This window comes from Klebsiella sp. 10982 (assembly GCF_048589245.1).
GTDB lineage: Bacteria > Pseudomonadota > Gammaproteobacteria > Enterobacterales > Enterobacteriaceae > Klebsiella > Klebsiella quasivariicola.
In genome coordinates, this window is record NZ_JBMAXV010000041.1 from 1 (window position 1) to 43,237 (window position 43,237).

The 43,237-nt window shown below is 56.1% G+C and carries 42 protein-coding genes, 1 tRNA gene and 1 other RNA gene; 16 read left to right on the plus strand and 28 right to left on the minus strand.

From position 1 onward, the window contains the following. Window positions 1-392: 392 nt before the first annotated feature. The 8 genes from ACKLKD_RS22735 to ACKLKD_RS22770 form a co-directional block, all read right to left on the minus strand. Complete coding sequence (locus ACKLKD_RS22735) at window positions 393-962, minus strand: recombinase family protein (RefSeq protein ID WP_226632252.1); 570 nt, start codon at window positions 960-962, stop codon at window positions 393-395. Between the two features lie 435 nt (window positions 963-1,397). Beyond that, the gene (locus ACKLKD_RS22740; protein WP_087805889.1) at window positions 1,398-1,877 is read right to left on the minus strand and encodes a hypothetical protein; all 480 of its coding nucleotides are present in this window, start codon (window positions 1,875-1,877) and stop codon (window positions 1,398-1,400) included. 307 nt (window positions 1,878-2,184) lie between these two features. Further along, on the minus strand, window positions 2,185-2,937 hold the full coding sequence (locus tag ACKLKD_RS22745; RefSeq protein WP_087805891.1) for a Rha family transcriptional regulator: 753 nt from the start codon (window positions 2,935-2,937) through the stop codon (window positions 2,185-2,187). 1,168 nt (window positions 2,938-4,105) lie between these two features. Then, window positions 4,106-4,747 carry a DUF4145 domain-containing protein gene (locus ACKLKD_RS22750; RefSeq protein ID WP_087805893.1) on the minus strand — a complete coding sequence of 214 codons (642 nt, stop codon included), beginning with the start codon at window positions 4,745-4,747 and terminating at the stop codon, window positions 4,106-4,108. Then, window positions 4,740-6,182 (minus strand): site-specific integrase, encoded by a 1,443-nt coding sequence (locus tag ACKLKD_RS22755; RefSeq protein ID WP_420061988.1) that lies wholly within the window; start codon window positions 6,180-6,182, stop codon window positions 4,740-4,742. The genes ACKLKD_RS22750 and ACKLKD_RS22755 overlap by 8 nt, the downstream gene beginning before the upstream one ends. A 323-nt stretch (window positions 6,183-6,505) precedes the next feature. Beyond that, window positions 6,506-6,579, minus strand: a tRNA-Gly gene (locus ACKLKD_RS22760). An 80-nt stretch (window positions 6,580-6,659) separates the two neighbouring features. Continuing rightward, window positions 6,660-7,373 (minus strand): amidase activator ActS, encoded by a 714-nt coding sequence (actS, locus tag ACKLKD_RS22765; RefSeq protein WP_025712480.1) that lies wholly within the window; start codon window positions 7,371-7,373, stop codon window positions 6,660-6,662. A 102-nt stretch (window positions 7,374-7,475) separates the two neighbouring features. Further along, window positions 7,476-8,375 carry a LysR family transcriptional regulator gene (locus ACKLKD_RS22770; RefSeq protein WP_087805897.1) on the minus strand — a complete coding sequence of 300 codons (900 nt, stop codon included), beginning with the start codon at window positions 8,373-8,375 and terminating at the stop codon, window positions 7,476-7,478. Between the two features lie 211 nt (window positions 8,376-8,586). Between ACKLKD_RS22770 and ACKLKD_RS22775 the strand changes: the two genes are divergently transcribed. Genes ACKLKD_RS22775 through idi form a run of 4 tightly spaced genes read left to right on the plus strand, consistent with a single transcriptional unit; the run spans window position 8,587 to window position 12,007 of the window. Beyond that, a complete protein-coding gene (locus tag ACKLKD_RS22775; protein ID WP_025712482.1) occupies window positions 8,587-10,080 on the plus strand; it encodes a UbiD family decarboxylase in 1,494 nt (497 codons plus the stop codon). Between the two features lie 11 nt (window positions 10,081-10,091). Continuing rightward, window positions 10,092-10,670, plus strand: coding sequence for a UbiX family flavin prenyltransferase (locus tag ACKLKD_RS22780; protein ID WP_025712483.1), 579 nt, complete (start codon window positions 10,092-10,094; stop codon window positions 10,668-10,670). Between the two features lie 12 nt (window positions 10,671-10,682). After that, window positions 10,683-11,399 (plus strand): DUF554 domain-containing protein, encoded by a 717-nt coding sequence (locus ACKLKD_RS22785; RefSeq protein WP_025712484.1) that lies wholly within the window; start codon window positions 10,683-10,685, stop codon window positions 11,397-11,399. Between the two features lie 53 nt (window positions 11,400-11,452). Continuing rightward, window positions 11,453-12,007, plus strand: a complete 555-nt coding sequence (gene idi / locus ACKLKD_RS22790) for an isopentenyl-diphosphate Delta-isomerase (protein WP_025712485.1) — start codon at window positions 11,453-11,455, stop codon at window positions 12,005-12,007. Between the two features lie 209 nt (window positions 12,008-12,216). On the opposite strand, the gene lysS is transcribed toward idi, so the two are convergent. From lysS to xerD, 5 genes are all read right to left on the minus strand, one after another. Further along, on the minus strand, window positions 12,217-13,734 hold the full coding sequence (gene lysS, locus ACKLKD_RS22795) for a lysine--tRNA ligase (RefSeq protein WP_002916299.1): 1,518 nt from the start codon (window positions 13,732-13,734) through the stop codon (window positions 12,217-12,219). Window positions 13,735-13,743: 9 nt separating this feature from the next. After that, window positions 13,744-14,842 (minus strand): peptide chain release factor 2 gene (gene prfB, locus ACKLKD_RS22800; RefSeq protein ID WP_095858446.1). Its coding sequence is split into 2 segments (ribosomal slippage): window positions 13,744-14,766 and window positions 14,768-14,842, totalling 1,098 coding nucleotides; the frame shifts between segments, so codons are not numbered across the junction. A gap of 85 nt (window positions 14,843-14,927) precedes the next feature. Next, on the minus strand, window positions 14,928-16,661 hold the full coding sequence (recJ, locus tag ACKLKD_RS22805) for a single-stranded-DNA-specific exonuclease RecJ (RefSeq protein WP_087805899.1): 1,734 nt from the start codon (window positions 16,659-16,661) through the stop codon (window positions 14,928-14,930). Window positions 16,662-16,666: 5 nt separating this feature from the next. Further along, complete coding sequence (gene dsbC / locus ACKLKD_RS22810) at window positions 16,667-17,380, minus strand: bifunctional protein-disulfide isomerase/oxidoreductase DsbC (protein ID WP_080897037.1); 714 nt, start codon at window positions 17,378-17,380, stop codon at window positions 16,667-16,669. A gap of 22 nt (window positions 17,381-17,402) precedes the next feature. Beyond that, complete coding sequence (gene xerD / locus ACKLKD_RS22815) at window positions 17,403-18,299, minus strand: site-specific tyrosine recombinase XerD (protein ID WP_025712488.1); 897 nt, start codon at window positions 18,297-18,299, stop codon at window positions 17,403-17,405. 100 nt (window positions 18,300-18,399) lie between these two features. Here xerD and fldB point away from each other — a divergent pair, with 100 nt between their 5' ends. After that, complete coding sequence (gene fldB / locus ACKLKD_RS22820) at window positions 18,400-18,921, plus strand: flavodoxin FldB (RefSeq protein WP_025712489.1); 522 nt, start codon at window positions 18,400-18,402, stop codon at window positions 18,919-18,921. A gap of 6 nt (window positions 18,922-18,927) precedes the next feature. Here the strand turns inward: fldB and ACKLKD_RS22825 are convergent, their stop codons facing one another. Together ACKLKD_RS22825 and sdhE are read right to left on the minus strand one after the other, a co-directional pair. Further along, on the minus strand, window positions 18,928-19,338 hold the full coding sequence (locus ACKLKD_RS22825) for a protein YgfX (RefSeq protein WP_025712490.1): 411 nt from the start codon (window positions 19,336-19,338) through the stop codon (window positions 18,928-18,930). Then, window positions 19,319-19,585, minus strand: a complete 267-nt coding sequence (sdhE, locus tag ACKLKD_RS22830; RefSeq protein WP_002916312.1) for an FAD assembly factor SdhE — start codon at window positions 19,583-19,585, stop codon at window positions 19,319-19,321. Before sdhE ends, ACKLKD_RS22825 begins: the two co-directional genes overlap by 20 nt. Before the next feature lie 245 nt (window positions 19,586-19,830). Here sdhE and ygfZ point away from each other — a divergent pair, with 245 nt between their 5' ends. Further along, entirely contained in the window at window positions 19,831-20,814 is a 984-nt protein-coding gene (gene ygfZ / locus ACKLKD_RS22835) for a tRNA-modifying protein YgfZ (RefSeq protein WP_025712491.1), read from the plus strand. Here the strand turns inward: ygfZ and ACKLKD_RS22840 are convergent. The 3 genes from ACKLKD_RS22840 to yqfB form a co-directional block, all read right to left on the minus strand. Then, complete coding sequence (locus ACKLKD_RS22840) at window positions 20,811-21,080, minus strand: hypothetical protein (protein WP_132312317.1); 270 nt, start codon at window positions 21,078-21,080, stop codon at window positions 20,811-20,813. The genes ygfZ and ACKLKD_RS22840 overlap by 4 nt on opposite strands. A 26-nt stretch (window positions 21,081-21,106) precedes the next feature. Further along, window positions 21,107-21,766, minus strand: a complete 660-nt coding sequence (gene trhA / locus ACKLKD_RS22845; RefSeq protein WP_087805901.1) for a PAQR family membrane homeostasis protein TrhA — start codon at window positions 21,764-21,766, stop codon at window positions 21,107-21,109. A gap of 163 nt (window positions 21,767-21,929) precedes the next feature. Next, the gene (yqfB, locus tag ACKLKD_RS22850) at window positions 21,930-22,241 is read right to left on the minus strand and encodes a N(4)-acetylcytidine aminohydrolase (RefSeq protein ID WP_025712493.1); all 312 of its coding nucleotides are present in this window, start codon (window positions 22,239-22,241) and stop codon (window positions 21,930-21,932) included. Between the two features lie 50 nt (window positions 22,242-22,291). Here yqfB and ACKLKD_RS22855 point away from each other — a divergent pair, with 50 nt between their 5' ends. The 6 genes from ACKLKD_RS22855 to ACKLKD_RS22880 all read left to right on the plus strand — a co-directional run bounded on the left by ACKLKD_RS22855 (window position 22,292) and on the right by ACKLKD_RS22880 (window position 28,222). Continuing rightward, entirely contained in the window at window positions 22,292-23,020 is a 729-nt protein-coding gene (locus tag ACKLKD_RS22855; RefSeq protein WP_025712494.1) for a MurR/RpiR family transcriptional regulator, read from the plus strand. Between the two features lie 119 nt (window positions 23,021-23,139). After that, the gene (bglA, locus tag ACKLKD_RS22860) at window positions 23,140-24,573 is read left to right on the plus strand and encodes a 6-phospho-beta-glucosidase BglA (RefSeq protein WP_025712495.1); all 1,434 of its coding nucleotides are present in this window, start codon (window positions 23,140-23,142) and stop codon (window positions 24,571-24,573) included. 124 nt (window positions 24,574-24,697) lie between these two features. Continuing rightward, entirely contained in the window at window positions 24,698-25,057 is a 360-nt protein-coding gene (locus ACKLKD_RS22865; RefSeq protein WP_025712496.1) for a hypothetical protein, read from the plus strand. Window positions 25,058-25,106: 49 nt separating this feature from the next. After that, complete coding sequence (locus tag ACKLKD_RS22870; protein WP_087805903.1) at window positions 25,107-27,116, plus strand: protein-disulfide reductase DsbD family protein; 2,010 nt, start codon at window positions 25,107-25,109, stop codon at window positions 27,114-27,116. A 1-nt stretch (window position 27,117) separates the two neighbouring features. Further along, the gene (locus tag ACKLKD_RS22875) at window positions 27,118-27,729 is read left to right on the plus strand and encodes a DsbA family protein (RefSeq protein ID WP_087805905.1); all 612 of its coding nucleotides are present in this window, start codon (window positions 27,118-27,120) and stop codon (window positions 27,727-27,729) included. After that, window positions 27,719-28,222 (plus strand): protein disulfide oxidoreductase, encoded by a 504-nt coding sequence (locus ACKLKD_RS22880; RefSeq protein WP_025712499.1) that lies wholly within the window; start codon window positions 27,719-27,721, stop codon window positions 28,220-28,222. The genes ACKLKD_RS22875 and ACKLKD_RS22880 overlap by 11 nt, the downstream gene beginning before the upstream one ends. 138 nt (window positions 28,223-28,360) lie before the next feature. Here the strand turns inward: ACKLKD_RS22880 and ACKLKD_RS22885 are convergent, their stop codons facing one another. The 8 genes from ACKLKD_RS22885 to ACKLKD_RS22920 all read right to left on the minus strand — a co-directional run bounded on the left by ACKLKD_RS22885 (window position 28,361) and on the right by ACKLKD_RS22920 (window position 38,482). Then, window positions 28,361-29,104: an SDR family oxidoreductase gene (locus ACKLKD_RS22885; protein ID WP_025712500.1), complete on the minus strand. Its 744-nt coding sequence runs from the start codon at window positions 29,102-29,104 to the stop codon at window positions 28,361-28,363. Window positions 29,105-29,164: 60 nt separating this feature from the next. Further along, window positions 29,165-32,038, minus strand: a complete 2,874-nt coding sequence (gcvP, locus tag ACKLKD_RS22890) for an aminomethyl-transferring glycine dehydrogenase (protein ID WP_025712501.1) — start codon at window positions 32,036-32,038, stop codon at window positions 29,165-29,167. 206 nt (window positions 32,039-32,244) lie between these two features. Beyond that, window positions 32,245-32,634 (minus strand): glycine cleavage system protein GcvH, encoded by a 390-nt coding sequence (gene gcvH / locus ACKLKD_RS22895; protein ID WP_023290979.1) that lies wholly within the window; start codon window positions 32,632-32,634, stop codon window positions 32,245-32,247. Between the two features lie 24 nt (window positions 32,635-32,658). Then, the gene (gene gcvT / locus ACKLKD_RS22900; protein ID WP_025712502.1) at window positions 32,659-33,753 is read right to left on the minus strand and encodes a glycine cleavage system aminomethyltransferase GcvT; all 1,095 of its coding nucleotides are present in this window, start codon (window positions 33,751-33,753) and stop codon (window positions 32,659-32,661) included. Window positions 33,754-34,175: 422 nt separating this feature from the next. Then, window positions 34,176-35,378, minus strand: a complete 1,203-nt coding sequence (gene ubiI, locus ACKLKD_RS22905; RefSeq protein WP_025712503.1) for an FAD-dependent 2-octaprenylphenol hydroxylase — start codon at window positions 35,376-35,378, stop codon at window positions 34,176-34,178. Between the two features lie 10 nt (window positions 35,379-35,388). Next, the gene (ubiH, locus tag ACKLKD_RS22910) at window positions 35,389-36,567 is read right to left on the minus strand and encodes a 2-octaprenyl-6-methoxyphenyl hydroxylase (protein WP_080897034.1); all 1,179 of its coding nucleotides are present in this window, start codon (window positions 36,565-36,567) and stop codon (window positions 35,389-35,391) included. Further along, window positions 36,564-37,880 carry a Xaa-Pro aminopeptidase gene (gene pepP / locus ACKLKD_RS22915; protein WP_025712505.1) on the minus strand — a complete coding sequence of 439 codons (1,317 nt, stop codon included), beginning with the start codon at window positions 37,878-37,880 and terminating at the stop codon, window positions 36,564-36,566. Before pepP ends, ubiH begins: the two co-directional genes overlap by 4 nt. A gap of 23 nt (window positions 37,881-37,903) precedes the next feature. Then, window positions 37,904-38,482: a YecA family protein gene (locus ACKLKD_RS22920; RefSeq protein ID WP_002916486.1), complete on the minus strand. Its 579-nt coding sequence runs from the start codon at window positions 38,480-38,482 to the stop codon at window positions 37,904-37,906. 166 nt (window positions 38,483-38,648) lie between these two features. Here ACKLKD_RS22920 and zapA point away from each other — a divergent pair, with 166 nt between their 5' ends. The 3 genes from zapA (at window position 38,649) to ACKLKD_RS22935 (ending at window position 39,898) form a co-directional block, all read left to right on the plus strand. Next, window positions 38,649-38,978 carry a cell division protein ZapA gene (zapA, locus tag ACKLKD_RS22925; RefSeq protein ID WP_004205298.1) on the plus strand — a complete coding sequence of 110 codons (330 nt, stop codon included), beginning with the start codon at window positions 38,649-38,651 and terminating at the stop codon, window positions 38,976-38,978. Between the two features lie 41 nt (window positions 38,979-39,019). Next, window positions 39,020-39,203, plus strand: a non-coding RNA gene (ssrS, locus tag ACKLKD_RS22930) — 6S RNA. A 98-nt stretch (window positions 39,204-39,301) separates the two neighbouring features. Continuing rightward, entirely contained in the window at window positions 39,302-39,898 is a 597-nt protein-coding gene (locus ACKLKD_RS22935; protein WP_080897033.1) for a 5-formyltetrahydrofolate cyclo-ligase, read from the plus strand. Between the two features lie 83 nt (window positions 39,899-39,981). Here the strand turns inward: ACKLKD_RS22935 and serA are convergent, their stop codons facing one another. Beyond that, complete coding sequence (gene serA, locus ACKLKD_RS22940) at window positions 39,982-41,214, minus strand: phosphoglycerate dehydrogenase (RefSeq protein WP_087805907.1); 1,233 nt, start codon at window positions 41,212-41,214, stop codon at window positions 39,982-39,984. Window positions 41,215-41,483: 269 nt separating this feature from the next. Then, on the minus strand, window positions 41,484-42,143 hold the full coding sequence (rpiA, locus tag ACKLKD_RS22945) for a ribose-5-phosphate isomerase RpiA (protein ID WP_087805909.1): 660 nt from the start codon (window positions 42,141-42,143) through the stop codon (window positions 41,484-41,486). A 167-nt stretch (window positions 42,144-42,310) separates the two neighbouring features. On the opposite strand from rpiA, the gene argP reads away from it, so the two are divergent. Further along, the gene (argP, locus tag ACKLKD_RS22950; RefSeq protein ID WP_008806448.1) at window positions 42,311-43,204 is read left to right on the plus strand and encodes a DNA-binding transcriptional regulator ArgP; all 894 of its coding nucleotides are present in this window, start codon (window positions 42,311-42,313) and stop codon (window positions 43,202-43,204) included. Window positions 43,205-43,237: the final 33 nt, after the last annotated feature.

Consider the following 43,237-nt stretch of genomic DNA (forward strand, 5'->3'; position numbering starts at 1 on the left):
CGCGGCTTAGAGCGCCTGATTTCAAGGTCTGTGAGGGGCATTGTGTATAGTTCCAAAGTGTAGAGCACGAGCTATACGCATTACTATACACATGAATGTATAGATTTGAGTAGACGTTAGTTTACGTCAGAATACAGAGATACTGGCTAATGCCTTGTGATTGCTGGGTTTGGTTGATTTGAGTAGACGTTAGGAGAAGTGTGTTTGGAGCGGGCGAAGGGAATCGAACTGACAGTAGTTCCAATCGTTAACCATTTGATTCTAAAGCACCGAAGAATCCCTCGGGTTACATGGGAAGTTACAGCTAATAGGCCCTTATGGTCAATAAGTTCTGACGTTGAGTTAACAACTGATAGACGACTTAACAGATTGACCAAGGGAGATAGTGAGATTTACTTAGCAACCTCATTACTTAACTCCTTCTTAATTCTGAACACTGTAGCTCTCCCACATCCAGCAAGTTTAGCAATCTGGTCAGCGCTCAAGTCTCCACGGCCCAACAGCTTCACCACCTCAGTCCTTAACTGGTCATCCTTTTGACGGCCCTTAAACTTGCCCTCAGCCTTAGCTATCGCCACACCTTCACTCTGACGCTGCCTGATGAACGAACGCTCAAGCTCACCTACAGCCCCCAACATGGTAATCATAAAGCGGCTGGTGGGCGTATCATCAAAGACCATCTGGTTATCAATAAAGCGAACCGTAACGCCAGCGTCAACAAGGGTCTCAAGGATAGTCAGAAGGTCCTTTGTGTTACGGGCTAATCGGTCCACACTCTTGACTACCACGACATCACCACGACGAACCACCTTGAGTAGCTCCTGTAGTGCTGGACGGTCAGCATCCTTGCCAGATACCTTGTCAATCATCAGGTCATCGCAAAGACCCTTAAGCGCTTCCACCTGACGTGCTTCATTCTGGTCCTTGCTGCTCACTCGGATGTAACCAAAAGTCTTGCCCATTATGTCTCTCCCTGCCCTAAGTATCATTTAAATGACACTAAAGATACAGTATCATTAGACTTATGACAACCACGTTTTGATACTCAAAACGGTACTGTCCGACTAGTCTCACTGGCGTGTACTTAAAAGATACTCAGTGCGCCAAGGCATGACCTCCCAAGGGTAACAAGGTGGGCGTATGGGGGCCCTAAGGTGGGCTTAATTATTGGATAACCGCTCAGATTTTTGTGGTAATTTTCAAAAGATGTGCCCATTGGTAGCTGTAGGTATTGCTATAAGGCGCTCTGATCACCACTAGACGCTTCTAATAGTGATACTAATAGTACTACTGGCGTCTACGCTTACTCGATATGTTATATTATAAAAAAAATAAACCCCTAGAGTGTTACCTCTATGGGGCTTTTAAGTGATTCTCGCGGAGTGGGACCGAGGATATTATTTATCCTGCATTAAATAGTTGAGGAGCCCAACTACCGGCTTCTTCTCGCATACCTCATTAAAGGCTTTCACAAGACCACTCATATAAATTTCATACGTAACATGAAAAGCATGGTCCGGCGAACTGGCTTCGTTACACGATATATAAGTTATCATTGCTTCCTGAGACTTATCATCACCAAAAATGACTGAAAAAAGTAGCCCCAGCATTTCGGACGTATATTTCATCCTGTTAGCCTCAGTTTGAGTGACTGCATCCAAACACCCAGCCATATACCCAATAACCCAAGGTGAAATGTATCCCGCAGATAAATACGGGCGACCTACTTCCTCCCTCCTTTCCTCATCCGTAATTGCATTAAACATCTCGGTTTGTTTGCTTATTAGACCCGCAGACATCACGACAAGTTCGGAATGGATAGGTGTCACATCGTAGCGTCTTTCCGTTTTTACCTTTCTCTTAAAAATCCCAAACAAATTTATATCCTCAGAAGACAATAGCTAATTCTAATGATAACGCGATTACAGTCATCGCTCTGATCGTTTGTTTCTATTATTACCAAAATATTGATCGTTAAAATCTATGATTGCTACCGACAGAGTTCAAACATGTTTTAGTTACCACGAGACATAGCACATCCGACTTATGCCCGTTCAAATAAGAGAGTAACCTTGGAGTAATACGGGCGGGTTGCTTCGACAGGCTGACCCAGAGCAATGTTCAGCGCTTTGGTGTCCACGGTCATTAAGCGGAGGGCTTTACAGCTTTCATGTATCCGATGAGTCAAGCTTGTCCATAATTAAGGCATCCCATCTTTGCTACTGCCTGTAGGTGTCGCTGTTTGTCAGAATCATTACCGTGAATGGCGATTACTTTTCCGCGCATCTTGAGCACGTTTTCAGGTTGACTGAAGAACTCCAGCCCCTTGGCGTTAAACCGAATGTTGATACCGTTCGGGTTGAATCGACGGTCAGTAGGTTTGATAATCCGAAAGTATTCCGCAAAGGCAGGATTTACTGACCACTCACCACTACGTGGTTTTACTTTAAACAGCTTGCGCTCGCGCTTAAGGATGGTCATCAGTTTCTGAGTGGGGAGGCCATTGGCCTTGCAGTAATCACCCCATGTCACGCCTCGACGGTTAGCTGACTGAATGGCTGCGCGCTTCTTCTGGTCTTCCAGTTGGAGGACTCGACGTTCTAGCGTCTGAATATGGTCGTAACACTTGGCTCGGAGATGAGCAGAATAACCAGCGACCAATATAAAGGTATGCTTTCGGTCGAGATGGTACAGCGGCTGCGTCTTACCACGAGAATCTGTAAAGGTGTCTTCGGATATTCCGGCAATCTCGCAGTCCAATTTTGGACCGCCAGAATCTCGCCCTCCAGAATTTGGGCCATTAAGTTCTTCGACCATATTACGAATATCACGCATGACGTGTTTGTGTTCTTTACCTGTCATCTTAGCAATGTCTACGGAAGTCATTGAGATAAGCTGGTCAAGATTAATAATTGAATTGCTCGATTGATTGTTCATAATTTCGTGATTCCTTTTGTCTGCATCCTCAGGCCGCACCCCACTGGTCTACTCAAAGCCCCACGAAATAGGGAGACCAGCAGGACAACAGGGTGCAGACAGAATGGCTTTGAGGTTAAAATAGTGATGTGCACTTGCGGCGGCACGGTGTGAATAGCTGGGAGACACGTTGCTAGTGTTGTTGGTGGTGCCAGCGTTGAGTCGGAACCAGCAGAAGAACCGAAAGCGTACTACCAGCAAGTTGTGTGTGTTTTCCTCCTATAGTGGGTGTAATTAATTCAATCCTGTAAAATGTCTCGCACAGCCAACTACAAGGCATCTCTAAGTATGGTGATTGTTAATGACTAATATTACCGTCACCTCTTTAGGGTGTTCTTAATTGTGTCTTTAATTAAATCTATTATCTAAATCCCAGGGTTTACTTAAGTTATTATGGCTTATTTCATAAGACCAATATTATTCTAAAAAATATAACCTAAAGGGCTAACTATGAGTTTCCGCCCTGTATTATTGTTAATTCGTCTATTCAACCTCCCATCTCTGTAGTCCACTTAAGAAGCACATTAGAAGCAATGCGCGTGTGGTGTCTGATGTTACCCGCCCTGAAAGGTATGAAGGTTTACGTTAATGAATGCAACGTTGCCGTATGACCTGATACAAGCTCGACACTATGAAGGCTGATGGTTTCCAATCAGTCTGCCTTCGGGTCTCGTCTATCGGTTGACGTTGCGTATGAGCGTAGCCGTTGTTGCTCGCTACTGATGGGAACCGTAAGTGTCTCGAACGTGCTGTCTCGAACGTGTCGCTCTCCTCCCTGAAGTGAGGGTTAATGCAAACGTCGCCGAACGTGCTGCTAACGTGCAAAGGGAGGGCTGTAGCGCATGGATGAATACGAGAGGCTATTTGGTTCAACCAGAACTCTAGCCATATGAGCAGTCTGTATATCAATGCGTGTTCGTGAATGAGAAAACTTTATGTTGTTCCTATGGGTGTCTCTCCCTATAGTGAGGGTTAATTAAAATCCATATATAAAACAATCAATTAATGAAAAACACAAGGATTACCAAAGGTGAATTTTAATTCATAAATATCGACAAGATATTCAAGCAATAAGAGTTCACTATAGGATTGCCGAACACGAGCTATCCCATAGTGAGTCGTTACTATCTTATGCGCTCTTTTTGTCCCGCTTTTCGACGCCCTGACGCGGCCCCTCAGGCATACTCTGGAACATCGCTTCGATTTCTTTAGGTCTTGTGATTCGGTCATCGACAATGATATTCAAGAGCTTAAAGAGACCATGCGTCAACTGAGGGTCATCATCAAGGCTAATCTCTCCGGGATGGACCGCCTGATTTCCAACGATACGACAGATGTCTGCTGCTTGCTGGATGCGAGGAGGCAGCCCCTTCTCAACGAGAGATTTAATGTCAGCATTAATGTTGTTACCCGGTTCGCCTAAGTGGACCATGAGTTTCTGAAGGCACAGACGGAGAAGCGCAGCGGCTCCTTTAGGAGACAGATTGACAATACTCCGGGCTTCCAAGTAGTCGGACTTACAGTCTTCCGGCATATCTGGATTTGGCATCTCAACGTTACCCGACGCTGGAATAATCAAAGATTGTTTATACCAATAAGCTAACTGTTCACAGTGACTACAGGATGAAGTACTTAGCTCTGTAGGCTTCGTGTCATTTGAATAATTCCAAGGTTTATAAATCAAGGAGTGAAAGTCCTGATGTGCAAATACCCCACAGTACGGACAGTTAAACTCAGATTTTTCAAACTCTGCTGGATAATATTCAGCCATTTACTCCCATCTCCTTATAAACACCCGTCAGCACATTAGCCAATCTATCAACTTCGACTTCTTTAGCGTATCGGTCGTAGGTTATTGACCCTGAACTATGTCCCAGAATCGCCTGAGCGTACGCCAATTCGACACCTTGTTGTTTTAACTGAGTCGCAACTGTATGTCTGAATGAATGGAACGCCAATCCGTCACGGTCAACCACGACCTTAGGTAACAACGTCCGGTTAAACCATTTGCTAACCTGCTCGCCATAACCATTCTTCATTAGCTTCAGACCATCGAACACCATAGCGTCCTCACCTCCAGCGCTTCTACGGGCCTCTACAAGCGCCATAAAGTCAGTCAATGCGAAACCATAGGCTCCATCGACCAGAGGCACACGGCGCTCACTATATGGGTTCTTGATGCTCTTACCGGGCAGAGTGCTAGTGTCTTCATTGATATGAATATAAGCGGTCCCGGCCTCGGTGATCCTGGCATCTCTAACCTGAATCTGAGCGACTTCATTCAGTCTTGCCCCGGTAATGGCTGCCAGCGTAACAACAAAGTAATGATATGGTTTACCAGAAGGCTTCTGAGCGTATCTCTTAGCGGCATCAATAAGCTGACACACTTGTCCCACTGAGAACGCTTTACGGGCTTCTGAGGCCTTTTTTGGTGGCACTTTTAGCTCTAAACCTTCGGTCAGGTTCTTGATTAACAGGTCATTGCGTACAGCCCACTTAAACAAGGCTGCCATCTTGACCAGATATTTATTATTGATTGTCACCACATCCATGTACTCGTAGGCTTCTCCAGTAGCCAGCAGGTCAACCAATGAGACATCCTTGAAGCGTTGCTTACGGTTCTTCGGTATCTTCTGGAGCACATCACGAACCTCAAGCATGTTCGCTCGGGTAATTGCAGTCAGGTCCGTCAGCCCCAGATAATCAAAAATCTCAATGAGTGTACTGTGCGACGCCTGGTTCTCTTTTAAAGTCGCTGGCTTCCAGTTCTGAACATTCTCCTTTTCGTACTGCTCAACGAGGAATCTTAATGTGACCGCTGGGCGTGGCTCTACGCTTTCTACCTCCTGCTTAGCCGACTGCCTCACTCCTCCATCAAACCCGTCAATATAATCAATCAGTGGCTGGCTGTTTCCCTCTACCCTCGCCATGCAGGCCTTGATTACATCTTGCGCCTCGTTAATGTAACGATGCTGGTCAACAGTTAATGGTTCACTAGCAATAGCGTCAACAAGACTCTCCCCAAGTTCTCCATACTGATCACGGTAAATATCCATCATATCCGGTTCGAAAATATCTGAACGACCTAACGATAGCTCCATCTCAGCCATCTCTCGAAGATGACCGCGCATGTCTTCATAAGTCAATAATGGGTTATCGGCATGGATAGCCCTCAGTGCTGACTTGATGTGATGATGGTGACGCATAGCAGTTCTCCTGTTCCGTGTCCTGAGTGAGACTGAGGATATTCTGACAGAACCACATTTAGCCGTCCAGACGTCCATTGATAAATAGGCTTTCAGTCGGCAATAGTAGATTCCGTTGCGCTGATAGAGATAGCAGACGGCACGAGTACATAGTTCTTTAGGTAATGATGATGGACATAGCTGGTAATCAGCGACAGAGAGTCCCATGTATGAATTATTCCCGATGAAGGGTTACACAGAAGGTTACAGTAAGTAACTCTGCAATCAGGCTTTCGCCGTATCGCCAAGGGATTCAATAAGATAGAGGTGATTCAGAAGTGTAATGGAGCGGGCGAAGGGAATCGAACCCTCGTATAGAGCTTGGGAAGCTCTCGTTCTACCATTGAACTACGCCCGCGAAGAGGTGCGAGAAGCATTATAGCCCTTACGCACCCTGTGACAAGCCCGCCGGATACTGACTGGCGATAAAATAACCTTTTAGCACTTAGGTTTACTGCCCTGCGGCGGCAGATAGCGCAGCGGATCGATGGCCGTCGCCCGATAGCGGATCTGGAAATGCAGGCGCACTGAATCGGCATCCGTACTGCCCATGGTGGCAATTTGCTGGCCGGCTTTCACGCTCTGACCGTTATTCACCATCAGCTTATCGTTGTGGGCGTAGGCAGTGATGTAATCCTCGCTGTGCTTAATCATGATCAGATTACCATAGCCGCGCAGCTGGTTGCCGACGTACACCACCTTGCCCGCCCCGGCGGCATATACCGGTTGCCCGCGGGTCCCGGCAATATCAATGCCCTTATTGCCGCCATCGGCGGTGGAATAAGGCAGGACCACTTTGCCGCTGGTCGGCCAGCGCCAGCAGCGCTGCCCCACCGGCGGCCAGGAGGACTGAGGTACCGCGGAAGAAGGCGTAACCGCTGCAGTGCGCGTAGAGGAAGACTTTTTCTTCGTCGTCTTCGCCGAACTGCTGCCGTTAAGCTTCAGCTTCTGCCCCACCTCAATGGTGTAAGGCGGCGAGATGTTATTCAGACGGGCGAGATCGCGAACGCTGGTGCCGGTGGTGCGGGAGATTCCATACAGGGTATCACCGCGTTTGACGGTATAAGTGGCACCAGAATCGGACGTACTGGAGCAGCCGGCCAGCACCAGGCTTGCCACCAGCATCAGTGATATATAAACGCGTTTCATCATCAGGCATCCTGCACTTAACACAACCACTTACCTCGCAACCAGGGCGAATATCATACCAGTCCATGCCACAATCCCCAATGCTCTACGCTTTTTCTCTGATCTCTACTTCCTCGGCGCGATAAACGGATAACCCCCGGCGATAATATCCATCAGCGCCGGGAGATACGGCATCGACGGCAATTTCACCAGCGCCGGATAAAATATCTGCGGTGAGGGGAAGACATCAACCACATAGCAATGAGGCAGTTTTTCGGCATTCACTTCCGAAGATGGCAGCAATGTTGCCGCTTCCAGCCCGTCCTCCAGCCAGTCGAGGATCACTCCGGGCTGGGTAATATGCATAATCACCTTCGCGCTAACGCCGGATTTACGGAACAGGTCCATTAGCATTTCATAGGTGCCGGAATCTTTCGCCCGGTGCAGCAGCACCAGCGGCATCGCCGCCAGCGCATTGTAGTCATAGGGGTTGGAAGGCGGCTGCGACAGACATTTTTTATTAATGACCGCTACCAGTTTAATGGGGTCGAAGGAGATATAATCGAAGCCTTCGCTGCGATAAGGCCGCTGTATTAACGCCAGGTCGATAGCACCTTCATTTAATAATGTTTCCAGATGACTTGAGTCGGTCACCGAGATATTTATCGCGGTCTCAGGGTTGCGCCGATAGAGCTCCATTAATAAAGGCTGGAAATAATTCTGATACAGATGAGTTAAGCCAATACGTACTTCCACACGGGCCTTTTGCGCAATATCAGCCGTCTCGCGGGCAGTATCCTCAACCTGGCGTAAAATTTCACAGCCTTTCCGATATAAGAAATACCCCGCTTCCGTCGGTTCAATGCGGTTGCCGCGGCGCTCGAAAAGCGAAACCTGCAGCTCTTCTTCAAGCTCCTGAATCCGCTTGCTGAGCGGTGGTTGCGCCATGTTGAGCGACTTCGCCGCCTGACTCACCGAACCGTGTTCCACTACCCGGCAAAAATAACGTAAGCGTTTAAGATCCATGACCGACCTCATTAATTATCTTCCGGGCAGTATCACACTAACGCTGAGAAATAAAAAGCCGCGTTAAATTCACCATATTGATTAATTGTTCATTAACATTTTTTTAAAGCCAACTTTTTTGATCTACTGAGCATCCGGTAAACGGTATTTGTTTAATTTATCGAAGAAAAATATTGTGCGCTTAGCAAAATTGCTTTTCAAAGGAACACTCATGGCAAACTCAGATAAAAAAACACCGTCACCGGTACATGATTTACGTTCGGCTCTGGCGCTGTTAAAAACGCTGCCTGGCGAATATGTTGAAACCGATACCGAAGTCGATCCCCATGCCGAACTCTCCGGCGTTTACCGCTACGTGGGCGCCGGCGGCACCTGCCAGCGTCCAACACGCAAGAACGGCCCGGTCATGGTCTTTAACAAAATTAAGGGCTTCGACGATATCAGCGTAGCCATCGGTCTGAACGGCTCGCGCCAGCGCGTTAGCCAGTTCCTGCAGTGTGAGCCGGCAAAACTGGGTCATTTGCTGAAAGATTCCGTTGAAAATGCTATTGCCCCAACCATGGTGCAGGGCGCGGCGGTATGCCAGGAAGTGGTTCACCTCGCCAGCGATGCTGATTTCGATCTGCGTAAACTGCTGCCTGCGCCAACCAACACCGAAGAAGATGCCGGCCCGTATATCACCATGGGCCTGTGCTACGCCTCCGATCCGCAAACTCGTGAATCCGATATCACCATTCACCGCCTGTGTGTTCAGAGCCGCGATGAGCTTTCAATGTGGCTGACGCCGGGTCGTCATATCGATGCCTTCCGCATGAAAGCTGAAGCGGCGGGCCAGCCGCTACCTATTTCGATCAGCATCGGCGTGGATCCGGCTATCGAAATCGCCGCCTGCTTTGAGCCGCCGACTACCCCGCTGGGTTTCAACGAGCTAAGCATCGCCGGCGCGCTGCGTGGCCGTGCGGTGGAGATGGTGCAGTGTAAAACCATTAATGAAAAAGCCATCGCTCACGCTGAAATCGTTATTGAAGGCGAGCTGCTGCCGAACGTGCGCGTGCGTGAAGATCAAAACACCCATACCGGCCGCGCGATGCCGGAGTTCCCGGGCTATACCGGCGAAGCCAAAGAGGCGATTCCGGTCATTAAAGTCAAAGCTGTCACCCATCGTATCAACCCCATCTGGCGCACCACCGTCGGGCCAGGCGAAGAACATGTCAACATGGCCGGGATCCCGACCGAAGCGAGTATTCTCGATATGGTAGAACGCGCCATGCCGGGCAAATTGCTCAACGTCTTCGCCCACTCGGCGGGCGGCGGCAAGCTGCTGGCGGTGCTGCAATTCAAAAAGTCGTCTCCAGCCGATGAAGGCCGCCAGCGCCAGGCGGCGCTCCTGGCGTTCTCTGCCTTCCCTGAGCTGAAGCATGTCATTCTGGTGGATGAAGACGTTGATATTTTCGATAGCGACGACGTGCTGTGGGCGATGCAAACCCGCTACCAGGGTGATGTCGATACCGTAATGATCCCGGGCGTGCGCTGCCATCCGCTCGACCCGTCGCAGGTGCCAGAATACAGCCCGAGCGTGCTGCAGCAGGGAATGTCGTGCAAAACCATTTTCGACTGCACCGTACCGTTCCATCTGAAACACAACTTTGAGCGCTCTAAATTCAAAGCGGTTGATGTTAAACGTTTCCTGCCGGACTTCGAATAAGGGCGAATACCATGACACCACGCATCATCATTGGCATTAGCGGCGCTTCCGGGTTCCAGTACGGCGTCAAAGCGCTGGAACTCTTGCGGCCACTGGCGGTAGAGGTTCATCTGGTGGTCTCCAAAGGCGCGGAAAAAACCTGCGAACTGGAAACGGATTACCGCTTAGACGACGTGATGGCGCTGGCTGACGTGGTACATCCCATCAACCACCTGGGCGCGTCCATCTCCAGCGGCTCGTTTAAAACGCTGGGGATGTTAGTCGCCCCCTGCTCGATGCGGTCATTGGGCGCTATCGCCCATTGTCTCACCGATAATCTGCTTACCCGCGCGGCGGACGTAGTGCTTAAGGAACGCCGACGGCTGGTGCTGCTGGCGCGCGAGACGCCGCTTAATCTCGGCCATATACGCAATATGGCGGCGGTGACCGAGATGGGCGGCATCATCTTTCCGCCGGTGCCCGCGCTCTATCAGCGTCCGCAAAGCGCAGATGACATTATTACCCATAGCGTAAACCGCGCGCTTGACCTGTTTGGCCTGGAGGTCAATAACATCCCACGCTGGGGTGAGGGCGAGCTGCATTACGCGTAACAGGAACTCGCAATGTTAATTGGTCCGTATGTAAATGGTTCCGCCGTGATTATCGGCGGATTAATTGGCGCAATGGCCGGAGGCAAACTTCCGGAACGCGTCAAAACAGCTCTGCCGATGACCTTTGGTCTCTGCTCCGTCGGCCTGGGGATCACCCTGGTGCTGAAGGTGAAATATATGCCGGCGGTAGTGCTGGCGATGGTACTCGGCGCTTTCCTTGGCGAACTGTTGCACCTGGAAAAACGTATCGGTCGCGCGGCGGGATCAACGCGTGGGTTGATTAATAAAGTCCTGCCTCCCGTTCAGGGATTAGGTCACGAAGAGTTCACCGAAAAATTCGTGGCTATTTTGGTCCTGTTTTGCGCCAGCGGTACCGGTATTTTTGGTGCCATGACCGAAGGTATGAGCGGCGATCCATCGATCCTGTACATTAAAACGATCCTCGATCTGTTTACCGCCGGGATCTTCGCGACGCTGCTGGGCTACGCGGTGATGACCATCGCTATCCCGCAGATTGTGATTCAGGTGGCGCTGGCGATGCTGGCAGTGTTTATTCTGCCGATGATCACCCCGTCAATGATGGCGGATTTCTCCTGCGCCGGTGGATTGCTGATGGTGGCCACGGGATTACGCATCTGCAACATTAAGCTTTTCCCGGTCGCCAACATGCTGCCAGGGCTTGTTTTGGTAATGCCTTTCTCCCATTTATGGGCTACCCTAGTCGCCTGAGTACATGACCCGGCGGGTTTGTGCCGGGTCATTTTTTATTTTCAGGAGTCGTTATGGCCGGGGAACACGTCATTTTGCTGGATGAGCAGGATCAGCCTGCCGGTATGCTGGAGAAGTATGCCGCCCACACGCTCAATACCCCTTTGCACCTCGCGTTTTCCTGCTGGCTGTTCAATGAGCAGGGACAGTTCCTGGTCACACGCCGTTCACTAGGCAAAAAGGCCTGGCCCGGGGTGTGGACCAACTCGGTCTGCGGACACCCCCAGCAGGGCGAGACCTTCGAGCAGGCCGTTACGCGCCGCTGTCGCTTCGAGCTCGGCGTGGAGATTGCCGATATCGCGCCGGTTCACCCGGCCTTCCGCTACCGGGCGGTTGCCCCGAACGGCATCGTTGAGAACGAAGTATGCCCGGTATATGCCGCGCGCGTGGTGAGTGAGCTGCAGCCTAACGACGATGAAGTCATGGACTATCAGTGGGTTGACCTGCCAACCATGTTAAGCGCGCTGGCCGCCACGCCGTGGGCGTTCAGCCCGTGGATGGTACTGGAAGCGGAAAACCAGGACGCCCGCCAGGCGTTGATCGGTTTCGTTGCACGCCTGCGCGCGTAAGCTGAATATTCTCCAGGCCAGGCGCAGCCTGTACCTGTCATCACTGCCCGGCGGCGCTACGCTTGCACAGGCCTACGGCTCGCCGTCGCATAGCCCGGATAAGGCGTTTACGCCGCTATCCGGGACTCCCCGCTACGCCAGTCTTCGGACCTCACATCAGACATAAAAAAACCCGGCAAGCCGGGTTTTTTGCTTTTCGCGAAGGGCGATTATTTCTGCGGACGCATTGCCGGGAACAGAATAACGTCGCGGATGGTGTGGCTGTTGGTGAACAGCATGACCATGCGGTCGATACCGATGCCCAGACCCGCGGTCGGCGGCAGACCGTGTTCCAGCGCGGTGACATAGTCTTCATCGTAGAACATCGCTTCGTCGTCGCCTGCGGCTTTCGCATCAACCTGATCCTGGAAACGCTGCGCCTGGTCTTCGGCGTCGTTCAGCTCGCTAAAGCCGTTACCGATTTCGCGGCCGCCGATGAAGAATTCAAAGCGGTCGGTGATTTCCGGATTCACGTCGTTACGGCGCGCCAGCGGAGAAACTTCCGCCGGGTATTCGGTGATGAAGGTCGGCTGAATCAGGTGTGCTTCCGCCACTTCTTCGAAGATCTCGGTCACGATACGGCCCAGACCCCAGCTCTTCTCAACTTTGATGCCGATAGACTCAGCGATCGCTTTCGCAGAATCGAAGTTATCCAGATCCGCCATCTCGGTTTCCGGACGGTATTTCTTGATCGCTTCGCGCATGGTCAGTTTTTCGAACGGTTTGCCGAAGTCGAACACCTGGTCGCCGTAAGGCACTTCGGTGTTGCCGAGGATGTCCTGCGCCAGGGTGCGGAACAGGGATTCGGTCAGCTCGATCAGATCTTTGTAATCCGCGTACGCCATGTAGAGTTCCATCATGGTGAACTCAGGGTTATGACGAACGGAGATCCCTTCGTTACGGAAGTTACGGTTGATCTCGAAGACGCGTTCGAAGCCGCCGACCACCAGACGCTTGAGGTACAGTTCCGGCGCGATACGCAGGTACATGTCCAGATCCAGCGCGTTATGATGGGTGATGAACGGACGCGCGGAAGCACCGCCCGGGATCACCTGCATCATCGGGGTTTCCACTTCCATAAAGCCGCGGCCAACCATGAACTGACGGATGCCCGCCAGGATCTGCGAACGCACTTTAAAGGTCTTGCGGGATTCATCATTGGAGATCAGATCGAGGTAACGCTGACGATAGCGCGCTTCCTGATCCTGCAGGCCATGGAATTTGTCCGGTAACGGGCGCAGGGCTTTGGTCAGCAGACGCAGCTCGGTGCAGTGGATAGACAGCTCACCGGTTTTGGTCTTGAACAGCTTACCGCGGGCGGCAATGATGTCGCCGAGGTCCCATTTTTTGAACTGATCGTTGTAAACGCCTTCCGCCAGGTCATCACGCGCCACGTACAGCTGAATGCGGCCACCAACGTCCTGCAGGGTCACGAAGGACGCTTTCCCCATGATACGACGGGTCATCATGCGGCCAGCAACGGCCACTTCAACGTTCAGCGCTTCCAGCTCTTCGTTTTCTTTGCCATCGAAGTCAGCGTGCAGTTGGTCAGAGGTATGGTCACGACGGAAATCGTTCGGGAAAGCGACGCCCTGCTCACGCAGCGCAGCCAGCTTCTCGCGACGGGTTTTCAGTTCATTATTAAGGTCAATTGCCGCGTCAGCGCCCTGTGCTTGTTGTTCAGACATGTTGGTTCCTCATAACCCTGCTTTCAAACTTGCTTCGATAAATTGGTCCAGGCTGCCATCGAGCACCGCCTGAGTGTTGCGGGTTTCCACCCCGGTACGCAGATCTTTAATACGCGAGTCATCCAGCACGTAAGAGCGGATCTGGCTGCCCCAGCCGATATCGGACTTGTTGTCTTCCATCGCCTGCTTCTCGGCATTTTTCTTCTGCATTTCCAGCTCATAAAGCTTCGCTTTCATCTGCTTCATGGCCTGGTCTTTGTTCTTGTGCTGCGAACGGTCGTTCTGGCACTGCGTCACCAACCCGGTCGGGATATGGGTAATACGCACCGCGGATTCTGTACGGTTAACGTGCTGACCACCGGCGCCGGAGGCGCGATATACGTCAATGCGCAGGTCGGCCGGGTTAATTTCGATATCGATATCGTCTTCCACTTCCGGATAAACAAACGCGGAGCTGAAGGAGGTATGACGGCGGCCGCCGGAATCGAACGGGCTCTTACGCACCAGACGGTGAACACCGGTTTCAGTACGCAGCCAGCCGTAGGCGTAATCGCCAATGATCTTGATGGTCACGGATTTAATCCCCGCGACTTCACCTTCGGATTCTTCGATGATCTCGGTCTTAAAGCCGCGGGCTTCCGCCCAGCGCAGGTACATGCGCATCAGCATGCTGGCCCAGTCCTGGGCTTCGGTGCCACCGGAACCGGCCTGAATATCGAGGTAGCAATCGGCGCTGTCGTATTCGCCGGAGAACATGCGGCGGAACTCAAGCTGCGCCAGCTTCTCTTCCAGCGTATCCAGCTCGGCGACGGCTTCGTTGAAGGTTTCTTCGTCGTCCGCTTCCACGGCCAGATCCAGCAGGCCGGCAACATCTTCCAGCCCCTGGGACATCTGATCCAGGGTATCTACGATGGCTTCCAGGGAAGAACGCTCTTTACCCAGCGCCTGGGCGCGTTCGGGTTCGTTCCACACGTCCGGCTGTTCCAGCTCGGCGTTTACTTCTTCGAGACGCTCTTTCTTGGCATCGTAGTCAAAGATACCCCCTAAGAACGTCGGAGCGCTCCGTGAGGTCCTGAATGCGGTTTTTTACCGGATTTATTTCAAACATGGTCGGTTTCTTTTAATGGATTTGTCAAAATGCGGTGATAAGAGCGGAATTCTACCGGATTCGCGCCCTTATTCCTACACTGTTGTCAATTTGGCCAGAGGTGATCGATGATCAGCTGCAGGCTGCGGTTGCCGCGGAACTCGTTGATGTCGAGCTTGTAGGCTAACTGGACTTCACGCACGCCGTTGTCGGGCCAGATGGAAGTATCAACGTTGAAGGCGATACCGTCCAGCAGCGGGCCGCCGTCAACCGGCTCGACCATCACCTTCAGGTGGCGCTCGCCCACCAGCCGCTGCTGCAGCAGGCGGAAGCGACCATCAAACAGCGGTTCCGGGAACATCTGCCCCCATGGCCCGGCATCGCGCAGCATCTGCGCCACTTCCATGCTCATCTCCGCCGCCGTCAGCGGGCCGTCGGAGACCACTTCGCCCTGCAATAATGCGGGATCCAGCCATTCGGTCACCAGCTCGCCGAAGCGCTGTTGAAACTCGTCAAAACGCGCCTCTTCCAGCGAAAGCCCCGCCGCCATCGCGTGGCCGCCGAACTTCAGGATTAGCCCAGGATAAAGCGTATCAAGGCGCTCCAGCGCATCGCGCATATGCAACCCCTGAATGGAGCGACCGGAGCCTTTCAGCGTGCCGTCGCCGGTGGGCGCAAAAGCGATAACCGGGCGATGGAAGCGCTCTTTAATGCGTGATGCCAGAATGCCAACGACGCCCTGGTGCCACTGGGGATGGTACATCGCCAGTCCGCCGGGCAGAGTATCGGCGCTGCGCTCCAGCTGCTGACAGAGCGTTAGCGCTTCGGCCTGCATCCCCTGCTCAATCTCTTTGCGCGTCTGGTTGAGCGCGTCGAGCTCGTTGGCCAGCACCCGCGCTTCACCGATGTTATCGCATAGCAGCAGCGCCACGCCGACCGACATATCATCCAGCCGTCCCGCCGCGTTCAGGCGCGGCCCGAGGGCAAAACCGAGGTCGCTGGCCGCCAGCTTTTGCGGATCGCGGTTGGAAATTTCCAGTAGCGCCTTAATGCCGGGCCGACATTTGCCGGCGCGAATGCGGCTTAACCCCTGCCAGGTGAGAATACGGTTGTTAGCATCCAGCGGTACCACGTCCGCGACGGTGCCAAGCGCCACCAGATCCAGCAGCTCGGCGAGGTTTGGCGCAGCGATGCCGCGGGCCTCAAACCAGCCTTTATCGCGCAGGAAAGTGCGCAGCGCCAGCATCAGATAAAACGCCACCCCCACCCCGGCCAGTGATTTCGACGGGAAGTCGCAATCGCGCAGGTTGGGATTAACGATGGCCTCCGCCGCCGGCAGCGTATCGCCCGGCAGGTGGTGATCGGTCACCAGCACCGGGATCCCCAGCGCATGGGCATGATCAACGCCGGCATGCGATGAGATCCCGTTGTCGACGGTCACGATCATCTGCGCGCCGCGGGCGTGCGCCTGATCGACCACTTCCGGGCTTAAGCCGTAGCCGTCCTCAAAACGGTTGGGCACCAGATAGGAGACGTTGTTATAGCCCAGTGCGCGCAGGGCCAGTACGCTTAGCGCAGTGCTGGTGGCGCCGTCAGCGTCAAAATCGCCGACCACCACAATATGCAATCCTTTCAGGAATGCGTCGTGCAGCATCTCGACCGCTTTTTCAACGCCGGTAAGCTGCGTCCACGGCAGCATGCCTTTGACGCTGCGCTCCAGCTCCTGCGCGCTGCGCACCCCGCGGCTGGCATACAGCCGCTGCAGTAGCGGCGGCAGGCCGGCGGGGAGTTCGACGCCGTCAACCGCCTCGCGGCGGCGTAGTTGTATCTGTTGTTTCACGCGAATCAGTTACCGCTTGTCTGTTTTTTATGCTCGTCAAGGAACGCCTTCAGCTCTTTCGGCCCCTGATAGCCCGGCAGCACCATGCCGTTGCTGAGGACCATCGCCGGCGTACCGTTGACGCCCATCTGCACGCCGAGGGTGTAATGTTTGGCGATATCCACGCTGCAGCTCGCCGGCTGCACGCCTTTGCCGCTCATGGCGTCATCCAGCGCTTTGTTACGATCTTTCGCGCACCAGATGGCCTTCATGTCCTGCTCCGCCTGGCTCTGCAGTCCCTGGCGCGGGAAAGCCAGGTAGCGCACGGTGATCCCCAGCGCGTTGTAATCGCTCATCTGCTCATGCAGCTTGTGGCAGTAGCCGCAGGTGATATCGGTGAAGACGGTAATGACGTGCTGCTCCTTCGGCGCTTTATAGACGATCATCTCGTTGCTCAGCGCGTTCAGCTTACCCAACAGCAGCTGGTTAGTGACGTTGACCGGCTGCGTGCCGCTCACGTCGTACATCGGCCCCTGGATGACGTGCTTGCCATCGTCGGTAACGTACAGGACGCCGCTGTCGGTCAGCACCGTGCTCATCCCGGAAACCGGCGACGGTTGAATATCGGTGCTCTGCACACCCAGCTTCGCCAGCGACTGTTTGATTGCCGCGCTATCGGCATGCGCCGCCCCCGAAAGGGAAGCCGCCAGCAGGGTGAACATCAATAAACCTTTTTTCATACTCAGTCCTTTTATTCAGCACTCACGCCCGCGGGTGGTGCTGTTGATGAAGTTGTCGCAGACGCTCGGTCGCCACGTGGGTGTAGATCTGCGTGGTGGAGAGATCGCTGTGTCCTAACAGCATTTGTACCACGCGCAGGTCGGCGCCATGATTGAGCAAATGCGTGGCGAACGCATGACGCAACACGTGCGGGGAGAGCTTTTCACTGTCGATCCCCGCCAGTACGGCGTAGTGTTTAATGCGGTGCCAGAAGGTCTGGCGCGTCATCTGCTGGGCGCGCTGGCTGGGAAATAAGACATCCGACGCCACGCCGTTCAGCAGCCAGGGGCGGCCATACTCAAGGTAATTTTCCACCCACAGTACCGCCTCCTCCCCCAGCGGCACCAGCCGCTCTTTGTTGCCTTTACCGATAACCCGTAGTACGCCCTGACGCAGGCTGATATCACTCATCGTCAGGCCCACCAGCTCCGAGACGCGCAGGCCAGTGGCATACAGCACCTCCAGCATCGCTTTATCGCGCAACTCCAGCGGCTGCTCCACCAGCGGCGCCTGCAACAGGCGCTCAACCTGCGCCTCGCTGAGATCTTTCGGCAGCCGCTGCGGCAGCTTTGGCGAGGCCAGCAGCGCGCTGGGATCGTCCGGGCGAATTTTTTCCCGGTACAGATGCTGGAAGAAACGACGCACGGCGCTCAGCAGGCGCGCCGTGCTGGTGGCTTTGTAGCCACCGGACTGCCGCTCGGCCAGCAGCGCCTGCAGATCGTCGCTGCCGACGCTGGCCAGCGACAGGCCGCGGTGATGCAGCCACTCCACGAGCATCGTCAAATCGCGGCGATAGGCGCTGAGCGTATTCTCCGCCAGATTCCGCTCCAGCCAAAGGGCATCGAGAAACTGTTCGATTCGTGCCAGATCCTGTTTCACATCGGCCTCTTTGTTCGTTAAACGCTCTCATTATGCCTTAAGAGCATGCCTTTCTGGTACACTGCCCGCTATTCACGGCAAGAATCGAGATGTTTACGCGATGAATATAGGTCTGTTTTACGGCTCCAGCACCTGCTACACCGAAATGGCCGCGGAGAAAATCCGCGATATCATCGGCCCCGAGCTGGTGACGCTGCACAATCTGAAAGATGATTCCCCCGCGCTAATGAGCCAGTACGATGTCCTGATCCTCGGCATCCCGACCTGGGATTTCGGCGAAATTCAGGAAGACTGGGAGGCGGTCTGGGACCAGCTGGATACCCTCGATCTGGCGGGCAAAATCGTTGCGCTGTACGGCATGGGCGATCAGCTGGGCTATGGCGAATGGTTCCTGGACGCGCTGGGCATGCTGCACGACAAGCTGGCGACCAAAGGCGTGAAGTTTGTCGGCTACTGGCCAACCGAAGGCTACGAGTTCACCAGCCCGAAACCGGTGATCGCCGATGGCCAACTGTTCGTTGGCCTGGCGCTGGATGAAACCAACCAGTACGACCTGAGCGACAAGCGCATCCAGAGCTGGTGCGAGCAGATCCTCGGCGAAATGGCCGAACACTTTTCCTGACGCCGCTTACTCCTGCGCCGGTTTTTGCATCACCAGCCGGCGCAGGTCGCGCCACTCTCCGGCATCCATGCTGTCCGCCGCCAGCCACAGATGCTGCCCGCGCCGGGTATCGACATGGCGCAAACGCAGTAACATTCCGCTATTGATAACCCATGGTGTGCCGAGGATCTCCCATTCAGCGTTTTGCCAGCGAAGACGGGAGTCGGTGAGCAGTTTTATCTCCCCGCGACGAGCATGGATCCGCCGCTGGCTACGCACGCAATCAAAGACCACCAGCGACAGCAGCAGCAGCCAAATCGGGGTGTAGCTTAGCGGCCAGGGAACCAGCAGCACCAGGGCCGCCACCACGCCGTGGAGCAGCAGAGAAAACCACTGTGCGCGCCAGGAGATACGGAGATCAGATTGCCACAGGACCACGTTCCCGATTCCGTGTCTGAATTAAGGTTACCATCCGCTGCAGCTCCGCATCGGCCGGTTTGCCGTGGTTCATCAGCCAGTTGAACAGATCCGGGTCGTCATTTTCCAGCAGACGAATGAACAGCTGTTTGTCAGCATCGCTGAGGGTATCGTACTCATACTCAAAGAACGGCATGATGGAGATATCGAGTTCACGCATCCCACGGCGGCATGCCCAGTGGATACGTGCTTTATTGTTAATGTCCATGTTGATCTTCCAGCAGCAAAATATAGGTTAGTTTAACCCGTTTTATGCCGTAACTTTACAGGAATATCGCTGAATGCGAGCATCATTCCATAAAAACCATAAAATAATGATGGGCTTATTACTTACCCGCCCCAGGCCGTTGCCCGACGTCAGCGCACAAATGGCCTGTTGAAAGCACTTGCAATGCACTATAGCTCTTTTACCATTGGTCACACACACTGCGTAAAGCGATTCAGGATACGACTATGGCTTTTACACCTTTTCCTCCGCGTCAGCCTTCCTCTTCCGCTCGTCTGCCGTTAACGCTGATGACCCTGGATGACTGGGCGCTGGCGACCATCAGCGGACCAGATAGCGAAAAGTATCTGCAAGGCCAGATTACCGCTGATGTGAGTCACCTCACCGATGCTCAGCATCTGCTTGCCGCGCACTGTGACGCCAAAGGCAAGATGTGGAGCAATCTGCGCGTATTTCGTCGCGACGGCGGCTTTGCATGGATTGAGCGCCGCAGCCTGCGCGACGCGCAGCTGACCGAGCTGAAAAAATATGCCGTCTTCTCCAAAGTCACTATCGCCGCCAACGACGATCTGGTTCTGCTGGGGGTTGCCGGCTTTCAGGCGCGCGCTGCGCTGGCGCCGCTGTTTTCCGCCCTGCCCGATGCCGCCACACCGGTGGTTAGCGAAGGCGCCACCAGCCTGCTGTGGTTTGAACATCCGGGCGAACGCTTCCTGCTGGTGACCGATGTCGACACCGCCAACCGCGTCACCGACGCGCTGCGCGGCGAAGCGCAGCTCAATAACAGCCAGCAGTGGCTGGCGCTGAATATTGAAGCCGGTCTGCCGGTTATCGACAGCACCAACAGCGGGCAGTTCATACCCCAGGCCACCAACCTGCAGGCGCTGGGCGGCATCAGCTTCAAGAAAGGCTGCTACACCGGCCAGGAAATGGTGGCGCGGGCGAAATTCCGCGGCGCCAATAAGCGTGCGCTGTGGACGCTGTCAGGGACCGCCAGCCGGGTGCCGGAAGCCGGGGAAGATCTGGAGCTGAAAATGGGCGATAACTGGCGCCGCACCGGTACGGTGCTTGCGGCGGTTCAGCTCGATGATGGCCAGTTGCTGGTGCAGGTGGTGATGAATAACGATATGGAGCCGGATAGCCTGTTCCGCGTGCGCGACGATGCCGGCAGCCTGCGCATTGAACCGCTGCCGTATTCGCTGGAAGAAAATTAAGGAACAGTTCCCGGCTTGCGGCGCTTGCGCCTTAGCCGGGCTACCAGGCCGCAGAGTATCGTCGCCACGGTAAGCGCAGCGCCACCGTGGGATTTCCAGGCGGCAGATAACCGTAGCCACGGTAAGCGCAGCGCCACCGTGGGATTTCCAGGCGGCAGATAACCGTAGCCACGGTAAGCGCAGCGCCACCATGGGATTTCCAGGCGGCAGATAACCGTAGCCACGGTAAGCGTAGCGCCACCGTGGAAGTAGTCAGAACGAGTCACCAAAAAGCCCCTGTTGGGGCTTTTTGTCAGTGTTGACCGATGTATAGATAAATCGCCAGGAAGTGACACACGCTGCCGCCGAGCACGAAGCCGTGCCAGATAGCGTGGTTATAGGGAATGCGTTTGCAGACGTAGAAGATGACCCCCAACGAGTACACCACCCCGCCGACCGCCAGCAACGTTACGCCACCCACCGCCAGCTTCACCGCCAGTTGATAGACCACGATAAGCGACAGCCAGCCCATCGTCAGATAGGTCACCAGCGACAAAATTTTAAAGCGGTGCGCAATCGTCAGCTTAAACAGGATCCCCAGCAGGGCCAGGCTCCAGATAACAATCATCAGCCCCTTCGCCAGCGGTGAATTCAACCCCACCAGCAAAAACGGCGTGTAGGTTCCGGCAATCAGCAAATAGATGGCGCAGTGGTCGAATTTCTTCAGCCACTGTTTCGCCCGCTGATGCGGGATTGCGTGATAGAGCGTGGAGGCGAGGAACAGCATAATCATGCTGCCGCCGTACAGGCTGTAGCTGGTGATCGCCGTCGCGCCGGCATTAGTGTCCACCGCCTGCACCAGCAACAGCACGAGGCCGACGATACCGAACACCAGCCCGATCCCGTGGCTGATGCTGTTGGCAACTTCCTCTGCCAGAGAATATCCCTGAGTGATTAATGGTTTGCGAACCATATTTGACTCCGTGAAAACAAGAACGCTTTCATTGCCCACTTAGGGTAACTGAGAATGATTCCAGTGAACACCTGTTAGCTAAAATAAAAAGATGTATATTTGTAAATACTTTAAAATCATAAAGTTACATTTTTATTTCAACTCACAGCTGTTCCTGATTATCTTAAAGCATTTTGAATTCAATGACATAAAACTGGCTCTCGCCAGGATAGATGTCGCTGATGACCTGCCGCAGCTGTTCGAGAGTCATATTCTCCTGCCGGGCATGCTCTTCGGTTAGCGTGTCGAGAGTCACCGTCGAGGTGGCGGTCACGGCGATGGTGCAAAAATAGCCGTCGTCTTCATAGCGCCCAACGCGCAGGACGTCACCCGGTTTAAAATGTGATTCCGCCGCATCGCGGAGAGTGATGGTTTTGCGCCCGGCGAGGATGTCGTCCTGAAAACGCTGAAAAAAGGTAATGTCATTGGCCTGCATGATATAATTCCGTCCTGGTCTTTATGAATTGTGAGTTCGCCACTGTGAGTATGTTCTCCCACGCCGCTGTCGCCAGTCTCAATAACCTTGAGATGATGGTCTATCACTATGTCATCAAAAATCGTGACAAAGTGATGTACATGACCATTCGCGAACTGGCCGAGGCCGCCGGGGTCTCCACCACCACCGTGTTGCGCTTCTGCCGCAAACTGCAGTGCGAGGGCTACTCTGAATTTCGCGTGCGCTTTAAATTATATCTCGAGCAGAATGAGCCTCAACAGGCAAATATCGGCGCCAGCGAAATAATGAGCTTTTTTAAAAGCGTCAACAATGACGAATTTGACGAATTACTCGACCGGGCCGTCGATATTATTCTCGCCTCCGAACGTATTATTTTCGTCGGCGCCGGCACCTCCGGCGCGCTGGCGAAATATGGCGCGCGCTTCTTTTCCAACGTCGGTAAATTCAGCAACCATATTGATGATCCCTATTTTCCAGTAACCAACGATATGGCCCGTAACGCGCTGGCGATTGTGCTTTCCGTCTCCGGCGAAACCGAAGAGATCCTGCGCTTCGCCAGCCAGTTCAACCTGCACCGCTGTAAGGTGATGTCGATTACCAGCCATGAGCATTCGCGGCTGGCGAAACTGGCTGACTTCAATCTCTCCTGGCACGTGCCGCAGACGCGCATTGGCGGCGTCTACGATATTACGACGCAAATTCCGGTGATCTATATTCTCGAATCGCTCGGGCGTAAATTAGCGCGCAAAATCAGCTAAAAATAACAACCTGTTTTTTCTATGTAACATATTACGTTTAGCGGAATTTGTTATATCGTGACTTTCATTTTCGCTTTGTTAGACTCAATCGCAATAGTGATTCAGAGAGATTAGCAAAGATGAAAAAATTGACCCTTCCAAAAGACTTTTTATGGGGCGGCGCGGTCGCCGCGCATCAGGTTGAAGGCGGCTGGAATAAAGGCGGCAAAGGCCCCAGCATCTGCGATGTGTTGACCGGTGGGGCGCACGGCGTGCCGCGCGAAATCACCCACCAGGTCGAAGCGGGCAAATACTACCCGAACCACGAAGCGGTCGATTTCTACGGCCACTACAAAGAAGACATCAAACTGTTCGCTGAGATGGGCTTCAAGTGCTTCCGCACCTCTATTGCCTGGACCCGCATCTTCCCGCAGGGTGACGAAACCCAGCCGAATGAAGAGGGGCTGAAATTCTACGATGACATGTTCGATGAACTGCTGAAGTACAACATCGAGCCGGTGATCACCCTTTCCCACTTTGAAATGCCGTTGCATCTGGTCCAGCAGTACGGCGGCTGGACCAACCGCAAAGTGGTCGATTTCTTTGTGCGCTTCGCCGAAGTGGTCTTCGAGCGCTATAAGCACAAAGTGAAATACTGGATGACCTTTAACGAGATCAATAACCAGCGTAACTGGCGCGCGCCGCTGTTCGGCTACTGCTGTTCCGGCGTGGTCTATACCGAGCATGAAAACCCGGAAGAGACCATGTACCAGGTGCTGCATCATCAGTTCGTCGCCAGCGCGCTGGCGGTGAAAGCGGCCCGTCGTATCAACCCGGAAATGCAGGTCGGCTGCATGCTGGCGATGGTCGCCCTCTACCCTTACTCCTGCAAACCGGAAGATGTGATGTTCGCCCAGGAGTCGATGCGCGAGCGCTACGTCTTTACCGATGTCCAGCTGCGCGGTTACTACCCGAGCTATGTGTTGAATGAATGGGAACGCCGCGGCTTCAACATCAAGATGGAAGACGGCGACGCGCAGATCCTGCGCGAAGGCACCTGCGCCTATCTCGGCTTCAGCTACTACATGACCAACGCGGTGAAAGCCGAAGGCGGTACCGGCGATGCCATTTCCGGCTTCGAAGGCAGCGTGCCGAACCCGCACGTCAAGGCCTCCGACTGGGGCTGGCAGATTGACCCGGTCGGCCTGCGCTATTCCTTGTGTGAACTGTATGAGCGCTACCAGAAGCCGCTGTTTATCGTGGAAAACGGCTTTGGCGCCTACGACAAAGTAGAAGCCGACGGCAGCATCAACGATGACTACCGCATCGATTATCTGCGCGCCCACGTGGAAGAGATGATCAAAGCGGTCACTTATGACGGCGTCGATCTGATGGGCTATACCCCATGGGGCTGCATCGACTGCGTCTCCTTCACTACCGGCCAGTACAGCAAACGCTACGGCTTCATCTACGTCAATAAACACGACGACGGCACCGGCGATATGTCCCGCTCGCGCAAGAAGAGCTTTAACTGGTACAAAGAGGTCATCGCCAGCAACGGCGAGAATCTGTAATTGACCGCCCTCTCCCGGCCGGGAGGGGGCAAATTACTTCTCCGTCAGACACTTCTTTACAGCTTTACCATTGCTAAAACGCGTTCGCCCGATAAGATAGGCCTCGTGAATATTTGAGGCAATCATGATTAAGCGACAACGCAAAGCCATTCTTTTTGTCCTCCTGGCCTGTCTGGTGGTGCTGACCTGTACCGCTCAACGGATGGCCGGGATGCACGCGCTGGTCATGAACCTCACCGCCGACAGCCCGTCGCTACAGCAAAGCCAGGATAAGGCCGAGGCGCCGGTCACGCCGTGCGAGCTCAGCGCCAAGTCGCTGATGGCCGTTCCGCCGATGCTGTTTGAAGGCGCGCTGTTGGCTATCACTCTCCTGCTGGCGGTGCTGGCGGCGATCCCGCCGCGTATCGAGCGCCAGTGGCCTCCCCGCGTCATTTCTCCCCCCCGATTGCGGGTGCATCTACGATTATGCGTCTTCCGTGAGTGATTAATTCTCCTGACAGCTCAGGTTAATTTATTACTTACGGAGAAAATTTATGTTTATGGTATTCAGGCGACTGCTGGTCTGCCTGCTTTGGCTATGGCTGCCCGTCAGCCAGGCCGCCGATAGCGGCTGGCTGCGCGTCGCCGACAATCAACACGCCAGCGTGCGCCTGCGGGCGCAAAGCGAAAGCAATGGCGACACCCGCCTGCTTTTAGACGTAGCGCTGGAAAAGGGCTGGAAAACCTACTGGCGTTCGCCGGGCGAAGGCGGCATCGCGCCGGCTATCGCCTGGCACACGCCGCTGGAGGTTAACTGGCGCTGGCCGACGCCGCAACGCTTCGACGTCGCGGGTATTTCCACTCAGGGGTATCACGGCGACGTCAGCTTCCCGATGACCCTGCGCGGCAAAATACCGCCGACGCTTAGCGGCGTCCTGACGCTATCCACCTGCAGCAATGTCTGCATTCTCACTGACTATCCCTTTTCGCTGGATATGACGGCTCCAGCGGGGGAGCGTTTTAATTACGATTTCACCCGCGCGATGGGCACGCTGCCCCTGCGCGACGGTCTCACCTCGGCGCTTAGCGCCAGCTACGTCAGCGGCAAACTGACGGTGATCGCCCGCCGCGATGCCGGCTGGCAGCAGCCAGCGCTGTTTATCGACAGCATGGAGGATGTCGATTTCGGCACGCCGAGTTTTACCAGCCGCGGCGATACGTTGACCGCCACCGTACCGGTCACCGATAGCTGGGGCGAAGCGGCGCCGGATCTGAGCGGCAAAACGCTGTCGCTGGTGCTGGCCGATAGCGGCCAGGCGCAGGAAAGCAAGATCGCCATCGCCGCCGGCAGCGCCGCGCCGGGGCTGGCGTTAGGCTGGGTGCTGCTGATGGCGCTGGCCGGCGGGCTAATCCTCAACGTCATGCCGTGCGTGCTGCCGGTGCTGGCCATGAAACTCGGCTCGCTGGTGCAAACCGAACGTCGCGAACGCGGCGCGGTGCGGCGGCAGTTCCTCGCCTCGGTATGCGGGATCGTCGTCTCCTTCCTGGCGCTGGCGCTGATGATGACCGCGCTACGCTTAGGTAATCAGGCGCTCGGCTGGGGGATCCAGTTCCAGAACCCATGGTTTATCGGCGCGATGGCGCTGGTAATGGTGCTGTTCAGCGCCAGTTTATTAGGGCTGTTCGAAATCCGTCTCTCCTCCAGCGCCAGTACCTTCCTCGCCACCCGGGGCGGCAACGGCTTAATGGGCCATTTCTGGCAGGGCGCCTTCGCCACTCTGCTGGCGACGCCCTGTACCGCGCCGTTCCTCGGTACCGCCGTTTCGGTGGCGCTGGTGGCGCCGCTGCCGCTGCTGTGGGGTATTTTCTTCGCCATGGGGATCGGCATGAGCCTGCCGTGGCTGCTTATCGTCGCCTGGCCGGGTCTGGCGCAACGTCTACCGCGCCCGGGTCGCTGGATGAATCATCTGCGGGTGGTGCTGGGGTTAATGATGCTTGGCTCAGCGCTATGGCTGGTCAGCCTGCTGACGATCCACATCGGCCGTACGCCGGTGCTTACCCTGCTGGTGATTCTGGCCATCGTTCTGCTGCTGGCCACCGCCTGGCGCTACCGCTGGCGTACGGCGCTGCGCGCGGGCGCTCTGGCCATCGTAGTGGCGGGCGCCGTCGCCTTTGTCGCCCAACAGGACGGCCAGGGCCCGCGCCGCGACCGGGTTAACTGGCAGCCGCTCAGCGAGCAGGCTATCGCTAACGCCCTGGCGGAGCATAAGCGGGTGTTTATTGATGTCACCGCCGACTGGTGCGTGACCTGTAAAGCCAATAAATACAACGTGCTGCTGCGCGATGACGTCCAGCAGGCGCTTTCAGCGCCAGATGTGGTCGCCTTACGCGGCGACTGGAGCCGCCCCTCCGCCGACATTAGTCAGTTTTTAACCGCTCGCGGCAACGCCGCGGTGCCGTTTAACCAGATTTACGGACCAGGATTGCCGCAGGGACAAATTCTGCCTGCGCTGTTAGATCGCGAACACCTTCTCGCTACCCTGTCCGCCGCTAAAGGAAAATAACATGAGAGCTATCACCGCCTTATTGCTGCTGTGCGTATCGGCCTTCAGCTTCGCCGCCCCGGAGCAAGAACCGCAATCGAACGGTAATGACCAGTTAGCCCAGCTGCTGTTTAACGATCCGAACAGCCCGCGCACCGGCGCGAAAGCGCCGAAGCTCACGATCGTCTCGTTTACCGATTACAACTGCCCTTACTGCAAACAGTTTGATCCGCTGCTGGAAAAAATCGTCCACGATAATCCGGACATCCAGCTCATCGTTAAGCTGCTGCCGTTTAAAGGGCAGAGTTCGGTGAATGCCGCTAAAGCCGCGCTCTCCACCTGGCGTCAGCAGCCCGATAAGTTCTGGGCGCTGCATCAGCGGCTGATGGCGAAAAAAGGCTATCACGATGATGCCAGCATCGCCGCCGCACAGAAGAAAACCGCCACCGAAAGCGTGAATATTGATGACAAAACCATGGATTCGCTGAAAATGAACCTGATTTTGTCGCAGGTGCTGAATATTCAGGGCACCCCGGCGACCATCATCGGCGATCAGATGGTGGCCGGCGCAATCCCTGCTGATGAACTGGAGGGGCTGGTGAAAGAACAGCTGGCGAAAGCCCGTGGCCAGTAAAATCAGGCGCTGGCTGCGCGAGCTGGCGGTGTGGCTGCTGATTGGCGCGGCGGTGAGCCTGGCGGTGGATTATTTTCGCCAGCCCGCGCTGCCGCAAAACATCAGCGCCACATCGCTGCAGACACTCGACGGCAGGACGCTGGATCTGAACGCCATGAGCCAGCAAAAGCCGCTGCTGCTGTACGTCTGGGCAACCTGGTGCGGAGTTTGTCGCTATACCACGCCGTCGGTGGCATCGCTTGCCGCCGACGGCGGCAATGTGCTGACGGTGGCCCTGCGTTCCGGCGATAACGCCACGCTGGAGACGTGGTTGACCAGGAAGAAAATGGCGCTGCCGACGGTGAACGATCCGAGCGGCCAGCTGGCGCGGCAGTGGGACGTGCAGGTGACGCCAACGCTGGTGTTCATTTCTCAAGGCGAGGTGAAGTCGGTCACCACCGGCTGGACCAGCAGCTGGGGAATGCGCCTGCGGCTATGGCTGGCCTCCTGGTAGACCGTCGGGTTCCCGGCTCGCGCTGCGCTCAGCCGGGCTACGGGTACGCATCGTTGGGTAACCCGGATAAGGCGTCGCCGCCATCCGGGAAGTTTTTCCCGGATAGCGCAGCGCCGCCGGGCAATAGACATCTACGGGTTATTTACCGCCCGCCAGTTCGAGGAAGCTACCCGTCACATACGACGCTTTGTCGCTCAGCAGCCAGGCAATGGCCTGAGCGACCTCTTCCGGCTGGCCGCCGCGCTGCATCGGAAGCGAACTTTTCACCCGGTCCACGCGTCCCGGTTCGCCGCCGGAGGCGTGCATCTCGGTATAAATGAGCCCCGGACGCACGCCGTTTACCCGAATCCCCTGCGCCGCCACTTCCAGCGCCAGCCCGGTGGTCAGGGTATCTACTGCCCCTTTCGACGCGGCATAATCAACGTACTCCCCCGGCGCGCCAAGGCGCGACGCCGCCGACGAAACGTTAACTATCGCCCCGCCCTTGCCGCCATGCCGATGCGACATGCGCTTTACCGCCTCGCGACAGCAAAGAAAGTATCCGGTGACGTTGGTGGCCAGCACGCGGTTAATACGCTCGGCGCTCAGGCTCTCTACCGTACATTGGGTAAACAGGATCCCGGCATTGTTGACCAACGCCGCCAGTGGTTCGCCCATGCGGTCAACCGCCTCAAACATCGCCATCACCTGCGCTTCATCGCTGATATCGGCCCGCAGCGCCGTGGCTTTGCCGCCAGATTCAACAATGGTATTGACCACTTCGGTGGCGGCGTTAATGTTGTGATGATAATTAACCGCGACGGTATACCCTTCCTGCGCCAGCAGCAGCGCCGTCGCCCGGCCTATGCCGCGGCTTGCGCCGCTAATCAGAGCTATCGCCATATCTTCCCTCCAAAAAATAAAGGCGCCGCAGCGCCTTTAAAAGTTTAGCTAATTCACCACTTACTGGTATTCGCTCATCGGGACGCAGGAGCAGAACAGGTTACGGTCGCCGTATACGTCATCCAGGCGTTTCACCGTCGGCCAGTACTTGTTGTGCAACCCAGCCGGGAATACCGCCAGCTCGCGGCTGTACGGATGGTTCCACTCGCCCACCAGCTCGCCCTGGGTGTGCGGCGCGTTCACCAGCGGGTTATCTTCCAGCGGCCATTCACCGGCTTTAACGCGATCGATTTCCGCGCGAATCGCCAGCATGGCGTCAATAAAGCGATCCAGCTCGACCTTGCTTTCCGATTCTGTCGGCTCAACCATCAGCGTCCCGGCGACCGGGAAGGACATGGTCGGCGCATGGAAACCAAAGTCGATCAGGCGTTTAGCAATATCCAGCTCGCTAATGCCGGTCTCTTCTTTCAGCGGACGAATATCGAGAATACATTCGTGCGCCACGCGACCGTCGCGGCCGGTATAGAGCACCGGGTAAGCCTCTTTCAGCCGGGTAGCGATATAGTTGGCGTTGAGAATCGCGTTCTGGCTCGCCTGCTTCAGTCCTTCCGCGCCCATCATGCGGATATACATCCAGCTGATCGGCAGAATGGACGCGCTGCCGAACGGCGCGGCGGAAACCGCGCCCTGACGGGTCAGCATGCCTTCAATCTGTACCACGCTGTGGCCCGGTACAAACGGCGCCAGGTGCGCTTTCACACCGATAGGGCCCATACCCGGGCCGCCGCCGCCGTGCGGAATGCAGAAGGTTTTATGCAGGTTGAGGTGCGAAACGTCAGCGCCGATAAAGCCCGGAGAGGTGATCCCGACCTGGGCGTTCATGTTGGCGCCGTCAAGGTAAACCTGGCCGCCGAACTGGTGCACGATCTCGCACACTTCGCGAATGGTCTCTTCATATACGCCGTGGGTCGACGGGTAGGTGACCATGATGCAGGAGAGATTCGCCCCCGCCTGCTCTGCTTTTTCACGCAGGTCAGCGAGATCGATATTGCCGTTTTTGTCGCACGCAACCACCACCACCTGCATACCCGCCATCTGCGCGGAAGCCGGGTTGGTGCCGTGCGCGGAGCTTGGGATCAGGCAGATATCGCGATGGCCTTCGTTGCGGCTTTCGTGATAGTGGCGAATCGCCAGCAGGCCAGCATACTCGCCCTGCGCGCCGGAATTCGGCTGCATACAGACGGCGTCATAGCCGGTCAGTTTAACCAGCCAGTCAGAAAGCTGGGCGATCATCTGATGATAACCTTCCGCCTGCTCGACCGGGCAGAACGGGTGCAGCTCGGCAAATTCCGGCCAGGTGATCGGGATCATTTCCGCCGCGGCGTTCAGTTTCATGGTGCAGGATCCCAGCGGGATCATCGCCTGGTTCAGCGCCAGATCTTTACGCTCCAGCGCGTGCATGTAGCGCATCATCTCGGTTTCGCTATGGTAGCGGTTAAACACCGGATGGGTGAGGATCGCATCGTCGCGCAGCATCGCCGCCGGGATCGAACGGCTATCCAGCGCCACGTCTTTATCCAGAGTATCGATATCCAGACCGTGATCGTCGCCGACGATGGCGCGGAACAGGTTCAGCACATCTTCGCGGGTGGTCGCTTCATCAAGCGTAATGCCCACCGCGCCGTGAATATCGCTACGCAGGTTAATCTGCAGCGCTTCGGCACGCGCCAGCACCGCGGCTTTATCCGCCACTTCGACGCAAAGGGTGTCGAAGTAGTGCGCATGGCGCAGCTTCAGCCCTTTCTTCTGCAGGCCGTCGGCCAGAATGTCGGTCAGGCGATGAATGCGGCCAGCGATACGTTTCAGGCCCGCCGGGCCGTGGAATACCGCGTACAGGCTGGCGATGTTGGCCAGCAGGACCTGCGAGGTACAAATGTTGGAGTTCGCTTTCTCGCGGCGGATGTGCTGCTCGCGAGTCTGCATCGCCATGCGCAGCGCGGTATTACCCGCCGCATCTTTCGATACGCCGATAATCCGGCCCGGCATGGAGCGTTTGAATTCATCTTTCGCCGCGAAGAAGGCCGCGTGCGGGCCGCCATAGCCCATCGGCACGCCGAAACGTTGGGCGGAACCGAAGACAATATCGGCGCCCTGCTTGCCCGGCGCCGTCAGCAGCACCAGCGCCATAAAGTCAGCGGCGACGCTGACAATCACTTTGCGCGCTTTCAGCTCGGCGATCAGTTTACTGTAATCGTGGATTTCACCGGTGGTGCCAACCTGCTGCAGCAGCACGCCAAAGACATCCTGGTGATCGAGCACTTTGTCGGCGTCATCGACAATCACGTCGAAGCCGAAAGTTTCTGCGCGGGTGCGAACCACGTCCAGGGTTTGCGGATGGACGTCGGCGGCAACGAAGAAACGGTTGGCGTTCTTCAGTTTACTGACGCGTTTGGCCATCGCCATCGCTTCGGCGGCGGCGGTGGCTTCATCAAGCAGCGAAGCGGAAGCGATATCCAGCCCGGTCAGATCCAGCGTGACCTGCTGGAAGTTGAGCAGCGATTCCAGACGGCCCTGGGAAACTTCCGGCTGGTAAGGAGTGTAAGCGGTATACCAGCCCGGGTTTTCCAGCATGTTGCGCTGAATGACCGGCGGCAGCTGCACGGCGGTATAGCCCATGCCGATGTAAGACTTGAAGCGCTTGTTGCGACCGGCAATCGCCTTCAGCTCCGCCAGCGCGGCGAATTCGGTAGTCGCGTCGCCCACCTGCGGTGGGGTCGCCAGCTGGATATCCTGCGGCACAATCTGGCCAATCAGGGCGTTAAGCGAATCCGCGCCGACGGTCTTCAGCATCTCTTGCTGCTGCTGAGCGTCCGGGCCAATGTGACGTTCAATAAAGGCGTCGCGGTTTTCAAGCTGACTTAAAGTCTGAGTCATGAGCGATGGTTCCTGAAACGTGCGGTGAATCGTGATTGTCTGACTGGTTTGCCCGGCAAGCGCTGATGCTTACCGGGCCAGAATACGCAAAATCATTCGCGTTGCAGGAAGGCGGCGACACAGCGACTCCCCGGGAGCTTACAAAAGTAAGTGACCGGGGGGAGCCAGGAAGCCAACGCCCCTGCAGCGTGAAGGATGAAGCGTATTTATTCGTCTTCTAACAGAGCTTCATAGGCGGTCGCATCCAGCAGCGCGGCAACCTGCGCTTCGTCGCTGGCTTTGATTTTGAAGATCCAGCCGTCGGTATACGGGTCGCTGTTGACCAGTTCCGGCGAGTCGTTCAGCTCTTCGTTGACGGCAACGATTTCACCGCTAATCGGCGCGTAGATATCGGAAGCCGCTTTCACGGATTCGGCAACGGCGCAATCGGCGCCCGCTTCAACGGTGGCGCCCACTTCCGGCAGGTCAACGAAAACCATGTCGCCAAGCAGCTCCTGCGCGTGCTCGGTGATCCCAACGGTATAGGTGCCGTCCGCTTCTTTACGCAGCCACTCGTGTTCTTTGCTGTATTTCAGTTCTGCTGGTACGTTGCTCATCAATTCATCTCCAAAAAAGGGAAATCACACAATGGCTTTGCCATTGCGTACAAAACCAGGTTTAGTCACTTTTACCGGCATTTCACGGTTACGAATTTGCACCACCGCGGTGTCGCCAATCCCGGCCGGCACGCGGGCCAGCGCGATGCTGTAGCCCAGCGTCGGCGAGAAGGTGCCGCTGGTGATAATGCCTTCTTTTTGATTACCGTCGCTATCGGTAAAACGTACCGGCAGGCCGCCGCGCAGGACGCCTTTCTCGGTCATCACCAGGCCGACCAGCTGCTCGGTGCCTTTTTCGCGCTGCATTTCCAGCGCTTCGCGGCCGATGAAGTTACGATCGGCGGGCTCCCAGGCGATAGTCCAGCCCATGTTCGCCGCCAGCGGCGAGACGCCTTCGTCCATCTCCTGGCCGTACAGGTTCATCCCGGCTTCCAGGCGCAGGGTGTCGCGCGCGCCAAGACCACACGGCTTAACGCCGGCGTCCAGCAGACCGCGCCAGAAATCCGCCGCCTGCTCGTTCGGCATCGCGATTTCATAACCCGCTTCGCCGGTATAACCGGTGGTGGCGATAAACAGGTCGCCGGCCTGTACGCCGAAGAACGGCTTCATGCCTTCCACGGCCTGGCGCTGAGCGTCGGTGAACAGCGTCGCCGCCTTCGCTTTCGCCTGCGGGCCCTGCACCGCGATCAGCGACAGATCGTCGCGAACGATAATTTCAAGGCCGTAAGGTTCGGCTTGTTCGGAAATCCAGGCGAGGTCTTTTTCACGAGTGGCGGAGTTAACAACGAGGCGGAAATAATCTTCAGAAAGGAAATAAACAATCAGGTCGTCGATGACGCCGGCGGAGGCGGTCAACATGCCGGTGTAGAGCGCTTTACCTGGGGTGGTGAGCTTCGCCACATCGTTGGCCAGTAAATAGCGCAAGAACTCCCGGATCCGGCTGCCGTGGAAATCGACGATGGTCATATGCGACACATCGAACATCCCTGCATCGCCGCGCACCGCGTGGTGCTCATCAATCTGGGACCCGTAATGCAGCGGCATCATCCAGCCATGGAAATCCACCATGCGAGCGCCGCACAGCGTGTGTTGTTCATACAACGGAGTCTGTTGAGCCATCTTTTCCTCATCGAATAAAACGGAACCAGCCACGAGATTGGCGGCGATTTTGCGCCACGAAATTCGGCGGCGGCATCGCTGACGGACGCCGACGCAAACGTTCTCTTTTGCCTGAACTTACCACCGAACCCGGCGCTAAACCATAAGCTCATTCAGGGCATCACATTAGCTTATGACTAAAATTCGCCAAGAAGCCTACAGAGTTATTGACTGGGAAAAAGCGATTTGTGCCACATAAAATTAACATGATGGCGTTAGACTTTAGATGATGGTGGTGTTTTATGCGATTTTATAGTCCTAATTTCTTTAACAAAAAAAAGGACGCATTAATAAATCTAATGCGAAAAAAGTGGTGAAATTAGAATATTTCAAATGAGATAAAAAACCCGGCGCGGGGGCCGGGTGGAAGAAGTGTGATGGGGTTAACGTAACCAGGCAGGGAGATCGTTCAGGCCCATCGCCTGGCGAATCAGCTGCGGTTTCACGCCCGGCAGCGTATCAGCCAGTTTAAGCCCCATATCGCGGAGAAATTTCTTCGCCGGATGGCTGCCGGAGAACATTTCGCGGAATCCCTGCATACCCGCCAGCATCAGCGCGGCGCTGTGCTTGCGGCTGCGCTCATAGCGGCGCAGATAAAGGTGCTGGCCTATATCTTTCCCCTGAGCGTGCAGACGCTTGAGCTCATCGATAAGCTCGGCGGCGTCCATAAAGCCAAGGTTCACCCCCTGCCCGGCCAGCGGATGAATAGTGTGGGCGGCATCGCCAACCAGCGCCAGACGATGGGCGGCGAACTGACGCGCATAGCGTCCGGTCAGCGGGAAAACCTGCCGTTCGCTTTCAAGCTGGCAAAGGCCAAGGCGATTATCGAAGGCGATGTTCAGCGCCTGATTAAACTCAGCTGCATCGGCCTGCTGCATCCGCTGCGCCTCCGCTGGCGACAGCGACCAGACGATCGAGCACAAATGCGGATCGCTCAGCGGCAGGAAGGCCAGAATACCCTCGCCATGGAATGCCTGGCGCGCCACCGCCTGGTGCGGCTCAGCGGTACGGATGGTCGCCACCAGCGCATGATGATGGTAATCCCAGAAGGTCAATGGAATATCGGCTTTATTGCGCAGCCACGAATTGGCGCCATCGGCGCCGATCACCAGCCGGGCGGTGAGCATGCTGCCGTCCTGCAGGCTGAGAAAGGCTTCATTCTCGCCCCACGCTACCTGCTGAAGTTCCGCCGGCGCCAGAAGGGAGACGTCAGCGCAGCGTTGCGCCTTCTGCCACAGCGCGTGATGCACCACGGCATTTTCAATAATATGGCCCAGATGGCTAAAGCCCATACTCTGGTCGTCGAAGCTAATGCGACCAAAGCTATCTTTGTCCCACACTTCCATGCCGTGATAGCAGCTGGCGCGCTGGGCAACGATCTCGCGCCAGACGTCCAGCTTCGTCAGCAGCTTTTCGCTGGCGGCATTGATTGCCGAAACGCGCAGCGCCGGCGGCGCATCGGCGGCCAGAGGCTGTGGTTCTGCTTTCTCCAGCACCGCGACGCGCAGGCCGCTGCCCTGTAAACCACAGGCCACCGCCAGTCCCACCATTCCACCGCCAACAATGGCAACATCAACACTTTGCACGTTCTACTCCTTAACGGGGAACCCAACCGAGGGTACGCTGCGCCAGCGCATCGCGCGCCGGGGTAAATAATTCCATCGCCATCAGCCCGACGTTGCGCCCCGCCACCAGCGGCGCCCAACGGTTGGCAAAGAGATGCACCAGCCCATCGGTCACGCCGATGGTGGCGGCTTTATCCCCTGCCCTGCGCGCCTGATAGCGGCACAGCAGAGAATAATTGCCCACATCCTCACCGGCCGCGTGGGCATCGGCAAGCCGTTCAGCCAGGCTCATCACGTCGCGCAGGCCGAGATTAAAGCCCTGCCCGGCGATCGGGTGCAACGTCTGCGCCGCATTGCCGACCAGCGCCAGGCGGTGCGACACCGCGCGGTTGGCAGTGGTTAACGCCAGCGGATAGACGCTACGCTTACCGACATGGGTAATACGCCCCAGCCGCCAGCCAAACGCCTGCTGTAATTGCTGGCAAAAACGTTCGTCAGACCAATTCAGCACCTCGTCGCGCCGCGACTGCGGGTGGCACCATACCAGCGAACAGCGCCCTTGCGACATCGGCAACATCGCCAGCGGCCCATGCTCGGTAAAGCGCTCGAAGGCGCGGCCTTCGTGGGGTAACGCGGTGCTGACGTTAGCAATGACCGCTATCTGCTCATAGGGCTGCTGCTGCCAGCTAATGCCGCAGCGGGCGCCCAGCGACGAACGCGAACCGTCCGCCGCCACCAGCAGCTTACCGTTGATGATTTCGCCGCCCTCAAGCGTAAGGCTGACGCTCTCCTCGCGGCGGCTGACCGCTTCCACTTTCGCCGGACAGTGCAGGGTGACGCCCGGCGCCTCGCGCAGCAGGCTAAACAGCCGCTGACCAACATCGTGGAGTTCAACTACTTGCCCCAGCGCCGACAAGCCGTAATCGGCCGCCGCCAGGTTCACAAAACCAGCGTGACCACGGTCGCTGACGTGGACCCGCTGGATGGGCGTCGCTCGTTTAGCCAGGGTCTGCCAGATACCAATGCGCGCCAGCTGCTGGCAGGTACCGGCCGCCAGGGCAATTGCCCGATCGTCAAAACCGGGATGGCGTGACGAATGCGGATCCTGCGCCTCAATCAGATGGACCGGCAGGGCGCCGCCGGTCAAACGGGAGATGGCCAGCGCGAGCGTCGCCCCGGTCATCCCGCCGCCGACGATCAGCACGCTCATGACCGGCGCGCCGCCGCCATCAGCGCCTCGATCTCATCCGCCTTCTTCACCACACCGGCGGTGAGATTTTCGTTACCGTCCTCGGTAATAACGATGTCATCTTCAATACGGATGCCGATACCACGATACTGCGCCGGTACGTCGGCGTCGGTGGCGATATACAGCCCCGGCTCGACGGTCAGCACCATACCCGGCTCCAGTATGCGCGAACGGTCGGTGTCGTAATTGCCGACATCGTGCACATCCAGACCCAGCCAGTGACTCAGGCCGTGCATGAAGTACGGGCGGTGGGCGTTGTTGGCGATGAGCTCGTCAATCTCGCCTTTCAGGATCCCCAGCCGTACCAGGCCGGTGATCATAATGCGCACCACTTCCTGATTAACCTGATAAATGGAGGTGCCCGGACGATACAGATCCAGCGCGGTTTCCAGCGATTCCAGCACGATATCGTAGATTTCACGCTGCGGCTGGGTGAACTTACCGTTAACCGGGAAGGTGCGGGTGATATCGCCCGCATAGCCGCGGTATTCGCAGCCGGCGTCAATCAGCACTAAATCGCCATCACGCAGTTCGGATTCGTTTTCGGTGTAGTGCAGAATGCAGCCATTTTCGCCGCCGCCAACGATGGTGTTATAGGACGGGAAACGTGCCCCGTGGCGGTTGAATTCATGGAGAATTTCGCCCTCCAGCTGATATTCGAACATGCCGGGGCGGCATTTTTCCATCGCCCGGGTATGGGCCAGCGCGGTGATCTCCCCGGCGCGGCGCATCACGGCAAGCTCTTCCGCGGATTTAAACAGGCGCATCTCATGCACCATGGGCCGCCAGTCGATGACCGAATTCGGCGCCTGCAGATTCTGACGCGAGCCTTTGCGCAGTTTTTCGAGGGCGTTGAACACAATCTCATCGGCATAGGCATATTCGCCCTGGGCGAAATAGATAGCGTCCAGGCCGTTGAGCAGCTGATACAGCTGCTGGTTGATTTCGCTAAATGCCAGCGCCCGGTCGACGCCAAGCTTCGCCGGCGCGGCCTCCTGGCCCAGACGGCGACCAAACCAGATCTCAGCGGTCAGATCGCGCACCCGGTTAAACAGCACGCTATGATTGTGCGTTTCATCGCTTTTGATCAGCACCAGCAGCGCTTCCGGTTCATTGAAGCCGGTGAAGTACCAGAAATCGCTGTTCTGCCGGTAGGGATACTCTGAATCTGCGCTACGCACCGCTTCCGGTGCGGCGAAAATCAGCGCCGCGCTGCCTGGCTGCATCTGCGCCAACAGCGCCTGGCGACGCGAGAGAAATTCCTGCTGAGTCATGACGCCCCCTGAACGAATTTTAGTTAGTGTAATGTCGGTTTGCGGACTTCCGGTGCGGTTGGCTGCTGACGCGCAAAGGTGTCGTGGCACAGCAGTGCGGCAACGCGGACATACTCGATAATCTCCTCCAGAGACATCTCCAGCTCTTCCTGATCTTCGTCTTCATCGTAGCCCAGTTGGGCAATATTACGCAGATCGTCAATCGCCTCCCCGGTCTCGTCTTTCACTTTATCCAGCTTCGGCTGGCTGACGCCAAGGCCGAGCAGGAAGTGGTTGACCCAGCCGGCAAGGGCGTCGGCGCGGTCGAAGACGCTTACCGCATCGCCTTCCGGCAGATACAGCTGAAAGAGGAAACCGTCGTCATCCAGAGAGTCACTGATGGCGGAATGCATGTTACGCAGCGCCTGAGCCAGCTCATGACCAAAGGCAAGACCTTCGTTGGTCAGGTCGTGTACCAGCGGCTGCCAGCTGCTGTCCGTGTTGCCGCCGCACAGCAATCCGCTGATCAAACCGTGCATTTCGGCCGGGGTGAGACCTACCCCTTGTTGGTTCAGTAACTGGTCTACATCGTTGTAACCAGGCATTTCGTTCTGTATAGACATGCGCATTCGTCATCGTTGGGAGGAATATTCATGGTATGCTACCACTTTGGACCCTGGTGAACCAGAATAGGGCTTGTATCTTCGCACCAGGGTAGCTATAGTGTCGCCCCTTCGCAGACCCGGGTCAGGGTGTGAAGGCAGCGCAGTCAATCAGCAGGAAGGTGGCATGTCTGCACAACCCGTAGATCTCCAAATTTTCGGCCGTTCACTGCGAGTGAATTGCCCGCCTGAACAAAGGGATGCCCTGAATCAGGCAGCTGAAGACCTTAATCAGCGGTTGCAAGATTTAAAAGAACGCACTAGAGTCACAAATACTGAGCAGCTGGTCTTCATCGCCGCGTTGAACATCAGCTATGAGTTGACTCAGGAAAAAGCGAAGACCCGCGACTACGCTTCCAGCATGGAGCAGCGCATTCGGATGCTTCAGCAGACCATCGAACAAGCATTGCTTGAGCAAGGTCGCATAAGCGAAAGACCAGGATCGAAGTTTGAATAACACTTTGCAGTTAACTGTGTTAGAGTAATTCCAGGAACAAAATTTCTCTGAGATGTTTGCAAGCGGGCCAGTCCCCTGAGCCGATATTTCATACCACAAGAATGTGGCGCTCCACGGTTGGTGAGCATGCTCGGTTCGTCCGAGAAGCCTTAAAACTGTGACGACACATTCACCTTGAACCAAGGGTTCAAGGGTTACAGCCTGCGGCGGCATCTCGGAGATTCCCTTCCTTACTTCGTATTATCCCCCACATCTGTTTTCGGCTGATGCCGCTCTGTATTACACTTGCCCGTATTGTTTCGCCTGCTCGTAATGAGACCAGCATGACCCTACAGCCCGATACCCTGCTCTCCCGACAGCACATTCGCCAGCAGATCCGCGAGCGTCGACGCGCGCTCAGCCCGGAGCAACAGCGGCAGTTTGCGCTGCAAGCCGCAGAGCGGATGATGGCCTGGCCGCCGGTGGTTCTCGCCCATACCGTGGCGCTGTTTCTTTCTTTTGACGGCGAACTGGACACCCAGCCGCTGATCGACCAGCTCTGGCGCACCGGTAAGCGGGTGTATCTGCCGGTGCTACATCCTTTCAGCCCAGGCAATCTCCTGTTCCTACACTACCATCCGCAGAGCGAACTGAGGGTGAATCGTCTGAAAATCCGCGAACCGAAGCTCGATGTGCGGGACGTGCTGCCGCTGGCTGAACTCGATGTGCTGGTGACCCCGCTGGTGGCCTTCGATGCCAGCGGCCAGCGGCTGGGAATGGGCGGCGGTTTTTACGACCGCACGCTGCAAAACTGGCAGCAGTATCGCCTGCAGCCGGTGGGCTACGCGCACGACTGCCAGCAGGTGGAAATCCTGCCGAGCGAAGAGTGGGATATTCCGCTGCCGGCGGTCATCACCCCGGGAAAAACCTGGTGTTGGTAGGTACGCGGGGACGAGAATTTCAGCCTGGAAAGTATTAACAAAAAAACGGGCAGGTACGCGACCTGCCCGAGAGGCAAAAAGGATTAGAACAGCAGACGGGCGCGGATAGTCCCCGGGATCGCTTTCATTGCCTGCAGCGCCTGCTGGGCAACATCCTCTTCCGCTTCAATATCAATAACCACGTAACCCATCTGCGGCGACGTTTGCAGATACTGGGCGGCAATGTTGATGCTCTGCGCGGCGAAGATCTGGTTGATGGCGGTCAGGATGCCCGGCCGGTTTTCATGGATATGCAGCAGACGGCGACCACCGTGCAGCGGCAGAGAAACTTCCGGGAAGTTAACTGCCGACAGGGTTGACCCGTTGTCAGAGTACTTCGCCAGCTTGCCAGCTACTTCCAGACCGATGTTCTCCTGCGCTTCCTGAGTGGAACCACCGATATGCGGAGTCAGGATCACGTTATCAAACTCGCACAGCGGTGAAGTGAAGGGGTCGCTGTTGGTCGCGGGTTCGGTCGGGAAGACGTCGATAGCCGCCCCGGCCAGATGCTTACTGGCCAGCGCATCGCACAGCGCCGGGATGTCCACCACGGTACCGCGGGAGGCGTTGATCAGCAGTGCGCCCGGCTTCATCAGCGCCAGCTCTTCCGCGCCCATCATATTTTTGGTGGAGGCGTTTTCCGGCACGTGCAGGCTGACCACATCGCTCATGTTCAGCAGGTCGGAGAGATGCTGTACCTGAGTGGCGTTGCCGAGCGGCAGTTTGTTTTCAATATCATAGAAGAAGACATGCATGCCCAGCGATTCCGCCAGAATGCCAAGCTGGGTGCCGATGTGGCCGTAGCCAATGATGCCCAGCTTTTTACCACGAGCTTCGAAACTACCGACCGCTTGCTTGTTCCACACCCCGCGGTGCGCTTTGGCGTTGGCTTCCGGCACGCCGCGCAGCATCAGCAGCAGCTCGCCGATCACCAGTTCGGCCACCGAACGGGTATTGGAGAATGGCGCGTTAAATACCGGAATACCGCGCTTCGCGGCGGCGTTCAGATCAACCTGGTTGGTACCGATGCAGAAGCAGCCAACTGCGACCAGTTTTTCCGCCGCGGCGAAAATCTCTTCAGTCAGATGGGTACGGGAACGCAGGCCGATGAAATGGGCATCACGGATCGACGCTTTCAGCTGTTCGGAATCCAGCGCGCCTTTATGAAATTCAATGTTGGTGTAACCCGCTGCGCGAAGGCTATCGATTGCCTTTTGATGCACACCTTCAACCAGCAGAAATTTAATCTTGTCTTTTTCCAGTGATACCTTAGCCATTTCCCCGTCCTGTTTTGTCTTAACTGATGTCGTGCTGAACGAAAGTTCGTCTGAGCAACATATCAAAAAAAACTATCGCGGCAATATGAACGTTTGCGTCACCGTCCTGAAGAAATGTCATCCACAAGGAAATGACAGGACAAAACACCAGAAAGAGGAGGAATGGTAGTTTGTAAATCAGATTGGTTGCATAAATGTGACAGAAGTCACCAAATTGCGCCAGGTGAAAAAATATTTGCGAGGGAGCCGGTTGGCTCCCTGCGGACAGACTATTTTACGATGGTCTTCACACCGTCGGCAGTACCGATCAGCGCCACGTCGGCGCCACGGTTGGCGAACAGCCCCACGGTCACCACGCCAGGAATGCCGTTGATCGCGTTTTCCAGCGCGATAGCATCGAGAATTTCCAGACCGTGTACGTCAAGGATCACGTTGCCGTTATCGGTCACCACGCCCTGACGGTACTCCGGGCGGCCGCCCAGCTTAACCAGCTGACGCGCCACGGCGCTGCGCGCCATCGGGATGACTTCAACCGGCAGCGGGAATTTGCCCAGAATATCAACCTGCTTGGAGGCGTCGGCGATGCAGATAAATTTATCCGCCACCGAGGCGATAATCTTCTCGCGGGTCAGCGCCGCGCCGCCGCCTTTGATCATCTGCATGTGGCCATTGATCTCATCCGCGCCGTCAACGTAGATCCCCAGGCGATCGACACTGTTGAGATCGAAGACGGTGATCCCGAGGCTCTTGAGCTTTCCGGTGGAGGCGTCAGAGCTGGAAACCGCCCCTTCGATCTGCCCCTTCATGGTGCCCAGCGCATCAATAAAATGGGCCGCCGTCGAGCCGGTGCCTACGCCGACAATAGTCCCTGGCTGTACGTATTGCAGCGCCGCCCAACCTACCGCTTTTTTCAGTTCATCCTGCGTCATAATTATGGTCCGAGATGTGAATGCCTGTGGCGCATTATAGAACATCGACAGTGGAAATGTCCCTGCGATGCAGATCACACAACTGAGCAGACCAATTTCGTCTGTATCAAATAAAAATTTATGTCATAGTGCGAGATAACGATTAGTTATGGGGGCACGCCAGAATAATGAAACGACCGGACTACAGGACACTACAAGCACTGGATGCGGTGATTAGGGAACGAGGATTTGAGCGCGCCGCGCAGAAGCTATGTATTACCCAGTCCGCCGTCTCACAGCGTATTAAGCAGCTGGAAAACATGTTCGGCCAGCCGCTGCTGGTGCGTACCGTTCCGCCGCGCCCCACCGAGCAAGGACAGAAACTGCTGGCCCTGTTGCGCCAGGTTGAACTGCTGGAGGAGGAGTGGCTGGGCGATGAACAAACCGGTTCCACACCGCTGCTGCTGTCGCTGGCGGTGAACGCCGACAGTCTGGCCACCTGGCTGCTGCCGGCGCTGGCCAACGTTCTGTCAGACTCCCCTATTCGTCTGAACCTGCAGGTGGAAGATGAAACCCGCACCCAGGAGCGTCTGCGCCGTGGTGAAGTGGTGGGCGCAGTCAGTATCCAGCCACAGGCGCTGCCAAGCTGCCTGGTGGATCAGCTCGGCGCGCTCGATTACCTGTTTGTCGCTTCAAAAGAGTTTGCGCAACGCTATTTCCCGAACGGCGTGACGCGTTCGGCGCTGCTGAAAGCGCCTGTCGTCGCCTTCGACCATCTGGACGATATGCATCAGGCGTTCCTGCAGCAAAACTTCGATCTGCCGCCGGGCAGCGTGCCCTGCCACATCGTCAACTCGTCGGAAGCTTTCGTGCAGCTGGCGCGCCAGGGCACGACCTGTTGTATGATCCCGCATCTGCAGATCGAAAAAGAGCTGAAAAGCGGCGAGCTTATTGACCTCACGCCCGGTCTGTTCCAGCGTCGTATGCTGTACTGGCACCGCTTTGCGCCGGAAAGCCGCATGATGCGCAGGGTGACCGATGCGCTCATCGACTACGGTCACAAGGTGCTGCGTCAGGATTAAACGGCAGGCGTAAAAAAAGCCACTTCAGAGTAG

Bases quoted from the DNA above. Each gene is read 5' to 3' on its own strand.
- ACKLKD_RS22735 (WP_226632252.1), bottom strand. From the start codon at position 962: ATGGGCAAGACTTTTGGTTACATCCGAGTGAGCAGCAAGGACCAGAAT.
- ACKLKD_RS22745 (WP_087805891.1), bottom strand. From the start codon at position 2,937: ATGAACAATCAATCGAGCAATTCAATTATTAATCTTGACCAGCTTATC.
- ACKLKD_RS22750 (WP_087805893.1), bottom strand. From the start codon at position 4,747: ATGGCTGAATATTATCCAGCAGAGTTTGAAAAATCTGAGTTTAACTGT.
- ACKLKD_RS22755 (WP_420061988.1), bottom strand. From the start codon at position 6,182: ATGCGTCACCATCATCACATCAAGTCAGCACTGAGGGCTATCCATGCC.
- actS (WP_025712480.1), bottom strand. From the start codon at position 7,373: ATGATGAAACGCGTTTATATATCACTGATGCTGGTGGCAAGCCTGGTG.
- ACKLKD_RS22770 (WP_087805897.1), bottom strand. From the start codon at position 8,375: ATGGATCTTAAACGCTTACGTTATTTTTGCCGGGTAGTGGAACACGGT.
- ACKLKD_RS22775 (WP_025712482.1), top strand. From the start codon at position 8,587: ATGGCAAACTCAGATAAAAAAACACCGTCACCGGTACATGATTTACGT.
- ACKLKD_RS22780 (WP_025712483.1), top strand. From the start codon at position 10,092: ATGACACCACGCATCATCATTGGCATTAGCGGCGCTTCCGGGTTCCAG.
- ACKLKD_RS22785 (WP_025712484.1), top strand. From the start codon at position 10,683: ATGTTAATTGGTCCGTATGTAAATGGTTCCGCCGTGATTATCGGCGGA.
- idi (WP_025712485.1), top strand. From the start codon at position 11,453: ATGGCCGGGGAACACGTCATTTTGCTGGATGAGCAGGATCAGCCTGCC.
- lysS (WP_002916299.1), bottom strand. From the start codon at position 13,734: ATGTCTGAACAACAAGCACAGGGCGCTGACGCGGCAATTGACCTTAAT.
- dsbC (WP_080897037.1), bottom strand. From the start codon at position 17,380: ATGAAAAAAGGTTTATTGATGTTCACCCTGCTGGCGGCTTCCCTTTCG.
- fldB (WP_025712489.1), top strand. From the start codon at position 18,400: ATGAATATAGGTCTGTTTTACGGCTCCAGCACCTGCTACACCGAAATG.
- sdhE (WP_002916312.1), bottom strand. From the start codon at position 19,585: ATGGACATTAACAATAAAGCACGTATCCACTGGGCATGCCGCCGTGGG.
- ygfZ (WP_025712491.1), top strand. From the start codon at position 19,831: ATGGCTTTTACACCTTTTCCTCCGCGTCAGCCTTCCTCTTCCGCTCGT.
- trhA (WP_087805901.1), bottom strand. From the start codon at position 21,766: ATGGTTCGCAAACCATTAATCACTCAGGGATATTCTCTGGCAGAGGAA.
- yqfB (WP_025712493.1), bottom strand. From the start codon at position 22,241: ATGCAGGCCAATGACATTACCTTTTTTCAGCGTTTTCAGGACGACATC.
- ACKLKD_RS22855 (WP_025712494.1), top strand. From the start codon at position 22,292: ATGTTCTCCCACGCCGCTGTCGCCAGTCTCAATAACCTTGAGATGATG.
- bglA (WP_025712495.1), top strand. From the start codon at position 23,140: ATGAAAAAATTGACCCTTCCAAAAGACTTTTTATGGGGCGGCGCGGTC.
- ACKLKD_RS22865 (WP_025712496.1), top strand. From the start codon at position 24,698: ATGATTAAGCGACAACGCAAAGCCATTCTTTTTGTCCTCCTGGCCTGT.
- ACKLKD_RS22870 (WP_087805903.1), top strand. From the start codon at position 25,107: ATGTTTATGGTATTCAGGCGACTGCTGGTCTGCCTGCTTTGGCTATGG.
- ACKLKD_RS22875 (WP_087805905.1), top strand. From the start codon at position 27,118: ATGAGAGCTATCACCGCCTTATTGCTGCTGTGCGTATCGGCCTTCAGC.
- ACKLKD_RS22885 (WP_025712500.1), bottom strand. From the start codon at position 29,104: ATGGCGATAGCTCTGATTAGCGGCGCAAGCCGCGGCATAGGCCGGGCG.
- gcvP (WP_025712501.1), bottom strand. From the start codon at position 32,038: ATGACTCAGACTTTAAGTCAGCTTGAAAACCGCGACGCCTTTATTGAA.
- gcvH (WP_023290979.1), bottom strand. From the start codon at position 32,634: ATGAGCAACGTACCAGCAGAACTGAAATACAGCAAAGAACACGAGTGG.
- gcvT (WP_025712502.1), bottom strand. From the start codon at position 33,753: ATGGCTCAACAGACTCCGTTGTATGAACAACACACGCTGTGCGGCGCT.
- ubiH (WP_080897034.1), bottom strand. From the start codon at position 36,567: ATGAGCGTGCTGATCGTCGGCGGCGGGATGACCGGGGCGACGCTCGCG.
- pepP (WP_025712505.1), bottom strand. From the start codon at position 37,880: ATGACTCAGCAGGAATTTCTCTCGCGTCGCCAGGCGCTGTTGGCGCAG.
- ACKLKD_RS22920 (WP_002916486.1), bottom strand. From the start codon at position 38,482: ATGTCTATACAGAACGAAATGCCTGGTTACAACGATGTAGACCAGTTA.
- zapA (WP_004205298.1), top strand. From the start codon at position 38,649: ATGTCTGCACAACCCGTAGATCTCCAAATTTTCGGCCGTTCACTGCGA.
- ACKLKD_RS22935 (WP_080897033.1), top strand. From the start codon at position 39,302: ATGACCCTACAGCCCGATACCCTGCTCTCCCGACAGCACATTCGCCAG.
- serA (WP_087805907.1), bottom strand. From the start codon at position 41,214: ATGGCTAAGGTATCACTGGAAAAAGACAAGATTAAATTTCTGCTGGTT.
- rpiA (WP_087805909.1), bottom strand. From the start codon at position 42,143: ATGACGCAGGATGAACTGAAAAAAGCGGTAGGTTGGGCGGCGCTGCAA.
- argP (WP_008806448.1), top strand. From the start codon at position 42,311: ATGAAACGACCGGACTACAGGACACTACAAGCACTGGATGCGGTGATT.